The organism is Pseudomonas endophytica, assembly GCF_001411475.1.
Classification (GTDB): Bacteria; Pseudomonadota; Gammaproteobacteria; order Pseudomonadales; family Pseudomonadaceae; genus Aquipseudomonas; species Aquipseudomonas endophytica.
On sequence record NZ_LLWH01000090.1, the window covers coordinates 1 to 52,776 of the forward strand.

Annotated in this window: 49 protein-coding genes, 1 tRNA gene and 6 pseudogenes; 43 read left to right on the plus strand and 13 right to left on the minus strand. The window is 53.7% G+C overall.

Translation table 11 applies throughout. From position 1 onward, the window contains the following. Positions 1-1,250, minus strand: a 1,250-nt coding sequence (locus AQS70_RS07410; protein ID WP_156355059.1) for a methyl-accepting chemotaxis protein, incomplete at its 3' end; no start/stop codon positions are given. 47 nt (positions 1,251-1,297) lie between these two features. Continuing rightward, positions 1,298-2,239: a putative 2-dehydropantoate 2-reductase gene (locus AQS70_RS07415; protein WP_082428056.1), complete on the minus strand. Its 942-nt coding sequence runs from the start codon at positions 2,237-2,239 to the stop codon at positions 1,298-1,300. Between the two features lie 115 nt (positions 2,240-2,354). Between AQS70_RS07415 and AQS70_RS07420 the strand changes: the two genes are divergently transcribed. Continuing rightward, positions 2,355-2,840, plus strand: a complete 486-nt coding sequence (locus AQS70_RS07420) for a YajQ family cyclic di-GMP-binding protein (protein ID WP_055102227.1) — start codon at positions 2,355-2,357, stop codon at positions 2,838-2,840. A gap of 236 nt (positions 2,841-3,076) precedes the next feature. Next, positions 3,077-3,919 carry a mechanosensitive ion channel family protein gene (locus AQS70_RS07425; protein WP_055102228.1) on the plus strand — a complete coding sequence of 281 codons (843 nt, stop codon included), beginning with the start codon at positions 3,077-3,079 and terminating at the stop codon, positions 3,917-3,919. A gap of 265 nt (positions 3,920-4,184) precedes the next feature. Here AQS70_RS07425 and AQS70_RS07430 read toward each other — a convergent pair whose 3' ends face one another. Next, positions 4,185-5,450 (minus strand): OprD family porin, encoded by a 1,266-nt coding sequence (locus AQS70_RS07430; RefSeq protein ID WP_055102229.1) that lies wholly within the window; start codon positions 5,448-5,450, stop codon positions 4,185-4,187. A 786-nt stretch (positions 5,451-6,236) separates the two neighbouring features. Here AQS70_RS07430 and AQS70_RS07435 point away from each other — a divergent pair. After that, on the plus strand, positions 6,237-6,668 hold the full coding sequence (locus AQS70_RS07435; RefSeq protein ID WP_055102230.1) for an HIT domain-containing protein: 432 nt from the start codon (positions 6,237-6,239) through the stop codon (positions 6,666-6,668). Then, positions 6,665-6,871, plus strand: a complete 207-nt coding sequence (locus tag AQS70_RS07440; protein ID WP_055102231.1) for a SlyX family protein — start codon at positions 6,665-6,667, stop codon at positions 6,869-6,871. The genes AQS70_RS07435 and AQS70_RS07440 overlap by 4 nt, the downstream gene beginning before the upstream one ends. Positions 6,872-6,940: 69 nt before the next feature. Here the strand turns inward: AQS70_RS07440 and AQS70_RS24175 are convergent, their stop codons facing one another. Beyond that, positions 6,941-7,543 (minus strand): cold-shock protein, encoded by a 603-nt coding sequence (locus tag AQS70_RS24175; RefSeq protein WP_055102232.1) that lies wholly within the window; start codon positions 7,541-7,543, stop codon positions 6,941-6,943. Between the two features lie 856 nt (positions 7,544-8,399). On the opposite strand from AQS70_RS24175, the gene AQS70_RS07450 reads away from it, so the two are divergent. From AQS70_RS07450 to AQS70_RS07530, 17 genes are all read left to right on the plus strand, one after another. After that, complete coding sequence (locus tag AQS70_RS07450) at positions 8,400-8,762, plus strand: ribbon-helix-helix domain-containing protein (RefSeq protein ID WP_055102233.1); 363 nt, start codon at positions 8,400-8,402, stop codon at positions 8,760-8,762. A 178-nt stretch (positions 8,763-8,940) separates the two neighbouring features. Continuing rightward, a complete protein-coding gene (locus AQS70_RS07455; protein WP_055102234.1) occupies positions 8,941-9,162 on the plus strand; it encodes an FmdB family zinc ribbon protein in 222 nt (73 codons plus the stop codon). Positions 9,163-9,270: 108 nt separating this feature from the next. Then, complete coding sequence (aspS, locus tag AQS70_RS07460; protein ID WP_055102235.1) at positions 9,271-11,046, plus strand: aspartate--tRNA ligase; 1,776 nt, start codon at positions 9,271-9,273, stop codon at positions 11,044-11,046. A 116-nt stretch (positions 11,047-11,162) separates the two neighbouring features. After that, positions 11,163-11,909 carry a YebC/PmpR family DNA-binding transcriptional regulator gene (locus tag AQS70_RS07465; protein ID WP_055102236.1) on the plus strand — a complete coding sequence of 249 codons (747 nt, stop codon included), beginning with the start codon at positions 11,163-11,165 and terminating at the stop codon, positions 11,907-11,909. A gap of 129 nt (positions 11,910-12,038) precedes the next feature. Further along, on the plus strand, positions 12,039-12,563 hold the full coding sequence (gene ruvC / locus AQS70_RS07470; protein ID WP_055102237.1) for a crossover junction endodeoxyribonuclease RuvC: 525 nt from the start codon (positions 12,039-12,041) through the stop codon (positions 12,561-12,563). 112 nt (positions 12,564-12,675) lie between these two features. Next, on the plus strand, positions 12,676-13,284 hold the full coding sequence (ruvA, locus tag AQS70_RS07475) for a Holliday junction branch migration protein RuvA (protein WP_055102238.1): 609 nt from the start codon (positions 12,676-12,678) through the stop codon (positions 13,282-13,284). After that, complete coding sequence (ruvB, locus tag AQS70_RS07480) at positions 13,285-14,343, plus strand: Holliday junction branch migration DNA helicase RuvB (protein ID WP_055102239.1); 1,059 nt, start codon at positions 13,285-13,287, stop codon at positions 14,341-14,343. 139 nt (positions 14,344-14,482) lie between these two features. Further along, on the plus strand, positions 14,483-14,950 hold the full coding sequence (ybgC, locus tag AQS70_RS07485) for a tol-pal system-associated acyl-CoA thioesterase (RefSeq protein WP_019410238.1): 468 nt from the start codon (positions 14,483-14,485) through the stop codon (positions 14,948-14,950). Next, positions 14,940-15,635 (plus strand): protein TolQ, encoded by a 696-nt coding sequence (gene tolQ, locus AQS70_RS07490; RefSeq protein WP_055102240.1) that lies wholly within the window; start codon positions 14,940-14,942, stop codon positions 15,633-15,635. Before ybgC ends, tolQ begins: the two co-directional genes overlap by 11 nt. Positions 15,636-15,658: 23 nt before the next feature. Further along, positions 15,659-16,111, plus strand: coding sequence for a protein TolR (gene tolR, locus AQS70_RS07495; RefSeq protein ID WP_162207691.1), 453 nt, complete (start codon positions 15,659-15,661; stop codon positions 16,109-16,111). Continuing rightward, positions 16,111-17,205: a cell envelope integrity protein TolA gene (gene tolA, locus AQS70_RS07500; RefSeq protein ID WP_055102241.1), complete on the plus strand. Its 1,095-nt coding sequence runs from the start codon at positions 16,111-16,113 to the stop codon at positions 17,203-17,205. Before tolR ends, tolA begins: the two co-directional genes overlap by 1 nt. Before the next feature lie 47 nt (positions 17,206-17,252). Beyond that, complete coding sequence (gene tolB, locus AQS70_RS07505) at positions 17,253-18,503, plus strand: Tol-Pal system beta propeller repeat protein TolB (RefSeq protein WP_241492812.1); 1,251 nt, start codon at positions 17,253-17,255, stop codon at positions 18,501-18,503. Positions 18,504-18,558: 55 nt separating this feature from the next. Beyond that, positions 18,559-19,059, plus strand: coding sequence for a peptidoglycan-associated lipoprotein Pal (gene pal, locus AQS70_RS07510; RefSeq protein WP_055102243.1), 501 nt, complete (start codon positions 18,559-18,561; stop codon positions 19,057-19,059). 6 nt (positions 19,060-19,065) lie between these two features. Beyond that, positions 19,066-19,887 (plus strand): tol-pal system protein YbgF, encoded by an 822-nt coding sequence (ybgF, locus tag AQS70_RS07515; RefSeq protein ID WP_055102244.1) that lies wholly within the window; start codon positions 19,066-19,068, stop codon positions 19,885-19,887. Between the two features lie 162 nt (positions 19,888-20,049). Then, positions 20,050-20,697 (plus strand): 7-carboxy-7-deazaguanine synthase QueE, encoded by a 648-nt coding sequence (gene queE / locus AQS70_RS07520; protein ID WP_055102245.1) that lies wholly within the window; start codon positions 20,050-20,052, stop codon positions 20,695-20,697. A 1-nt stretch (position 20,698) separates the two neighbouring features. Then, positions 20,699-21,391, plus strand: coding sequence for a 7-cyano-7-deazaguanine synthase QueC (gene queC / locus AQS70_RS07525; RefSeq protein WP_055102246.1), 693 nt, complete (start codon positions 20,699-20,701; stop codon positions 21,389-21,391). A 74-nt stretch (positions 21,392-21,465) separates the two neighbouring features. Next, positions 21,466-21,541, plus strand: a tRNA-Lys gene (locus AQS70_RS07530). A gap of 426 nt (positions 21,542-21,967) precedes the next feature. Here the strand turns inward: AQS70_RS07530 and AQS70_RS23195 are convergent. The 5 genes and pseudogenes from AQS70_RS23195 to AQS70_RS07550 form a co-directional block, all read right to left on the minus strand. After that, a pseudogene (locus tag AQS70_RS23195) lies at positions 21,968-22,234 on the minus strand (TraU family protein); the annotation flags it as partial. Beyond that, positions 22,231-22,669: pseudogene (locus AQS70_RS07535) on the minus strand (TIGR03757 family integrating conjugative element protein). The pseudogenes AQS70_RS23195 and AQS70_RS07535, both read right to left, overlap by 4 nt. A 392-nt stretch (positions 22,670-23,061) precedes the next feature. Further along, positions 23,062-24,492, minus strand: a complete 1,431-nt coding sequence (locus AQS70_RS07540) for an IS1182 family transposase (RefSeq protein ID WP_055102247.1) — start codon at positions 24,490-24,492, stop codon at positions 23,062-23,064. A 404-nt stretch (positions 24,493-24,896) separates the two neighbouring features. Continuing rightward, a complete protein-coding gene (locus AQS70_RS07545) occupies positions 24,897-25,559 on the minus strand; it encodes a DUF2931 family protein (RefSeq protein ID WP_055102248.1) in 663 nt (220 codons plus the stop codon). Then, positions 25,556-26,827 (minus strand): phospholipase effector Tle1 domain-containing protein, encoded by a 1,272-nt coding sequence (locus tag AQS70_RS07550; RefSeq protein ID WP_082428058.1) that lies wholly within the window; start codon positions 26,825-26,827, stop codon positions 25,556-25,558. The genes AQS70_RS07545 and AQS70_RS07550 overlap by 4 nt, the downstream gene beginning before the upstream one ends. A gap of 45 nt (positions 26,828-26,872) precedes the next feature. Here AQS70_RS07550 and AQS70_RS07555 point away from each other — a divergent pair, with 45 nt between their 5' ends. Beyond that, complete coding sequence (locus AQS70_RS07555; protein WP_055102250.1) at positions 26,873-27,193, plus strand: hypothetical protein; 321 nt, start codon at positions 26,873-26,875, stop codon at positions 27,191-27,193. 202 nt (positions 27,194-27,395) lie between these two features. On the opposite strand, the pseudogene AQS70_RS07560 reads toward AQS70_RS07555, so the two are convergent. Beyond that, positions 27,396-27,818: pseudogene (locus AQS70_RS07560) on the minus strand (TIGR03747 family integrating conjugative element membrane protein); the annotation flags it as partial. 7 nt (positions 27,819-27,825) lie between these two features. On the opposite strand from AQS70_RS07560, the gene tnpB reads away from it, so the two are divergent. The 3 genes from tnpB (at position 27,826) to AQS70_RS07575 (ending at position 30,019) form a co-directional block, all read left to right on the plus strand. Then, a complete protein-coding gene (gene tnpB / locus AQS70_RS07565) occupies positions 27,826-28,185 on the plus strand; it encodes an IS66 family insertion sequence element accessory protein TnpB (protein ID WP_055102251.1) in 360 nt (119 codons plus the stop codon). A 17-nt stretch (positions 28,186-28,202) separates the two neighbouring features. Continuing rightward, positions 28,203-29,693, plus strand: a complete 1,491-nt coding sequence (tnpC, locus tag AQS70_RS07570; RefSeq protein ID WP_055102252.1) for an IS66 family transposase — start codon at positions 28,203-28,205, stop codon at positions 29,691-29,693. A gap of 65 nt (positions 29,694-29,758) precedes the next feature. Next, positions 29,759-30,019, plus strand: a complete 261-nt coding sequence (locus AQS70_RS07575; RefSeq protein ID WP_055102271.1) for a DUF6429 family protein — start codon at positions 29,759-29,761, stop codon at positions 30,017-30,019. Between the two features lie 46 nt (positions 30,020-30,065). Here AQS70_RS07575 and AQS70_RS07580 read toward each other — a convergent pair. After that, a pseudogene (locus tag AQS70_RS07580) lies at positions 30,066-31,373 on the minus strand (RHS repeat-associated core domain-containing protein); the annotation flags it as partial. A gap of 435 nt (positions 31,374-31,808) precedes the next feature. Here AQS70_RS07580 and AQS70_RS07590 point away from each other — a divergent pair. Further along, a complete protein-coding gene (locus tag AQS70_RS07590) occupies positions 31,809-32,210 on the plus strand; it encodes a MerR family transcriptional regulator (protein ID WP_055102255.1) in 402 nt (133 codons plus the stop codon). Here the strand turns inward: AQS70_RS07590 and AQS70_RS07595 are convergent. Continuing rightward, positions 32,188-33,168 carry an NAD-dependent epimerase/dehydratase family protein gene (locus AQS70_RS07595; protein WP_187331791.1) on the minus strand — a complete coding sequence of 327 codons (981 nt, stop codon included), beginning with the start codon at positions 33,166-33,168 and terminating at the stop codon, positions 32,188-32,190. The genes AQS70_RS07590 and AQS70_RS07595 overlap by 23 nt on opposite strands. Positions 33,169-33,355: 187 nt before the next feature. On the opposite strand from AQS70_RS07595, the gene AQS70_RS23910 reads away from it, so the two are divergent. The 5 genes from AQS70_RS23910 to AQS70_RS07620 all read left to right on the plus strand — a co-directional run bounded on the left by AQS70_RS23910 (position 33,356) and on the right by AQS70_RS07620 (position 37,911). Further along, positions 33,356-33,646 (plus strand): amidohydrolase family protein, encoded by a 291-nt coding sequence (locus AQS70_RS23910; RefSeq protein ID WP_187331792.1) that lies wholly within the window; start codon positions 33,356-33,358, stop codon positions 33,644-33,646. 224 nt (positions 33,647-33,870) lie between these two features. Beyond that, a complete protein-coding gene (locus tag AQS70_RS07605) occupies positions 33,871-34,647 on the plus strand; it encodes a hypothetical protein (RefSeq protein ID WP_055102257.1) in 777 nt (258 codons plus the stop codon). Between the two features lie 238 nt (positions 34,648-34,885). Beyond that, positions 34,886-35,725 (plus strand): amidohydrolase family protein, encoded by an 840-nt coding sequence (locus AQS70_RS07610; protein WP_055102258.1) that lies wholly within the window; start codon positions 34,886-34,888, stop codon positions 35,723-35,725. Between the two features lies 1 nt (position 35,726). Beyond that, a complete protein-coding gene (locus tag AQS70_RS07615) occupies positions 35,727-36,530 on the plus strand; it encodes an enoyl-CoA hydratase-related protein (RefSeq protein ID WP_055102273.1) in 804 nt (267 codons plus the stop codon). Positions 36,531-36,615: 85 nt separating this feature from the next. Then, positions 36,616-37,911, plus strand: a complete 1,296-nt coding sequence (locus tag AQS70_RS07620) for an MFS transporter (RefSeq protein ID WP_055102259.1) — start codon at positions 36,616-36,618, stop codon at positions 37,909-37,911. Here the strand turns inward: AQS70_RS07620 and AQS70_RS07625 are convergent. Continuing rightward, positions 37,865-38,494, minus strand: a complete 630-nt coding sequence (locus AQS70_RS07625; protein WP_055102260.1) for a TetR/AcrR family transcriptional regulator — start codon at positions 38,492-38,494, stop codon at positions 37,865-37,867. The two genes, AQS70_RS07620 and AQS70_RS07625, sit on opposite strands and share 47 nt — an antisense overlap. 133 nt (positions 38,495-38,627) lie before the next feature. On the opposite strand from AQS70_RS07625, the gene AQS70_RS07630 reads away from it, so the two are divergent. The 12 genes and pseudogenes from AQS70_RS07630 to AQS70_RS24275 form a co-directional block, all read left to right on the plus strand. Then, entirely contained in the window at positions 38,628-39,392 is a 765-nt protein-coding gene (locus AQS70_RS07630) for an SDR family NAD(P)-dependent oxidoreductase (protein WP_055102261.1), read from the plus strand. A 77-nt stretch (positions 39,393-39,469) separates the two neighbouring features. After that, entirely contained in the window at positions 39,470-41,119 is a 1,650-nt protein-coding gene (locus AQS70_RS07635; protein ID WP_055102262.1) for a (2,3-dihydroxybenzoyl)adenylate synthase, read from the plus strand. 1 nt (position 41,120) lies between these two features. Further along, complete coding sequence (locus AQS70_RS07640; protein ID WP_055102263.1) at positions 41,121-41,891, plus strand: crotonase/enoyl-CoA hydratase family protein; 771 nt, start codon at positions 41,121-41,123, stop codon at positions 41,889-41,891. 42 nt (positions 41,892-41,933) lie between these two features. Further along, the gene (locus AQS70_RS07645) at positions 41,934-43,127 is read left to right on the plus strand and encodes an acetyl-CoA C-acyltransferase (RefSeq protein WP_055102264.1); all 1,194 of its coding nucleotides are present in this window, start codon (positions 41,934-41,936) and stop codon (positions 43,125-43,127) included. 61 nt (positions 43,128-43,188) lie between these two features. After that, positions 43,189-44,127 (plus strand): SphA family protein, encoded by a 939-nt coding sequence (locus AQS70_RS07650; protein ID WP_055102265.1) that lies wholly within the window; start codon positions 43,189-43,191, stop codon positions 44,125-44,127. A gap of 184 nt (positions 44,128-44,311) precedes the next feature. Further along, entirely contained in the window at positions 44,312-45,340 is a 1,029-nt protein-coding gene (locus AQS70_RS07655) for an AraC family transcriptional regulator (protein WP_055102266.1), read from the plus strand. Positions 45,341-45,648: 308 nt separating this feature from the next. Beyond that, positions 45,649-46,992, plus strand: coding sequence for an MFS transporter (locus AQS70_RS07660; protein ID WP_055102267.1), 1,344 nt, complete (start codon positions 45,649-45,651; stop codon positions 46,990-46,992). A gap of 45 nt (positions 46,993-47,037) precedes the next feature. Then, entirely contained in the window at positions 47,038-47,784 is a 747-nt protein-coding gene (locus AQS70_RS07665; protein WP_156355062.1) for a nitroreductase, read from the plus strand. After that, positions 47,781-49,433, plus strand: a complete 1,653-nt coding sequence (locus tag AQS70_RS07670; RefSeq protein WP_055102268.1) for an AMP-binding protein — start codon at positions 47,781-47,783, stop codon at positions 49,431-49,433. Before AQS70_RS07665 ends, AQS70_RS07670 begins: the two co-directional genes overlap by 4 nt. A 155-nt stretch (positions 49,434-49,588) precedes the next feature. Then, positions 49,589-50,896, plus strand: a complete 1,308-nt coding sequence (locus AQS70_RS07675; protein ID WP_055102269.1) for an OprD family porin — start codon at positions 49,589-49,591, stop codon at positions 50,894-50,896. Between the two features lie 253 nt (positions 50,897-51,149). After that, positions 51,150-51,827: pseudogene (locus AQS70_RS24270) on the plus strand (PAS domain-containing protein); the annotation flags it as partial. Between the two features lie 108 nt (positions 51,828-51,935). Then, positions 51,936-52,367 (plus strand): annotated as a pseudogene (locus tag AQS70_RS24275) (methyl-accepting chemotaxis protein); the annotation flags it as partial. Positions 52,368-52,776: the final 409 nt, after the last annotated feature.

A 52,776-nucleotide genomic window follows, 5' to 3' on the forward strand; every position in this document is an offset into this window, starting at 1 on the left:
GCAAGACCGGCCACCGAAAGCATTTTTTCCGATTGCACCATCATGTCCTCCAGAGAGAGGCGCTGGGTGATGTCATCAATCCGGATCACTACGCCACGCCCGCCGCTGCCCGTTAGCGGGTAGAAGGTCAGGGCGTAATGATGGACTTCGTCGTTCTGCTCCCACGTCACGCGTTCAATCTTGGCCACATGGTGCGTTTCGATGGTGTTTTTAAGTTGGGGTAAAAAGGGTTTGAGCGGTTCAAAAGCGAGGTAGATCGGCTGGTTTAGGGCATCGTCCAGTTTGGTGCCGGACAGGGCGCTGGCTTCTTGATTCCACTGGGTCACGTAAAGTTGATCATCCAGAGCGATCAGAGCAGAGGGCATCGAGTCGATGATGTTGTTCAGATAGTTTTGAAAGCCGGTCAGCTTTTTCTCGATTTTGCTGCGCACTTGTACTTCGCGTTCCAGTTTGCGATTGGTATGGCGCGTCTCTTCGGCAAGTGTCTGGGCTTGATCGTAGGCCGCTCGAGCTTCGTCACGGGCACGTTTGAGCTCTTGTTCGCGCGCTTCAATACGCGACAGCATGGTGTTGAACGCTTCGGCCAAGCTGCCGATCTCATCGTGATTGCCCGGGGCTGCACGTAAGGCATAGTTCTCTTCACGCGTGACTTGGCGCGATAGCTCTTCGAGGCGGTGAATGGGGTGGGTGATCAGTCGCTTGATCTGCCGCGCAATAACCAGCCACAGCAAAATGCTGAACACTAGAATCCCTAGGCTAGCGGTGAAGGTACCGGTGTAAAACGCCATCGGCAGTTCGCTGCTGGCGATCAACAGCAAGTGCCCAGGCGGTTGATCGCCATGGTGTAAGCGCGTGATGGTGTGGCTGCGCAACTCGGTCAGGCTCCAAGCATCAAGCTGGTGATACTGCTCAGGCAGTGGCAGGTGCTCGCCATGTTGCAGTTGAGTCAACAATTGGCCAGCGCTGTCGTAAATCGCCGCAGCGCGCAGAGGGGCGTAACTGCCTATTTCATCAAGCAGGGCTTGAGCCTGTTGCTTGGAGTCCAGCGCTTGAGTAATCAGGTTGGGGTTTGAAGCCAGTCGCCCGAGTGTTTGCAACGCCTGGGGGGCCGTGCTCTCGTGAGAAATCCAGTACGCGGCGCTGATGAACGTTAGGTTGGCCACCAACAATACGGTCGCCAGTAGCACGAGGAGGGCGGCCAGCAGCTTCTGGCCGACTGGAAGATTTTCTAGGCGCTGGCGCAAAAGCATCGCAATGACCATTTCAGAAAGATCGAGGCCGAAGGGTAGCGCGGGCCTCAGTCGTAGGGCAATCCGCGCTGGCTTAGATGGTCGATGAGCCGCTGATGCAGTGCGTGTAAATGCGGAACGTCGAATTGCCGCTGACGCGCTGCTTGGCAAGCATAGCCCAGCAGATAGCTGATTTCGGTGCGTCGACCTTGGGCGACATCCTGATGCATTGACGAGTAGTTGTTGGACGTCGCTTGGATAACCCGGTGCACTTCATCGGCAAGGTTTTCTGCGGCATCAGCCTGATCGCAGCGGACCAGCAAGGCTGCCAGCTCGCTGCACAGCGTGTCGACCTCTGTGCGGTGCGCTTGCAAGCCTCCATTTGTGCAGTCGTAGAGCACGGTCAGCGGGTTAATCGCGCAATTTAGCGCGAGCTTACGCCACAGGCGGCTCAGAATATTTGGGCTCCACTCATGGGCAATATGGCTGAGTTGCAATTCATTTAGCCAGATGGGCGCTTCGTTTAAGCACGTATCGCCCAGCCAGGTGTGACCTTGCCCTGCAAACACGACCCGCCAGTCTCTCTCGCGGTAGGCGCCTTCGGTGCTGGACGCAAAAATGCAATGCGCCTGTGGCACGCGTGCTGCGACAGCTTGCTGGCTGCCCAGTCCGTTCTGCAACAGGATCACCGTAGCGCCTGGGTGCAGTCGATGAGCGATCTGCGCAATAGCCTGTTCGGCGTCATACGCTTTGCAGGTGAGGAGCAAGCGCTCAATCCGCTCGTCCGTTTCAGGCAATTGGGCAGTGATAGTTAGTGGGTCTGTTCGTTCACCTTCGACTAGAGTTAAACCATATGCGTCGTTGAAGTTTTGCAGGCGCGCACGGTTGCGCAGTATCAGCGTAACGGGCAGCCCAGCTCTCGCTAAGCGTGCGGCCCAGAGTGTGCCCATGCTTCCTGCGCCGAGAATGTGCCAGCGTGTAGAGGTTTGCCCGCAGTCGAGGTGTGGCATGTGTACTCACAAGTGAATGACGTGGAAGAACCGCTATAATGCCCGCGCATTTTAACTGTCAGGCTAGGCGTGCTCCATCTGTGCTGAGCGCGCCCTTTAAATAGTGGAGAAATACATGCCGTCGTTCGACGTGGTATCCGAACTGGACAAACACGAAGTCACTAACGCAGTCGAGAACGCCGTTAAGGAGCTGGATCGTCGCTATGACCTCAAAGGCAAAGGCAGTTTTGAGTTCAAAGAGAAAGACCTTGCGGTGAATTTGACCGCAGAAGCGGACTTTCAACTAGAGGCCATGATTGAGATCCTCAAGCTGGCTTTGGTCAAGCGCAAAATTGACGTGCAGTGTCTTGAAGTCAAGGATGCCTACGCTTCTGGCAAGTTGATGAAACAAGAGGCGGTGCTCAAGGAGGGCATTGATAAAGAGCTGGCGAAGAAGATCGTCGCTCATGTCAAAGAGGCCAAGCTCAAGGTTCAAGCCGCCATTCAGGGTGAACAGGTTCGCATCACCGGTAAGAAGCGTGATGATCTGCAAGAAGCGATTGCTGCACTGCGCGCCCATACGTTCGACATGCCGCTGCAGTTCAACAACTTCCGCGATTGATCCCTCGGCCAGGGAACCTGTGGTGATCATCGGCGTCCGATTTTCCTGGGCGCGGCTTAAACGATTGAGCAAGACCGCTCAATCGTTAGGCCTGTACGAAATGTTTCGAGTGAAGCTTAGGCGAGGCGAATGCCTGCCAAGAAGCTGGCTTGCGGACTGTCAATAAGCACGTGAGTTTGCTGTTACGCGGCATCACCCAAACAACGTCGCCCCAAATCGGTATTAGGAGAAGAGACATGGATTTGAACGCTGAACTTGATCATTTGATCCAGACTTCGCAAGCCTGGATTCCAATGATTATGGAATACGGTAGCCGCGTATTGCTGGCGCTGATCACGCTGGCAGTGGGCTGGTGGTTGATTAATCGGCTAACCGTGAAGCTGGCCCAGTTGCTGGCAGTGCGCAAAGCTGATTTGGCGCTGCAAGGTTTTATCAGCACCTTGGTTAACATCATTCTCAAAGTACTGCTGGTTGTCAGCGTCGCCTCAATGATTGGTATCCAGACCACGTCATTTGTGGCCGCTATCGGTGCCGCCGGTTTGGCCATTGGCTTGGCATTGCAAGGCAGTCTTGCCAACTTCGCGGGTGGGGTGCTGATTTTGCTGTTCCGCCCTTTCAAAATCGGTGATTGGATCGAAGCGCAAAGCGTGAGCGGGACCGTCGATAGTATTCAAATCTTCCACACGGTTCTGCGCACCGGTGACAACAAAACGGTCATCGTGCCCAACGGCAACCTGTCCAACGGCATCATCACTAACTACAACCGTCAGCCGACGCGCAAGGTGGTGTTTGATGTGGGCGTTGATTACGAGGCCGATTTGCAGAAGGTGCGTGAGGTCTTGCTGGCGCTGGCGGATGATCCTCGCGTTTTGAAAGATCCTGCTCCTGCCGTGGTAGTAACGTCTTTGGGCGACAATGCGATAACGATGTCGTTGCGTGTATGGGTTGATACACCTAATTATTGGGATATCTTGTTCATGTTTAATGAACACGCCCGCGATCGTTTAAAGGCGCAGGGTGTTGATATTCCGTATCCGCAGCGAGTCATACGTGTGGTGCAGGAAGTGCCTGCGAGTTAATAGTTAAGTAGATAGCTAGCTATTAAATAGGGATGAACAATTGAAGGGGCTTCGGCCTCTTTAATTGTTTTTAGGCCATGCAATAATTATCTGCTGCTCGATCACACCCCCACGCTTTGGTGAGTGTTGATTAGTTTTCCAGCTACTTATTAGCTAGCTATCTATATATGAAGTTGACTAACAGGCGATAAAAAACCACGCACCTGAAACAGGTGCGTGGTTTTAACTAAACAACGCTTTTGTAACGACTGCTCGAAGGCTGTAATTACAAAATGTTGAACGGATATTCAACAATGACACGTACGTCGTTAGTGTCTACGCCGTAGTTGCTGGTGGTACGGTAAATCGCGCTACGCAGGCGGAAGGACAGGTCTTTGGCCGGACCTTCCTGCATGACGTATTTGCTCTCAAAGTCAAACTCATGCTCGCGACCTTCACCTGCGTCGGTGGAGATGTTGTCACCTTTAACATAGCGGGCCATGAAGCTTAAGCCCGGTACGCCATAGGTTGCTAGGTTCAGGTCGTAGCGAGCTTGCCAAGAACGTTCGTCTTTGCCGTTAAAGTCGGAGTATTGCACGGAGTTGGCGAGGAAAATGGTCCCACCGCCGTCTACCCCGTAGTAATAACCGCTGTCACCGCTAGAGCGCTGGTGGGCCAAGGTGAACTTGTGAGCGCCAATGCTATAAGCAGCTGCCAAGCTCCAGATTTTGTTGTCGACGTTGCCTGCCAGTTCCTGGCCTTGGCTCGAGGTTCTGTACCCGTTGAAGTCGAAGTTCAGACCTTGGTTTTCGTCGATCGGCAGGGTGTAGTTCAGGTTGATGTATTGCTTTTTGAAGTAATCATCAACGTCCGACGCTGCCACGCCACCGACAAAATTGTCGGTGAACTGATAGGTTGCGCCCGCGATGTCAGCAGATGGCAGGTGCAGGCTGTCATGGTACATGCCGGTCTGCGAGCTCATAGCTGTGAAGCGACCTGCGCTCAGTTCCAAGCCTTCAATTTCGTGCGAGGTGATCAAGGTGCCGGTAGCGACTTCAGGCAGTAAGCGGCTGTCATCAGTCGAGAAAACCGGGCTGGCAACGAACTGATTACCGTACTTCAAGACGGTGTCAGACAAACGGAACTTAACAGCGCCGCCTGCTTTGGACTGGGTGTCTTCCGGGGAGCCATCGCTCTTAGAGGCGAACAGGCCGTTACCTTGACGACCGGCGCCGCCGTCTAGGCGCAGAGTACCCATGGCGAATGCATCAACGCCGACACCGATAGTGCCTTGAGTGAAGCCGGAAGTGTAGTTAAGCAGTTCGCTTAAACCCCAGTCTTCGCGGTAGCCGCTTTTGAAACCGCCACCAGGTTTAGGGATGTTGCCAGCACCGTTACGGAAGTCGCGGTTCATATACAACATGCGAGTTTTAGAAGTCAGCGTGCTGTCTTCAATAAAACCTTTGGAATCGTCTTGGGACGAAGCCATTGCAAACTGTGTAGTTCCGGCTGAAACAGCCAGGGCGATCATGCTCCACTTCATCACGCGCATCGTGATTTGCTCCTTTGGTTTTAGGAAGAGTACTGCCGTCCCACCTGAATTATTATCTGGGCGGCTCTTTCTTTTTGTGTCGGCGAAAACTTATATCACGCCGATCATGTTGGCGATACTTGCCTTCAAAAGCTTTTAGCTTATTGGCAGCCAAGTCGCGAAATACACTCTACATGTCGCTCTTGGATAGATGTGTGTCGTATTCCACCTATTATTTCTGTAAACGAAACAGCCGGATATCTTGCTCATCCCCTTGCTAGAGCTTTCCAGCCATGACGCTCAATTTTTGTTATTTATCGTCGAGCTGCGTGACCTTTGCTGCATCTCTAACGAATTACTCTGTATCAAAGCAACAAGCATGCCCAAGTTGGTTTTTTAGCCTGGAAAATAATCATTTGTCGTTTTTGAGGTTTATTTACCCGATCTAGCTTGGGGGGAGCGATGACTGTCAGCCCGTGAGGTGTGTATGGCTTGCTGAAATGGGGTGACGTTGCTGGCACAAAAATGGTGCAAAGCGTTACCAGAACACACTGGGTTGGGTAGTCGGTGACGTTTGAGTGCACTAAAACTATTCGGTGAGTGCCATTGTGGTGCGCTGTTACAGCGTTAGCGTCCTCTTTGCTCAACAACGCGTTGTGAGCTTGCCATAGACGAGTATTGAGGCCGAGGAGTGGTGTGATGTGGGCGTCAATCAAGGGTATCCTGCCTCTGCGCTGCTCGCAGATGGGTGAGTCTTGCCTGACCTTGAACTGAGCTGAAATTATTCGTCAAACAGGAGAGCACCCCGTGTTCGTTTTGGATACACGCCTTCAAGAGGATACCTGGCTGATTGGGGATTTCCCTTTGTGCCGCTTGCTGCTTTCCAATGACTCGAATTATCCCTGGTTCATTTTGGTGCCGCGCCGCGAAGGTATCAGTGAGATATTTCAATTGGATGACCACGATCAGCACTTGATGTGGGATGAAACCACGACGCTGGCGCGTGCACTTAAAGCGCCACTGGGTGCGGACAAGATGAACGTTGCCACTTTGGGTAACGTGGTCAGTCAGTTGCACATCCATGTGATTGCGCGTTACACGTCGGATGTTGCGTGGCCGGGCCCTGTTTGGGGCAAGCATCCGGCCAAACCCTACACTCAGGCTGAGGTGGATACGCTTCGGGTCAAGTTAAAAGCAGTTTTGGGCGCAGAGTTCAATTTTACGGAGGATAAGCAGTGACTCTAGAGGCCAGAGTGATGGAGCTGGAGAGTCGTTTGGCTTTTCAGGATGACACCATTCAAGCACTGAATGATGTGCTGGTGTCGCAGCAAAACGCGGTTGACCGTTTGCAATTACAGATGGCCGCTTTGCTCAAGCGTCAGGAAGAGATGGGCGGCCAATTTGAGTCGCTGGAGCAAGAGGCACCGCCGCCGCATTATTGAATCGTGTGGGCCGGCAATAAAAAAAACCGCGAAGCAGTCAGACTGCTCCGCGGTTTTTTTAGGCCGAAATTAGCGGCGCGGTAATGCTGCGATCACATCTTCAGCTTGTAAGCCTTTGTCTCTGTTCATCACTGAAAATTCGACACGTTGCCCTTCTACTAATACACGATGACCCTCGCCACGAATTGCGCGAAAGTGGACAAAAATATCATCACCTGAATCTCGGGAGATGAAACCGAAACCCTTGGAGGTGTTGAACCACTTTACAGTGCCTGTATCGCGGTTGGTCATGTCGTAGGTTTGCGAGGTGGATGAGGGGGATGATTTGTAGAAGCTCACAACAAGGTGTAGCGCTACGGCAATCACAGCGGGTACCAAGCTGATCAATATCGCGGGTTGATCGCCGATCGGCAGCAGTAGACCGAACAAAGTAAGTGTTTGCAAAACGACAGCCAGCACCAGCAAAGCGCTAACCAAGTTTTGCAGCTGATGGCGTGGACCTTTATTCCAGAAGGGAATAACTGGTGCCAGTGCCAAGTTGAGCAGGCCAAAAAAAGCCAAATAAAGAGCATCGGCGTGTTGGAGGTATGGGACAGCATCGGATTGCAGGCTGGGAATAAAAGACAGCAGCAAAGCAGCTGCGCCCGTTAGCAGGTGAACGATTTTCAACATTTTAATTAACTCACGTTAAGACGGATCGCAAGGAAGAGCTGATTGCGCACGGTTCGCTTCTGAAAAAATGGAGGCGCTGGACACGTGCGGGGTATCAGCCTATGCGCCGACGCCAGAGGCTTGGCGAAGGCGACACGCCGCCTATTTAACAGCAAAGCTTGAGCCTTCTCAAATTGTGCGTATTGAAACGTCGAACTCGGTGTGTTTACGAGAAGGTCTAAAAAATGCGTGCTCATACCGGATACGTTGATTTAGAGGGCTTTAGTACGTTTTGGTGTGGCGGGTTGGAGGTTGTAATTTTGAAAGTGCGTGGCGGATACTCATACCCCAATGACCACTGGTCGCTTTTTTTGTTGTCTTTTGAGGTGTCGAATAAAACTTCAAAGAAGTGAGATGTTTGCGTTTTTCGTGTGTGAGGGTAGGCGTTTAGGCGTGCGTTAACTGTTAAAGGTCAGCTGTTAATTTCTTGTGCTTTTTAAATAGGTTTAATTGATTGTGGTATGAATTGATTGCCCTTGTTTTTAACGTGCTTTGTCGCGCGCCTTTAAGTTTGTCTTTAATGAGTTTTTCTATCGCTGAGCTAGATGTCTTTCCACGCATGATTGGGAAGTTTCTTTATGTGTGGGGCGATATTTTAGGCGTCTGGTTTTTTATTTTTGGTCTGTAGGGTTGTGATGCGCGGCAGCTCTGGGGTGCTGACGGAGGTTTGTCCCGTATTCAGGGGGTTTGCGGAGAGCGCTCCTACAGAGTTGCGGGTTAAGTCTGCTGGATAAGAAGTTTTGCATAATGTTTTATGGGGTGTGTTTTTTGATTAGAACTTAATTGTTTTTTTACGTTGTTATAGAGGGTTTTATATATGGGGCGTTTGATTAGGCAGGAAGGTGGTGGGGGGCGCTTATTGCAAAGAGCTAGAATTGACCCGGTTGTTCTTGATTTTGGTATGGGGACAGCGCAGCCATTGTCAAAGTCTGTCAGGCTAAATGGTTTTGCGACGTGCTTGCGGCTTGAAAAAGTATATTGGGATGTGTTGTCGGATATTTCCCAAGGAAACGATTGCTCTATTAATGCTCTATTGTCATATATCGACAGGGAGGTTCATTTGCGCCATGGTGGCGTCAAAAATTTCAGTGGTTTGATCCGGGTTGTCTGCGTGATGCATCTAATGAAGGCAGGCCGGTCCTCTCGCGAGGTGCTAGCTGAGCAGATACTGGTAGGGTAACGCACTGTATCAGGCCGTAGTGGGTTGTTAGGTGGCTTGTAATCTTCTAGTGTTCTGGCTTTCTTTAAGGTGTTAAGGCTGTTCATGCGGCTGCATTGGTTCGATTTACCAGATATAATCTCGCGCTTTGCTGTGTGGCCCTTACGGGTTGCCGCTAACGGATTGTCGAGACGCGCCAATGCCCATGTACGATTACCAATGTGCTTCCTGTGGTCATCAGTTGGAAGCCATCCAAAAGATCAGTGACTCGCCACTGGTCGATTGCCCTGCCTGCCAGGCGCCTGAGCTGAAGAAAATGCTGTCCATGCCTGGCTTTCGTCTAAGCGGTTCAGGCTGGTATGAAACAGACTTCAAGACAGGCGCGAAAAAAAATCTGGCAGGCGGCGACAAGTCCGACTGAGGTTGAACAAAGCCTTCTGAACACAAGCGGGATCTTGCAGTTATATCAGCACCGACGGTGCGCAAGACCTCCACCGAATTTCGAATTACGAGAAGTGAAACCACTACCATGATGCGCAGCCATTATTGCGGCCAACTCAACGAAAGCCTGGAAGGCCAGGAAATTACCCTTTGCGGATGGGTTCATCGTCGCCGTGACCACGGTGGGGTGATTTTTCTCGATATCCGTGATCGCGATGGTCTGGCTCAGGTTGTGTTCGATCCCGATCGTGCTGAAACCTTCGCTGCTGCCGACCGTGTCCGCAGTGAGTATGTTGTCAAGGTGACCGGTAAGGTTCGCCTGCGTCCAGCCGGAGCGGTCAATCTCAATATGGCTTCGGGCATGATCGAAGTCTTGGGTTACGAGCTGGAAGTCTTGAACGAAGCTGAGACTCCACCGTTCCCGCTCAACGAATTCTCTGACGTTGGTGAAGAAACCCGCCTGCGTTATCGGTTTATCGACCTGCGTCGCCCAGAAATGCTTGAGAAGCTACGTCTGCGTTCGCGTATGACGACGAGCATTCGTCGCTTTTTGGACGAAAACGGCTTCCTAGACGTTGAAACACCCATCCTGACTCGCGCCACCCCGGAAGGCGCACGTGATTATTTGGTGCCAAGCCGGACGCACGCGGGCTCTTTCTTCGCCTTGCCGCAATCGCCGCAACTATTTAAGCAACTGCTGATGGTGGCGGGCTTCGACCGTTACTATCAGATCGCCAAGTGCTTTCGTGATGAAGACCTGCGTGCCGATCGTCAGCCTGAGTTCACTCAGATCGACATCGAAACCAGCTTCCTTGACGAAAAAGAGATCATGGGCCTGACCGAAAACATGATCCGCAACCTGTTCAAGGAAGTGCTGGATCTGGAGTTCGGTGATTTCCCGCACATGACCTTCGAAGAGGCCATGCGCCGCTACGGTTCCGACAAGCCTGACCTGCGTAACCCGCTGGAGCTGGTTGACGTCGCTGATCAGTTGAAAGACGTGGAATTCAAGGTGTTCAGCGGCCCTGCCAACGACCCTAAATGCCGCATTGCTGCCCTGCGTGTTCCGGGTGCTGCGAGCATGCCGCGTAAACAGATCGACGATTACACCAAGTTCGTCAGCATCTATGGTGCTAAAGGCTTGGCGTACATCAAGGTTAACGAGCGCGCCAAAGGTGTTGAGGGTCTGCAATCGCCGATCGTTAAAAACATCCCTGAGGCCAACCTCAATGTGATCCTTGATCGCGTGGGCGCCGTTGATGGCGACATCGTGTTCTTCGGTGCAGACAAAGCCAGGATCGTCAGCGAAGCGCTAGGGGCTCTGCGGATCAAAGTCGGTAACGACCTGGATCTGCTGACCTGCGAGTGGGCGCCAATGTGGGTAGTTGACTTCCCGATGTTCGAAGAGAACGACGACGGCAGCTTCAGTGCCTTGCACCACCCGTTCACCGCTCCAAAATGCTCGCCAGAAGAGCTTGAAGCTAATCCAGCCGCTGCCCTGTCCCGGGCATACGACATGGTGTTGAATGGTACCGAGTTGGGTGGCGGTTCGATTCGTATTCATCGCAAAGAAATGCAACAAGCGGTGTTCCGCCTGCTAGGCATCAACGAAGCTGAGCAAGAAGAGAAGTTCGGCTTCCTGCTCGACGCTCTGAAGTACGGCGCACCACCGCACGGTGGCCTGGCCTTCGGTCTTGATCGTCTGGTTATGCTGATGACGGGTGCTCAGTCGATTCGTGAAGTTATCGCTTTCCCGAAAACCCAGAGTGCTGCCTGTGTGATGACCCAGGCTCCAGGCCTAGTCGATAACAAAGCGTTGCGTGAGCTGCATATTCGTTTACGCGAACAGCCTAAGGCAGAGTAAGTCTGACCTTCAAAGGCGCATCCTCGGATGCGCCTTTGTCATTGGGTCAACATTTTTATTGCGGGCCTTGGGTGCATGCCAGGCCGGCAACGTTTCATAAGGATTCGGAGTGGGTTATGGCAGGTCATTCTAAGTGGGCGAACATCAAGCACCGCAAAGAGCGTCAAGATGCCAAAAAAGGCAAAATTTTCACTAAGTGGATTCGTGAGCTGACTGTCGCTGCCCGTCAAGGTGGTGGCGATCCGAGTTCAAATCCACGCCTGCGTCTGGCACTGGACAAGGCGCTGAGTGCGAACATGAGCCGTGACATCATTGATCGTGCGATTGCCCGCGGTGCGGGTGCAGCCGATACCGATGACATGGTTGAGTTGAGCTATGAGGGCTACGGTCCGGGTGGTGTCGCGGTGATGGTTGAGTGCATGACCGATAATCGCAACCGTACGGCGGCTGCGGTGCGTCATGCGTTCAGCAAGTGTGGCGGCAACCTGGGTACTGACGGTTCAGTGGCTTATCTGTTTGAGCGCAAAGGGCATATCTCGTACGCCGCCGGTTTTGATGAAGATGCCCTGTTGGGGGCTGCGATGGAGGCTGATGCCGATGACGTGATCACCAACGAAGACGGTTCTGTTGATGTTTATGCTTCGTTTTCGAGCTTTTACGCCGTTCGTAACGCCTTGGAAGCGGCAGGCTTTGCACCCGCTGACGCTGAAATCGTCATGCTACCCACCACCAGCGCCCAACTGGATCTGGAGGGTGCAGAGAAGGTGCTTAAGCTGATTGACATGCTGGAAGACCTGGATGACGTGCAAAACGTCTACTCCAACGCTGAAATCCCGGATGCGGTGCTGGAACAGCTCGCCTGATCTGAATCCATCAGACATGAGGCCGGAGGTGCAACCTCGCGATGATCGCGGCGCTGTGCACCTCCGGCTTCTGCCTTTAAGCTGTCCGGGTATGTGCCGGTAGGCGTCACTTCATAAGCTGTAGGTCTTATGACTCTTATTCTTGGTATTGATCCGGGTTCGCGAATCACCGGTTATGGCGTGGTGCGAGACACTGGGCGTGGGTGTGTGTATGTGGCTTCTGGATGTATTCGTACAGGAAGCGGCGAGCTGCACGAGCGCCTGCAAATTGTCTATCGAGGCGTGCGTGAGGTGATACAGACCCACGGCCCGATAACGATGGGGATTGAAAAGGTATTCATGGCCCGCAATGCTGACTCGGCACTAAAGCTGGGGCAGGCCAGAGGTGCTGCGATTGTCGCGGGAGCCGAAGAAAACCTTGAGATCGCCGAATATTCGGCAACACAGATCAAGCAGGCTGTGGCGGGGACAGGTGGAGCGAATAAAGAGCAAGTGATGATGATGGTCATGCATTTGCTGAAGCTCACCACCAAACCCCAGGTTGACGCATCTGATGCGTTGGCGATCGCTTTGTGTCATGCGCATACCCGCTCTAGTCTGTTGCCTCACGGTTTGGGTGCGGCGCGTCGTCGTGGTGGGCGTTTGCGACTCTGAAGTGAAGCCTTTTAGGCTGTTTAAACTTGCTAACAGAGTTGCACCTGCAATGATGTGGCTCTGTTGTTCGACTTGTCAGCCATTGATCTGGCCAGTGAAAAGGATCTGAAACGTGATTGGACGCTTGCGTGGCACATTGGCTGAAAAACAGCCGCCGCACCTAATTCTTGATGTAAACGGCTTGGGTTATGAGGTCGAAGTACCGATGACCACGCTTTATCGCTTGCCCTCGATTGGCGAGCCGTTGACCCTGCACACGCACTTGGTGGTTCGCGAAGACGCCCAATTGCTCTATGGTTTTAGTGGTAAGCGTGAACGTGACTTCTTTCGTGAGCTGATTCGGCTTAATGGTGTCGGCCCTAAGCTCGCGCTGGCATTGATGTCCAGTTTGGAGGTTGATGAGTTGGTGCGTTGCGTGCAGGCTCAGGACACTTCGGCTTTGACCAAGGTGCCCGGAGTTGGCAAAAAGACCGCAGAGCGATTGCTGGTCGAACTCAAGGACCGCTTCAAGGCGTGGGAGCAAGTACCCAGTATGTTTGCACTGGTGCCAAACCAACCGGATGCGCCTGTGCAAGTGGCCAGTGCAGAAGCTGATGCGGTCAGTGCTTTAATTTCTCTGGGTTATAAGCCTCAAGAGGCGAGCAAGGCGGTGTCGGCGATCAAAGACAAAACGTTGAGCAGCGAAGACATGATTCGCCGTGCCCTCAAGGGAATGATTTAAGTGATTGAAGCTGATCGTTTGATAACCGCCTCGAGTGGTCGAGACCGGGAAGAAGTGCAGGATCGTGCAATCCGCCCTTTGAGCCTGGCGGACTACATTGGTCAGCCGGCTGTGCGTGAGCAGATGGAGCTATTTATTCAGGCCGCCCGCGGGCGTGCAGAATCGCTGGATCACACGCTGATATTTGGCCCGCCTGGCTTGGGTAAAACTACCTTGGCCAACATTATTGCCCAAGAAATGGGTGTGTCGATCAAAAGCACCTCGGGCCCCGTGCTTGAGCGACCTGGTGATCTGGCTGCGTTGCTGACTAATCTTGAACCTCATGATGTGCTGTTTATAGATGAGATCCATCGACTGTCGCCTATTGTCGAAGAGGTCTTATACCCAGCGATGGAGGACTTTCAGCTCGACATCATGATTGGAGAAGGGCCTGCCGCTCGTTCTATCAAGCTCGACTTGCCACCTTTTACTTTGGTGGGAGCAACGACTCGTGCCGGGATGCTGACCAATCCATTGCGCGATCGTTTTGGGATTGTTCAGCGTCTAGAGTTTTATAGTACTGATGACTTGGCAACAATTGTCAGCCGCTCTGCAGGTATCTTTGGTCTGCCACTTGATCCGGAAGGAGCCTTTGAAATTGCGCGTCGAGCGCGGGGTACGCCACGTATAGCCAACCGGCTGCTACGTCGGGTGCGTGACTTCGCAGAAGTGCGGGCCAAGGGCCATATCACGCGCACAGTTGCGGATCTTGCGTTGAACCTGTTGGACGTGGATGAGCATGGTTTTGATCATCAGGATCGGCGTTTGTTGTTAACGATGATCGAAAAGTTCGATGGTGGGCCGGTGGGTATTGATAGCCTTGCGGCTGCCATCAGTGAAGAGCGCCATACCATTGAGGACGTACTGGAACCGTATTTGATTCAACAAGGCTTCATCATGCGTACGCCCCGTGGTCGAGTCGTGACGCGACATGCCTATTTACACTTTGGCCTGAACATACCATCCCGCTTGGGAGAGGCGCCCGCAGTGGATAGTTTTATGAGCGCTGTGGATGATTAATTAAACGGTCTGTGGCTGATTTTTTTGAGCTTTTTGCTGTCTGAAAGGCTGGCACGACAAATCTTGGATATTAAAGTCTAAGAAGCGTAAAAAAACAGTGGTTTAGCGGATTGGCAACCTGAGGAGTAAGCACTAGAGTATGCGCGCGCAAAACAGGCTTGAGCCGTTCGCACATCGCTGTCGCGTTTATTACGAAGACACCGACGCGGGTGGCGTCGTGTATTACGTAAATTATCTAAAGTTTATGGAGCGGGCTCGAACCGAAAGGCTGCGGGAACTGGGCTTTGCCCAATCCGAGCTGGCAGGTGAGAACCTGTTATTTGTCGTGCATTCCAGCGAGGCGCGTTACCACGCACCGGCGCGACTGGACGACGAACTGTTAATAAGCGCACAAGTAATAGAACTCAACCGTGCCAGCCTGCGTTTCAAACAGCAGGTTTGGCGGGCTGCGGATGCAACACTGCTCTGTGAGGGGCAGTTTTTGGTGGCCTGTGTGCGCGCCGATAGTTTTAAACCCCGGGCCATTCCCGAAGCTCTACGTACGGCCTTTGCCGACGTGAGCGGCGCGGGTAAACATTTAGAGCAGGAGATAAAGCGTGGAAGCTAACGTCGTCGACCATTCCTCCATGTGGAGCTTGGTCAGCAATGCCAGCATTGTTGTGCAGTTGGTAATGTTGACCCTACTGGCTGCATCGGTAACCTCATGGATTTTGATTTTTCAGCGCAGCACCATGCTGCGTGCAGGTCGACGTGCCCTAGATAGCTTTGAGGAGCGTTTCTGGTCGGGTATCGACTTGTCAAAACTCTACCGTCAGGCGGGCAGTAACCCGGATCCTGACTCTGGCGTTGAACAAATCTTCCGTGCAGGTTTCAAAGAGTTCTCTCGTCTGCGTCAACAACAAGGGGTAGACCCCGAAGCGGTCATGGAAGGCGTTGCGCGTGCCATGCGGGTCGCGATTTCGCGTGAAGAAGAAAAGCTTGAGCAAAGCCTGCCATTTCTGGCGACTGTCGGCTCGGTCAGCCCGTATATCGGTTTGTTTGGTACCGTATGGGGCATCATGAATTCTTTCCGTGGTCTGGCAACGGCTCAGCAAGCCACTCTGGCAACTGTTGCCCCAGGTATTGCTGAAGCACTGATTGCGACAGCAATTGGTCTGTTTGCTGCTATTCCAGCGGTTATTGCTTACAACCGTTTTGCTGCGCGTAGCGAGACGCTGATCAGCCGCTACTACACCTTCGCCGATGAATTCCAGGCGATCCTGCACCGTAAAGTGCACACCAGCGAAGACTAATCAGGTAATTTCCAATGGCTTTAATCGCCCGAGCTCGCAAGAAGCGCAAGCCGGTTGCCGAAATGAACGTAGTGCCTTACATCGACGTGATGTTGGTGCTGCTGGTCATTTTTATGGTGACTGCACCGATGCTCAATCAGGGTGTGAAAGTTGATTTGCCTAAAGTCTCCAGCGAGGCTTTACCGCAAGACAACAACACTCAGGTTTTGACAATTTCGATCAAGGCTGACAAGACCTATTACTGGAACCTTGGCAGTGAAGTCGACACCGATAAACAAATGGACAAGGCGATGACCTTGCCTCAGATGACTGATGCCGTGACTAAAATCATTCGCGCGGGCAATGAGGGCGGCAAACAGACTCAAGTGTTCATTCGCGGTGATAAAACTGTGGATTACGGCGCTGTTATGGGTGCTATGGGTGGCCTGCAAAAAGCCGGGGTCGGTAACGTTGGCTTGATTACTGAGGCTCCCTGATGCGCGAACAGCGGGAGCCGTCCGCCTCTGAGAATTATTTTTGGCCTGCCGTTTGGGCGGTAGGGCTGCACGTCCTGATTTTCGCAATGCTATTCGTCAGCTTTGCCATGACGCCCGATCTGCCGCCCGCAAAACCAATTGTCCAAGCTACTTTGTATCAACTGAAGTCAAAAAGTCAGGCAACGACTCAAACCAATCAGAAGATTGCGGGTGAGGCGAAGAAGACGGCTGCACGTCAGACCGAAGTCGAACAAATGGAGCAAAAGAAGGTTGAGCAGGAAGCAGTAAAAGCTGCGGAGCAAAAGAAACAAGAGATTGCCGAAAAGGCCGCTGAAGCTAAGAAGGCTGACGAAGCCAAAGCAAGCGAGGCTAAGAAGGCGGATGAGGCAAAAAAAGCCGATGAAGCCAAGAAAGCGGATGATGCCAAAAAGGCCGCGGATGCTAAAAAGGCCGAAGAGAAAAAGCTGGCTGATATAGCTAAAAAGAAAGCCGAGGACGAGGCCAAGAAAGCCGCTCAGGAAGAGGCGAAGAAGCAAGCCGCCGAAGACGCCAAGAAGAAAGCAGCCGAGGATGCGAAAAAGAAAGCCGCTGAAGATGCCAAGAAGAAAGCTTTAGCAGACGAAGCGAAGAAAAAAGCCGCCGAAGATGCTAAGAAAAAAGCCGCTGCCGATGCTGCCAAGAAAAAGGCAGTAGAAGCTGCGCGTAAATCTGCTGAAGAGAAAAAGGCCCAGGCCTTGGCGGATCTGCTTTCTGATACACCGCAGCGGCAACAAGCATTGGCTGACGAGCAAGGTGATGAGGTCGCTGGTAATTTCGATGACCTGATTCGTTCTCGAGCTGCTGAGGGATGGGCTCGTCCACCTTCAGCTCGAAAAAACATGACGGTAGTACTGCAAATTGGCATGTTGCCAGATGGCACGGTAACGTCAGTGACAGTTGCCAAGTCCAGCGGTGATGGTCCATTCGACAGTTCAGCTGTTGCGGCGGTCAAAAACATTGGCCGTTTAACGGAAATGCAAGGCTTGAAGCCTAGCGATTTTAATCCTTACCGCTCATTCAAGATGACATTCACACCTGAGGATCTAGCCTTGTGATTAAATTTTTTCGAGGACTGCTGGTCATCGTCTGCTGCGTGGCAGGGATGGCGGTAGCAGATGAAAAGAACATCCTGGTCACCAGCGGTAGCGACCGGGCGACGCCTATTGCAGTTGTGCCTTTCGGCTGGCAGGGCGGTAACGTCCTGCCTGACGACATAGCTGAAATCGTTGGTAACGACCTACGTAATTCCGGTTATTACGCGCCTATTCCAAAGCAGAACATGATCAGCCAGCCAACTCAGGCCAGCGAAGTTATTTTCCGTGATTGGAAAGCGCTGGGTGCCCAGTACGTAATGGTGGGTAATATCGTGCCAGCGGGTGGACGCTTGCAGGTGCAATATGCCTTGTTCAACGTGTCTACCGAGCAACCGGTGTTGACCGGTAGCGTCTCGGGCACTACTGAGCAATTACGAGACATGGCGCATTATATTTCTGACCAGTCATTTGAAAAACTGACCGGCATCAGAGGTGCATTTTCAACCCGCCTGCTTTACGTGACGGCTGAACGCGCCAGTGTAAATAACACCCGCTACACCCTGCAGCGCTCCGATTATGACGGTGCGCGTGCGGTGACCTTGTTGCAATCGCGCGAGCCGATCCTGTCGCCGCGCTTCGCGCCGGATGGCAAACGTATCGCTTATGTGTCGTTCGAACAGAAGCGTCCGCGTATCTTTGTTCAGAATATTGATACCGGCCATCGTGAGCAGGTCACTAACTTTGAAGGCCTGAACGGTGCTCCAGCGTGGTCGCCCGATGGTTCCAAGTTGGCGTTTGTACTATCTAAAGATGGCAACCCAGATATCTACGTGATGAATATGGCTTCGCGCCAGCTTACCCGCGTCACTAACGGTCCGGGCATCAACACCGAACCGTTCTGGGGTAAGGATGGTTCGACCATCTACTTCACATCTGATCGTGGCGGTAAACCACAAGTCTACAAAACCAGTCTGGGAGGCGGTTCGGCGCAGCGTGTGACCTTTATTGGTAACTACAACGCCAATCCGAAGCTTTCAGCTGATGAAAAGACGCTGGTAATGATCCACCGCCAAGATGGATTCACTAATTTCCGGGTTGCGGCGCAAGATTTGGAGCGAGGAAGTGTAAAAATCCTCACAGATACTAACCTTGATGAGTCAGCTACTGTTGCACCCAACGGCACCATGGTAATCTACGCCACCCGCCAGCAGGGCCGGGGAGTCTTGATGCTCGTGTCTATTAACGGACGCGTAAGGCTCCCTCTACCTACCGCTCAAGGCGAAGTCAGAGAACCTTCCTGGTCCCCTTACCTGAACTGACGTGGTGATAGATACAAGTTGCACATAACACTTGGGGTTCATTAGGAGTTTTACGATGGAAATGCTGAAGTTTGGTAAATTCGCTGCGCTGGCACTGGCCATGGCTGTAGCTGTAGGTTGCTCGTCCAAAGGCGGCGACAATGCCGGTGAAGGCGCTGCTGTTGATCCAAACGCTGGTTACGGCGCAAACACAGGCGCTGTTGATGGCTCCTTGAGCGAAGAAGCTGCTCTGCGTGCTATCACTGTTTTCTACTTCGAATATGATTCTTCGGATCTGAAACCAGAAGCAATGCGCGCTCTGGACGTTCACGCTAAAGACCTGAAAGCGAACGGCGCTCGCGTTGTTCTGGAAGGTAACACTGACGCCCGTGGTACTCGTGAGTACAACATGGCACTGGGCGAGCGTCGTGCGAAAGCCGTTCAACGCTACCTGGTACTGCAAGGTGTTTCTCCAGCACAACTGGAGCTGGTGTCCTACGGTAAAGAGCGTCCAGTTGCTACTGGCAACGACGAGCAGTCGTGGGCTCAGAACCGTCGCGTCGAACTGCGTAAGTAATTCGTTATGCGAACGTGCCGCCGTGCTGTAACTATTCTGACTCTCAGCCTCATGCCGCTAGCGGTATGGGCTGCGGTTCCTGTGGTCGATGACAACTCTGGCTCTAACAATAGCGGGGGGAGATATCCATCACCGGGTTATGGTGCGAGCGGCGCCTATGCCGGGGGAGGGGTCTCGACCCCTGTCTCGGCACAGGGTGTGCTGTTCAACCAGTTACAACAAATGCAGGACCAGATTTCGCGTCAACAAGGCGTGATCGAAGTTTTGCAAAATGATATTTCGCGCATGAAGCAAGAAAACCTGGAGCGATACCAGGAACTTGATCGGCGTATTGGTACTGGCGCTGCTCCTGCTGCTGCCACGCCTGATAATTCTGCTGCTGGTGGTGCTTCTGCCGCTGGCAATACCGCAGCGCCTGCATCTCAGGCAGCTGCAAGTTCGGAACCTGCTGATCCGGCCAAAGAGAAGCTCTATTACGATGCTGCTTTTGACCTGATCAAGGCAAAGGATTTCGATAAGGCCAGTCAGGCGTTTGCTGCCTTTCTGCGCAAATACCCCAACAGTCAGTATGCTGGGAACGCCCAGTATTGGTTGGGTGAAGTGAGTTTGGCCAAAGGCGATCTTCAAGCTGCTGGCCAAGCGTTCGCCAAAGTGAGTCAGTTATACCCTAAGCACGCTAAAGTGCCCGACTCACTCTACAAATTGGCTGACGTTGAGCGCCGCCTAGGCAATACCGACAAAGTAAAAGGGATCTTGCAGCAAGTTGTTGCGCAGTATCCTGGTACGTCGGCAGCACAGTTGGCTCAGCGCGATTTGCAACGCATGTAAGCCTTTGACGTTTTCATCGAGAAACCCGCGCTTATCGCGGGTTTTTTCGTTAGAATCCACGCCCTTTTATGAAATACGCTCTTCTGAGTCCTGCTTATGCTGATTCTTTAGAGTGCCTGACGGAGGCGGACAGCCTGTTTAGCTGTTACGCCCGTGGCGGATATGCAAGACACATTAAGAATTACCGAAGTTTTTTACTCCTTGCAGGGTGAAACGCGAACGGCTGGCTTGCCCACCGTTTTTGTTCGTCTGACTGGATGCCCTTTACGCTGCCAGTATTGCGACAGCGCCTACGCCTTCAGTGGTGGGGCGGTACGCGCCCTCGACAGCATTCTCCAGGAAGTAGCTGATTTTCGTCCACGTTACGTATGCGTGACTGGCGGCGAACCGCTGGCACAGCCCAATGCTATTCCCTTGCTCAAGCAGCTTTGTGATGCCGGTTATGAAGTGTCGATCGAGACAAGCGGGGCACTGGATATTTCTGCCGTCGATCCACGTGTTAGCCGCGTACTTGATCTTAAGACTCCCGGTTCCAAAGAGTCTCATCGTAACCTCTACGAAAACATTGCATTACTGACCCCCCATGATCAGATAAAATTTGTCATTTGCTCGCGGGAGGACTACGACTGGGCAGTTTCTAAGTTGATTGAATACGGCTTGGAGCGACGCGCGGGTGAGGTGTTGTTTTCGCCAAGCCATCACGACCTTAAGGCCCGTGATTTAGCTGACTGGATTGTCGCGGATAACTTGCCAGTACGTTTGCAAATGCAATTGCACAAATATCTATGGAATGACGAACCGGGGCGTTGAAATGACTGTACAAACGACTGCCGCTGAAAAAAGAGCCGTGATTTTGCTATCTGGTGGACTCGACTCCGCTACGGTTGTGGCCATGGCGCGCGCTGAGGGTTACAGCTGCTACGCAATGAGTTTTGATTATGGTCAGCGCCATCGTGCCGAACTTGACGCCGCAGCGCGAGTAGCGCGTGACTTGGGCGTAATTGAACATAAAGTTATTGGCTTGAATCTAAATGGCATCGGCGGCTCGGCTCTGACCGACATCGCCATTGATGTACCTGAAGCGCCAAGCGAAGGCATTCCAGTGACCTACGTGCCAGCACGTAACACTGTGTTCCTATCCTTGGCATTGGGTTGGGCAGAAGTACTGCAAGCGCGCGACATCTTCATTGGCGTCAATGCCGTGGATTATTCGGGCTACCCGGATTGCCGTCCCGAATTCGTAGAAGCCTTCGAAGTGATGGCAAATCTGGCAACCAAAGCTGGTGTCGAGGGGCAGGGATTGCGTATCAAGGCGCCTTTGCAAAACATGAGCAAGGCACAAATTGTTCAAGCAGGAGCCAAACTCGGTGTGGACTACTCGCTGACCGTATCATGCTACCAAGCTGATGCTCAGGGTTATGCATGTGGCAAATGTGACAGCTGCCGACTACGTGCCGAAGGCTTTAAAGCCGCTGGAGTTGACGACCCTACGCGCTATTTTTAAATTATTTCAGATTTATTTTTAACAAGGTGTTGAATTCTCGTTAAAAATCAGTATTATACGCACCACAACGAAGCGGGTCGTTAGCTCAGTTGGTAGAGCAGTTGGCTTTTAACCAATTGGTCGTAGGTTCGAATCCCACACGACCCACCATATGCAACATCAAAACAGCCGGTCAGTACCTCAGGGTCTACCGGCTTTTTTGTGCCTGCGATTTGGTGAGAGGCGCCCAAACATCAGTAAAACCTAATCCTATCTACGTAGACATGCAGCCGTCTATGGCGAACAGTAGTTTCGCGCCGGGGTGATGTCAATCTGCAGTAGCCCACTGGCGGTACCATTTGATCAAAATACGAAGTGTCTGTCGGAAGACGTTCCTTGCTAAGTAGGAATGTTCGTATATCAATAGCGTTGCTGTCAGTTGAGCGTATCTGAAGCAGGCTCTGCTTCGATCAGCCACTGGCATGAACCCATGAACCCATGAACCCATGAACCTTGTACGCGTTAGCCCCCAATCATAATTTTTTATACAGCCACGCGTGATCATGAGGGTGAAGAGGGTTGAGGGTTCTGAACCATCATCTCAACCCACGGATTAGCCCCGGTATTCGAATACGCCGACACCACCGCATCCGGCACGTAATGCCGCACCTTTGTCGACGTCCTCATCTTGCAGCCCAGCGCCGTGCACAGCAGCCAATAGCAAATACCGACCACCTTGTAATCAAGGCATTGAGGCGATAGAGGTGAGGCAATGATCGTTGCTGAAGTGAACGATGCAGAAGCGCTGAAAGGCAGGCTGCAGATGAGAGCCAACGACAGAGGTCGGAGCAGGCGGCGGTTCATTGCGGTTGGCTCTTGGCGTCGTTGATGAGCACCAAGGCTTTGGCCATGTCTGGCTCACCGTAAACGACGTAGCGGCGATCAACAACGACGGCGGGGATCTTGGTGATACCGAGGCTCCAGGCTCCAGGCATCGGTAAGGTCTTGCTGGGCTTTGGCGAGATCGGTTTGTAAGCGTTTGCCGGAAGGGGTGTTGAGGCGGTTTTGGATGATCGCGGCGGCTTGGTGTGGGTCTGTGGGCAGGGCGCGGGACAGTTCGGCTTCTAGGTGTTGTTGCTGGTCTAAAAGAATGATTCGGGCTGGGCCGGCGGAGGTTATTGGGTGTGATTGATCAGTGATTATCCAGGTTTGGGCTTGGGTAAATGTGGTTATGGATAGAAAGGCGAGCGACAGCACCACATTAAGCGGTATGCGGGTGAGGGCTTGGCGGGTGGGCATGGTGCTGTACCTGAGATGGGCTCAGGTGCATGGGACTAGAAACAGTGAGTGGATGCAGTAGGAAAACAGTTTCTGGCTGAGGCGAGTTTTTTTGTTGTGAAGGGGGGCCTGGTTTTTATGTGAACTGTAGGCAATTTTTGGTTGGGAACAGCTCTTGCGTGTTAAGGGCTCCTTACGATAGCTGAGCAGTGATTCCAATAATAGGTGCAGGTCTAAGCTACAGGCAGAAAACGGTCCAGAGTGTGTAAAAACACTTTCGTAGCCTGGGTTCCTCAGCCCAGTGCTCCTGGGCTAGGCGGTTTCTCGAGCATTTGCCACGATCAGCGTCGGTAACGCGCCAGAGCGTCTATGAAGCGCTTGGGCACCTCTTAGAGCAGCAAAAGCTGGGCTTTTTACGCCGTCATCGCCTTCAACAAACCTTCGGTGCCGATGATTTTCATCACCCGTTTCAAGTTGTAGGCGAGCACATTCAAGCTCATCTCCGCACTCACCCCGTTAAGTTTTCGAGTCAGGAAGTGCGTTGCCCCCATCCATTGCTTGAGCGTCCCGAAGGGATGCTCAACAGTCCTTTTTCGAACCTTCATCATCTCTGGCGCGCAGTTCAACCGGCCCTGCATTTCCTCCAGCACAGCTTCATGTTCCCAGCGCCTTACTCGACGATTTGTGCTTGGAGTGCACTGGGTTTTCAGCGTGCAACTCTGGCATTTTGAACTCCAATAGCAGTGCATATTCATACCTTTCTCAACGCTGGAGAAACGCCAGATCAACGCCTCTCCAGCCGGGCAGGTGTATTCGTTTTTCGTTGCGTCATAAACGAAGGCATCTTTGTTGAATCGACCTTCAGCCTTGGCGCTTGAGGTCATCGGCTTTGGCACGTAGGCGGTGATGTTTGTGTTGTGACAGGCCAGGATTTCTTCACCCTTGAAGTAGCCTCGGTCCGCGACTACCGACAACGTTTCTGCGCCGATGGCTTCACGAGCCTGCTTCGCCATTGAACTGAGTTGGTCACGGTCGGAACCGCTGTTGGTGACCTCGTGGGCAACGATCAAATGGTGCTGCGTATCGACCGCCGTCTGCACGTTGTAGCCGACGATACCGCTGCCGCGCGTCATCATTGAGCGGGCATCCGGGTCGGTCAGTGAAACCTGTTTGTCTAGCGATTCGTTCAGCTGAGATTCAATCCCCTGAAGCTCTTTCATCTGCGCTTTGAGCTTGGCGATTTTATCTTCCAGGCTCGCAGTGTCTGGCGCGGAGGCGCTAGGTATTTGCCGATCAGCCGCATCTAGCGCGGCCAAATAGCGGTTGATGCTCGTCTCAATCTCTTCCATGCGCCGCTTCAGTTTGGCGCTAGTGAAATTGCGGTCGCGGTTATTCACCGCCTTGAATTTGCTGCCGTCGATAGCGACCAAATTTTCGCTAAACAACCCCAACTGCTGGCAGAGCAAAACGAACTGGCGGCAGACGCCGCGAATGGCTTTGCTGTTGTCTTTTCGGAAGTTGGCGATGGTTTTGAAGTCGGGCATTAAGCGCCCTGTTAACCACATGAGTTCGACGTTGCGCTGGGCCTCTCGCTCAAGACGTCGGCTCGACTGGATGCGGTTTAGGTAGCCGTAGATATAGATCTTCAGCAGGATCGCAGGGTGGTAGGCGGGTCTGCCGGTTTCGGCTGGAACGACGCCATCAAAACATAGCGTGGCCAAGTCGAGTTCATCGACGAAGACATCGACCACACGCACCGGATTGGTATCACTAACGTAGTCGTCGAGGCTTTCGGGAAGTAAGGTGCTTTGACCTCGGTGTTCACCCTGGATAAATCGTTTCATGGGTTTCCCTTGCGATGAGATTCTCAGAAATCATAGCAAGGGTTTGTTCGGGCGTTTTTACACACTCTGGGCCCAAAGCGGACGCTCGCCAAGCACTGAGCAGGCCTGGGGACCCGAAGAGATTCAACGTCGATAGCGAAGGTAGATGTTCATCATGCTGGTGCCTACTTCCCCTATTCGAGAGAACGGAATCTCCAGGCCCTCTGAACCAACGACCTTTTATATCCTCGACAGTGATGTGCTCAATCCAGCCAGACATATAAGAAGGGCCAATGTAATCAAGATTCCAAGAATCATCCTTGGGGTCGTTTGCACCAGACAGTGGGTCGTTTTTACAGGCTGTCAGTGCAAATAAAATCAGCAGCCAAGCCATGCATTGAGCGAGTAGTACTCCACGCTGACCGTTACCAACTGCCATAGGGGATGCCCCAGCGTTCGACGTAACGTTTGGAGTTTTTATCGATTTTTTCAGCGTAACGCCCTTGATTGCTCCCTTGATAAGGACCTAGCGGTTCAATTTGGGCTTGGCCGTGGCCCACTAAAACATTGTTCGAGCAGTTGTCCTGTACCCATACCCGAATCACTCCTCCAGGAGCCAAACCTAAAGTGAGTGATTGAGAAAAACTGGCCTGTTGCTCAGGCCAGTCTGGACATCGCCGGGCCGTGGATCCGCGCATGATACTGCGAGCGTCCTCGGAGATATTGACCCAGCCGGTGTAGGTTATTTGTTCAATGATGGACTGCCAACGCACGTAAATACTGTTAGGCAGATCAGCTCCGCTCATAGAGTAGTAGCTGCCTATTCTAGGGCGCCAACCTCTTGCGTATTCCTTATCCAGTTCCAGGTTTTTGGAGCCTAGCCCCCCACCTCTCGGCCCTCCGATTAGTCGTCCTTTTATGTCTTTCACGACAATTTGTTCTATCCAGCCTTGCATGAAAGACGGACTCACGAAATCAATGCTCCAAGTATCGCTTTTGGGGTCGTTTGCACCTGACAGTGGGTCGTTTTTACAGGCTGAGAGCATCAAAATGCTCAGCAGCATAAAAGCTGTTTTGAGCTGTTTCATAACACAGCCTCTGTCCGCACATGGGGGTGGCGCACGCGTATTCCGTCCTTCATGGGGGAATTGATGTAAAGCAAGGTGATGGCCCTGCCTCTTTCTCTAGCCGTGGGGTGGTTCCAATGGGCCGAGGTGTGGATATATCGGTGGCGCAGCAGAGTCTCTTCTGCTGGGGTGAGTGTGTAATCGCCTGCAACCAACCTGTTGCACAGCGCTTCAAGTTCCGCAGGTATCTGAAACTCTGGTTTATCTTCAATGTCTTTAAGGGGCACGTTTTTGGCTTTGGCCAAAGCATGCATTACCCGACAATAAACCCTTGATAATTCACCTCGCACTTCCCTTCTGATTTGCAGGCCTGCAAAGACACGCTTTCTTGCTGGGGCCATACGGTCCTCACTGTCTGGTGGGAGCCGTTCTGCTTCGGGGGTGACAATATGCAGTGTGTCAGCAGGCCAGCCCTCTGCGATCCAGCGTGCTTTGGCTTCAACGGCATCACGATAAATCGATGTTTCAGTGACGTCGTGCTCGAGCGCCACCTCCAGCGACTGCAGCGGCGTCACCATTAGTTCTTCTTGCATCAGTGTTCGATACCCTCCGCCAAGATCCGAGTGTACGCCCGGCAGGGTAATTTCTGGATGATCGGGGCTGATCTGGCTTAAGGCGAAGTTGAAGCGTTTTTCATCACGGGCGACCAATTGCACCACGTTGCCTATTACATTTGGATTTAAGTAAAGCTGCAGGCGGGGGATATGTTTGCTGCTTAAATTACCAAGATTGTTCCAGCCAACGATTGATGCGACGGTATCAAACAGGCCGACAAATCCAAGTTGCACATCCACATAAGGTGCAAAATCAGGCCTGAATTTAAGTGCGGAGCGGTCTATCAGTTCACGCCAGTAACCTCGAGAGCCGCTGCTCACATGATTGGAAAAGTGGCGTGCGGCGGCTGCACCCCGGCTAAAGCCAAACACATCTAATGTTACCGAGCTGATTTCTGCGTCTGAATATAATCGGCTGATACCTTGCATCCATTTGAGGAGTTCTTGAAACATTTTACCTACCCGCTCCTCGACTCCTGTCTCGCCGCGGCCTGTGCCAGAGCCGACCCAGCTGTCTTTCTCGCCGCGTACAGTGCCAATGCCATCCATATAAAATCTGCGCTGAAGGCTTCTTTTCTTACCACTCCCCATTAAGTCAGTATCTGACGTATATAAATCTGCCAACTTGGCCACATTACTTAGATCATTCCCATAACTGCTGTCAGGATCGGCCATGTAGGGCTTACAGCTACCGTCCAGATCTTCAGCCCGAACCGGATGATGGGCGCCGCAGCGTATACCGTCGAAGACGTTGCTGGCGTTGTTGCCGGTGCCGTCGAAGAACACACCGATGCGCAGGCTCAGACCGAATTTTTTGGCGTGCTCTTCCTGTTGTTGCTGCTCTTAGTACTCGAAACCTTTTTGGTAGCGGGCTCCATCGGCTTGCGCAATATGATCGTAGCTGCGGTGTTCAGCCTCTTGATCGGCCAGTTCTTTGGCGGTCATGTCGTCGAGATATTTATGACCTCCCTCACCCCCCCACATGGCGCCAGATTTTATTGGGTACGTCTTCGTTTGCCATGTGAGTACTTTCGCTTTTGAAAAGCGTGAACTTTATGTGGCTGAGGCGAACATGGATGTAGGAGGGGTCAGGTAGATACCGAAAGAAAAAAACGTTATTTGCGTAGGTGCTGAAGGGTGCGGTCTTTTGAGAAACGGGTGTGTCATTGATGCCTGTTTACCGGAGATATCCGCTTGTTCGGTTCGCAGCAGGAGAGGATGGTTAGTGCTGAACTGGATTGAGTTAAAGATACTTCTTAAAACTCGAGACAGTGACATAAACAGCCACCCCCAACATCACCGCACACGGCCCCAAAATCAGCAACGGGCTGACACTTACGGGCAGCGCAAGATAAACCGTCCACGGCACAACTGTCAGCGGAATAATCGTTGCCCGGGCCTTGTGGTACAGGTAACTCGACTCTCGGCCTGAGCCAAATTTGCGCAAATCCCGCCGCACCAACCCGTCAACTAATCCGGTAAACCCCGCCAGTACAAACAACGGAATGGTCAGTGTCAGGATGACTATCCTTACGCAGAAGGTCAGCACGGTGTAGAGCGCGGCTAAGCCGTAGTCTTGCAGTTTGATCGTAAGCGCTCCATGAACCCCACCTTCAAAGCGCTTAGCTGATCTCGGATGCTGTGCTCCCGATTCTCTCAGGAGCCAGCCCGCCATGATGCGACCCGATGCCAAAGTCGAAAAAGTCTATCTCTACCCCAAACCCGTGGACTTTCGAAAATCCATTGATGGCCTTGCTGCGTTGGTCGAGCTGGATATCAAAGTCGCGGTATTCGACCCTGTGCTTTTCGTCTTCCTCAACAAGCCACGCTACCGCGTGAAGACTTTGTATTGGGAACGCAACGGCTTCTGCCTTTGGCTCAAGCGCCTCGAATCCGAGCGATTCAAAACATCGCCCGATGCCACGGACGACGCGATTATCCTGACCGTCCAGGAACTCAACTGGTTACTGGACGGTTTCGACCTCTGGCGCAATCGTCCTCATCAGGTTTTGAGGCCTCGATACGTGGCCTGATTCGGTATAATCCGGGCATGATTTCCGTGCCCGAAAACCTCCCCGACGATCCTGAATTGCTCAAGCAGCTGCTTGCGAAGATGCTGTCCAGAGTCGGTTTCCTCGAAGAAGAAAATGCGCTGTTGCGTCAGCGCCTGTTCGGACGCAAGTCCGAGCAAACGGCTGATCCGGCAACGCCGCAGTTGGCCCTGTTCAATGAGGCGGAAAGCGTCATCGAACCCATTGATGAAGCCGCGGAAGAAGAGGCTGTTGCGCCGACCCAGCGGCGTGGCAAGCGCAAGCCGCTACCGGCCGATCTCCCTCGCATCGAAGTCATCCACGAGCTTTCCGAGCATGAACTGACCTGTGCCTGCGGCTGTCGCAAACACGCCATCGGCGAGGAGGTCAGCGAGCAGCTTGAAATCGTGCCGATGCAAATCCGCGTGATCAAACACGTTCGTAAGGTCTATGGTTGCCGTGCCTGTGAAATAGCACCGGTTACTGCGGACAAGCCCGCTCAGTTGATTGAAAAAAGTATGGCCAGCCCAAGCGTGCTGGCGATGCTGCTGACCACCAAATACGTGGACGGTTTACCGCTTCACCGTTTCGAAAAAGTGCTGGGCCGCCAGGGCATCGATATCCTGCGCCAGACCTTGGCCCGCTGGGTTATCCAGTGCGGCGAACACTTGCAACCACTGTTGAATTTAATGCGCGACCGGTTGCTGGAAAGCCGCATCATCCACTGCGATGAAACTCGGGTACAGGTGTTGAAAGAGCCTGATCGGGAGCCAAGCAGTCAGTCTTGGATGTGGGTGCAAACCGGCGGCCCACCCGACAAACCAGTGATCCTTTTTGACTACTCCACTAGCCGGGCTCAGGAGGTGCCGACGCGTCTGCTTGATGGTTATCGCGGCTACGTGATGACCGATGATTATGCCGGTTACAACGCGCTGGGCGCTCAGGTCGAAGTGGAGCGTTTAGGCTGCTGGGCACATGCGCGGCGCAAATTCATCGGTGCTCAAAATGTACAGCCCAAAGGCAAGACGGGGCGCGCTGATATCGCGCTGAACCTGATCAGCAAGCTTTACGGTATCGAACGCGACTTCAAGACCAGCGGCGATGCGGAACGCAAAGTTGGCCGGCACGAACACAGCCTGCCGGTGCTGGCTCAGTTGAAAATCTGGATCGAAAAGACGCAGCCCCATGTCACCGCTCAGAACGCGCTGGGAAAAGCCATCACCTACCTGGCCAATAACTGGAGCAAACTTGAGCGGTATGTCGAGGAAGGCTACTTGCCGATCGACAACAACTCAGCCGAACGAGCCATCAGGCCCTTCGTGATCGGAAGGAAGAACTGGTTGTTCAGCGACACGCCCAAAGGCGCGACGGCCAGCGCTCAACTTTACAGCTTGGTTGAGACCGCCAAAGCCAACGGCCAAGAGCCCTATGCGTGGCTGCCACTGGCATCTTCGACTGAGGATTACGAAACTTTACTACCCTGGAACTGCTCGCCGGTATCGCATAGCTAAACGCGCTAGCCACCATGGCTGGTGGGGTTTATGGTGAGCTTATAGATACGAGCGGAGCAACGATCATGGAATACGACGATAAATTGATTGAAGAAGCCATACTTGCCCTGCTGGCAACCTTCAGTTTTGATGACGGCAATACTTGGAAAGGGTTCGACTTCGAGACCATGAATCGATTGCATGAACAGGATTTAATCAGTAATCCGGTGAACAAGAGCAAATCGATTTGGTTGACGGCTGAAGGGCTGGAGCGAGGTCGGCAGATAGCCGACCGGTTGTTTGGGGTAAGAACTCAAGCAGAGCATGTATCCGACTCGGATATCTGACTTCATACCCCGGCTATACGGTAGGTGGGGTATATGGATCGCTTACGGTCATTTCTTGTGGGGTGCCGAGGTGGTCGCAGTGGTACCAGCTCAGGACGTCGATTTTCGGGGCGACAGGTTTGTAGGTCCATACAGGGTCGGTCTTGTGGTTGTACTCGCCGCTGTAGTCCGGTTGTTTGAGCAGGCGTATGCCGCCGTGGCGCAGGGCTTGGGCCACGGGTACGAAGGTGCCGGGTTCGTAGAGGTAGTGAACGGTGCGGCCGGTGTCGGTTTCGAGCAGTGGCGGGGAGTTTTCCCATGCCAAGGTGTCACCGTCCCAGCCGTAAAGGGTGTGGTCGCAGCCCAGTTCGCGTTGTTTGCGGGCGTGCTGGTTGATGTTCCAGCCCGATCCGGCCTCGGGTTTTTTTCGGTAGTGCGCTTCTGAGTGCTTTGCGATCCGACGACCCAAGGCGTCGTAGAAGTAGCGCACGCTCAAACGGTCGTCGTTAAAGGCTTCAAGTCTGTCAAACAGGTCCCATTGCAGTTGGCTTAAGCGGCCGTTTTGCAGGCGTTTGGTCTGGTTGCCGCGTTCGTCGTATTCGTAGTGGATGCCCACGTATTCGCGCAGCAGGTTGTCCATCAGTTTGTTGCGTTTGGGGTCTTGCTCCAGCGGTCTTTGTGGCTGTTGCTGTTTTTCGTTGAGTAGGTTGCTGGCCGGGTCGAAGGCGAAGGTTTCTTCGCCTAAGCGGCTGGTCGCGCTGAGCAGTCGGCCGACGGGGTCGTAGCGATAGGCCAGCGGGCCACGGCGGGTGTCGTTGATGCGGGTCAGTTGGCTGGCGTGGTCGTAGGTGTAATCGCGCTTGAGCAGTGTGGATGTGTCGTCGCCGCGGCCCAGTAATTGCTCTTGCAGGCGCCCGACCGGATCCCAGCTTTGACGTTGCAGCAGGTGGTTGCCTTGATGGCGCGCGACTTCGCGGTGCAGGTCATCACGCTCGTAGTTGACCAGTTCGTGTTCGTCGAACTTGAGGCTGAGCACGTGGCCGCTGCCGTAGGTAAGCTAACTGACGCGATGGCCATCCGGGCGGGTGGTGGCGATGCGCTGGTTTAGCGGGTCGTATTCGTGTTGCCACACGCAGACGATGGGAGTTTGTTGATGAAGGTAGTGCTGGTGTTCGCGCAGCAGGTTGCCTGCGGGGTCATGGAACCACTGTAAGCGGCTGTGCAGGTTACTGGCCTGTAGCAGGTTGCCGTTGCCGTCGTAGGCAAAGGTTTCGGTTTGCGTACGCTCACCGAGGATGGCGCAGCGTTCGATGAGCCGGTTCATTGGGTCAAACTGCAGGGCGGTGGTTCTTTGCCCCTCTTGGGTGCTGGCTAGGGGTTGCACCTTCGATCAGTAAGGTGATGTGCGCTGTGTTTGCGTCCAGCATGTGTCCCATTCCATTCGTTACACCGTGAGTGGGCGCATGGTGCGAGTGGGAAATTGGGGTTACAACGGGTTAAGGGAGGGTGGGTATAGATTCAGAAGAAGCTTACGCATGGCGGGAATTTGTGATCATTTTCGCGATACTTGTTCTTACGTGAAATTACCCTTTTATCCATTTCGCTGTCTGTGGAGATGCTCGCTTTCCTTTGGTAGCGTTTGGGTCAGTCATGCAAAAATGCTGAGTGTTTACCCATCACAGAGCCACTACCCGCTGCCAATCGAGTCGCTACCGCTAATGGAATCTGCATGCACACTGGGAGCATCAGAACAGCATCCAGCCACAACCCGTAAACTACGGACCGGAGTTGAATTAGCGAGGAGCGTTACATGTACATAGGTGAACTTGCTAAGTTGTCGGGGTGCACGCCCAAAGCCATTCGTCTGTATGAGCAACTGGGCCTGCTGACCCCGCAGCGTCTTGGCAGTTATCGGTTATACACGGCCCATCACCTAACGCTGGTGCAGATGATCCGCACGGCCCAGGCGGTGGGGTTCAAGCTGCAGGAGATGAGCGAGCTGCTGGCAGCCAAGCAACATCAAGCACCGTTTCCGCTTGCGCTGGCCAATCAGGGCATCGAGGCCAAGCGCCTAGAACTGCAAGCGCAGATCCTTGCTCTGCAGGATCGCGAGCGGCACCTGACGCTGTTGCAACAACAGATCAACCAGCAATTCGCCCCCACGTCAGTGCTTGGCGCCGCGCCCGGTATCAGCGCGCCAACAGATGCGTAAACGCCTGTTTGAGGGCGTTCTGCGGCGAGCGCGGCTGGTAGCCCAGTTCATTGATGGCCTTGTCGATGCAGTAGACCTGGCGCACTCCATAAAACATCTGTACCTGGCTGAGCAGCAATTCGGCCGGCTGACCGGTGTACCGTGCCCGCTGTTCTTGCAGCCAAGCGATCAACAACAGCAAAGCTTTTGGGGCTCGGCGCGGCAAACGATAGCCGGGGCACAGTGTGTTGAGCGCCTCGATCACCTCAGCCAGTGATGAGGCCTGTTGATTGGCCAGTAGGTAACGCTGGCCAGCACGGCCTTTTTCAGCGGCGCGGATCAAGCCATCGGCCACGTCGCGCACATCGACAAAATTGAAATAAAAATTCGGGTCAAGCATCAGTTTGCGCCCCAACACGGCCGCAAGAAATCCCATCGTATCGGTCAGCCGTGTGGTGTGAGGGCCGATGATGGCCGAGGGCAACACCGCGACCATCGGTAGGTTATGGGCTTTAGCGGTCTCCCAGGCAGCGCGTTCAGAAAGGATTTTCGAACGGTAGTACGGGTTGCTCTGGTCAGTATTCCAGCTGCTTTCATCTAGGCGCTGGCCATTGTGCCCCACTGCAGCTACGGAGCTGACATAGACCACGCGCCGAACCCCAGCCTCTGCGGCGGCCCGCAGTACATTACGGGTGCCTTGTACGTTGACGTCGACGATTTCGGCGTGTGGATTCCTCGCCCAGTGCTTGAACACTGCCGCGACTTGGTACAGCACATCCACCCCTTGCAGGGCCTGGCGCAGTGAGTCGGGGTCTTGCAATTCGGCGCATACCACCTGGCAGTCGAGCCCGTTCAGGGCTGCGCCTCGGTCGATGTCACGGACCCCGGCGCGCACGTGTTGCCCCCGGGCGAGTAGTGCTCGCACGAGAGTGTTGCCCAAGTGCCCATTGGCACCGGTGACCAGCGATAGCGTATTCATGGATTGCCTTATCCTCTGACGGCGGAGCCTGAGATGACAAGGCAGGGTAGGGGTTGTCCCAAGGGGCAGAGTCAAGCGCTGGGGTCAGCCAATCGAAAGTGAGAGCACAGTCACGGCACCGGCTTGTTCACCACGATTGCGCGCAACCATCAACACCGTGCCTTGCGACCATGACTGTGTGGCCGGTATGCGTGAACGCCATAACTGCATCATTCAAGCGTGGGGCGCGGTGAAGCCAGCGATGGGGCAGGTGGCGATTGATGAAGCCAAGCACGCCATCCGCGACTTGAAGATACTGGGTTTTCACTTCCACCCGATCATGCAGCACTTCAGCGTGGATGATCAGCGCTATGACCCACTTAGCCTGCCCGAGCGTCGACGTTGGCTGATTGCTACGCCGGGCTGTGTGTGTACACCGTTTGGCGCGCCAGAGAGGGCTCAAGGCCGCGATGGGAAATTGCGCGATTATTATAAATAATCGTGAATTAAGCGCTAAAAAGTCTGATGGCTTGATCGCATTTTATTTTTCGAATCTTAGTCGACGAGGGCATCGAAATTCGATGAGTCATTCAGACCCTCCTTAAGCTCTGCAAAACGATTTGAATGAGTAATATCTTAAGACATTAATTAACGGCATCACCTTGTGTGTCGGCTACTTTTATTTATTAAGACTATAAACATGCCTACGCACAAGGAAGAGCCATGACATTAATAATGACCAACATGACACAAAAGGATGTGCCAGTGGTCGCAAGTGGGGTTAGTAGCGAACTTATTATTAAGTTGGAGACCACGGGCGAAAAAGAACGTTTCGGGGCTAGGGTCGAAGCCGTAATGGGGGTGGACAGTAAAGTCAAATCCATTTTTATGAGCAACGCTCAATACGGCTTCCGACCGCACAGCAATGGTCGCGATGCACACTGGCACTACGCGCCTTCGTTCAACTCAGAGCATTGGAAACCTGAGATTAGCATCGATGTAATATGTCGAAATTTACCCGCCTACAGCAGCGTAATTGAAATCGGTACGTTTACTTACTACAGCGCAGATAATATTAAAGGTGTCACAACACCATTGAAGGTCAGAGCAGCTTATGATCCGAATATCAAGCTGGACTTACAAGAAGAACTGCTGGCTACTTGGGAAGACTACTCAACCAATAGGCGCGTTTACAGCCATAAGATTCGTCTTGATTTGCCTGATGATAATCTCAGTCATTGGAGTGTCTCTTTTAAGGTTTCGCCAGGAACAGTGCTGTTCAAAAAACCGTGGACAGCATACACACACGACCTAGAAACCGGGGTGGTTGAATTCAAGTGGTTTGCGACTAAGTCTAATATTCAAACGGAACTAAGAGAGGTCGATTTTCAGTTGCTGTCCACGTCACTCATCTATAACCCTGCACTTGAAAAACTAGCCAGCCTCACTGGTTATTACGTTATGGCAGAGGATCAACTCGTCAGTGATTTAGAGAGTTAAAACACACTCGCAAGCCTCAACGCCCACACCGGATGCAGCGTTTGACGAAAGCGCTCTTCATCTCGGTGTTGGCCGATTTTTGGCCCAATCCAATCGAACTGGCAACGCCCGGGTGGATGCCCAGATCTGAAAGATGTATTGCTCAAATACTCGCGCATCGGCTGCTTGACATGCACTGAACTCGGCCTTATAAAGAACGTGTTCATAAATGATCAACAACAATAATGGATGCGATCTTATGCGCCGTATCGACTTGCACTGCTACCCCAACACCCAACGCTGGATCGACTGCCAAGGTCCTTACGTCAAGGCGTTAGCGGAGTACTGGCACCGGGACTGGAAAGCCAAAACCGAAGAAGAAGTGGTGCGCGAGTTTCAGAGCGCTGGCATTGAGGCGGTGCTGGTTGCACTGGACTTGCGTGCCACCATCAATACTGTGCCTTGCGACATTGACGATGTAGCCGGCATGCGAGATCGTCATGACTGCATCATTCAAGCGTGGGGCGCGGTGGAGCCAGCGATGGGGCAGGTGGCGATTGATGAAGCCAAGCACGCCATCCGCGACCTGAAGATGCTGGGTTTTCACTTCCACCCGATCATGCAGCACTTCAGCGTGGATGATCAGCGCTATTACCCGCTCTGGGAGGAAATCAACGCCCTTAAAGTACCGGTCATGATTGACGTCGGCATGACCGGCATGGGCGCAGGCTTGCCCGGTGGTTTTGGGGCTAAGACGCGGCATGCTCACCCGTCGTCCATCGACACCCTGGCCGCTGATTTCCCCGACTTAACCATCATCATGGCGCACCCTGGTTATCCTTGGATCGACGAAACCACCGTCTGTGCACTGCACAAGGGTAACGTGTTTTGGGAAATGTCCGGTTGGGCACCAAAGTATCTGCCAGAGGCGCTTAAGCGCGATATTCGAGGGCGGCTCAAGCACAAGGTCATGTTCGGTAGCGATTACCCCAGCATTCCCCACGAGCGGCTGTTCAAAGAGTGGAACGAGCTGGGTTACTCCGATGAAGTATTGGAGCTGTTCTTCCACAAAAATGCCGAACGCGTTTTGGGTCTCTGACATGGGCAGCGAACAGCACAATGTGCAGACCGAGCGGCGCGGGCACGTGCTCTATATCCGCATCAACAGGCCCCACGTTCGTAACGCCCTAGACCCGCTCACCTATTACCAACTGAGCTTGGCGTGCGATCAACTGGAGGCTGACCCCGAGCTTTGGCTCGGGGTACTCACAGGGGAGGGGGATCAAGCCTTCAGTGCCGGTCGCGACCTCAAGCAACTGGCTGAAATGTCAGTGGCCGATGAGGCCAAAAAGCAAGCAGAGGTTGAGTTGTGGCAGCGCACCGTTCGCTTGACCGACCGCTTTAGTTTCGCCAAGCCACTGATCGCCCGGCTCAATGGTTCGGCGCATGGCGGTGGACTCGAACTGGCCTTGGCCTGCGACATCATTGTTGCGGCCGAGCATGCCCAACTCAGCCTGCCCGAGCCTCGGCGTGGGCTGATTGCCACGGCGGGCGGCGTACACCGTCTGCCGCGTCAGATAGGGCTCAAGGCCGCGATGGGGTATTTGCTCTCCGGGCGAGCCATGACCGCGCAACGGGGCTACGAACTGGGCCTGATCAACGAAGTGGTTCCTGGGCATTTGCTCGATGAAGCGGTCGAGCAATGGGTGGCTGACATTCTGGCCTGTGCGCCCTTGGCGGTTCGCGCCACCAAGGCTTGTGCCATGCAGGGCCTTGATCTGCCATTGGCCGATGCTATGGCCCGAAACTACGACGCGGAAGAACACCGCAAGTGCAGTGAAGATAGCCTTGAAGGTCCGCGTGCTTTTAGCGAAAAACGTCGACCGCAATGGCGAGGATGCTGAAGCTCTACGCTCGATTTTCACCCGATACGGTACGCTTAGCAGGCGGCACCGCTACCTGAATAACAATAATCACAGGTGATAGGAAATGAAGACGTCGCGCATGTTTTACGGCTGGTGGGTCGTGATCGCCTCAATCATGGGGATGATCATCAGCCAAGGCCCGGTTCTGGTATTTACCTTCGGTATTTTCATGAAGCCCCTAAGCGCTGAGTTCGGCTGGAGCCGATCTCAGGTATCGCTGGCGCTGACGATCGCAATTCTGACGGCAGCAATCTTTACTCCCTGGATCGGCCGTCTGATTGATCGCAAAGGCGCCCGACAAGTCGCTATCCCGGCCTTACTGTTATTTGGCGTAGGGATCATGTCGCTAGGCCTTTTGCCTGCCAATTTAGTCCTTTTCTATATAGCGTTTGCCGTGATTGGGTTGCTATCCACTGGCGGCACGCCCACGCCTTATGCGATGGCCGTGAATTGCTGGTTCATCCGCCGTCGCGGTCTAGCCCTAGGTTTAAGCATGGCGGGCATCGGCCTCGGTGCGGCATTGCTGCCTATGTTGGCTCAGCATGCCGTGGCCGCCTTGGGCTGGCGTTGGGCCTATGTGGTGATGGGCTTGGTGATTGTTCTCGGCGCCGGAGGTGTTGCTTGGAAGCTTCAAAACAAGCCTGCTGACTTAGGGCTTTTTCCAGACAACCAACCCACTGCGAGTGGTCTGCCTCATTCACCGGACAAGGTGGGCTTGAACGCCGGAAGGGCGCTGCGCAGTCGCACGTTTTGGCTGATCGGTGCTGCGTTTTTCTTGGCGGCGCTGGCGATTAACGGCTGTTCAGTGCATTTCGTGCCCTTACTCACCGACCGCGGTGTCCCCGCTGGCGAAGCCGCACGCATCGCCTCAATTATCGGTATCGCGTTGATCATCGGTCGTGTCGGTGCGGGGTACTTGCTCGATTATCTATTCGCACCCTTTGTTACCGTGTTTTTCTTCATTGGCCCGGTCATTGGCATCCTCTTGCTTTACAGCGGTGCCACCGGCGTAACGGCAATGATCTGCGCGGCTTTGATTGGTTTGGGCGTCGGCGCTGAGGTGGACTTGATTGCGTATCTGATCGCTCGCTATTTCGGTTTACGCGCCTTTGGTGAAATTTACGGCTACCTGTTCGGCCTGTTCTGTTTAGGCACCGCCTTCGGCCCCCTGTTAATGGGCGTTGGCCAGACGTTAACGGGCAGTTACGACGCAGTCTTGCTGCTATTTGCCTGCTGCATGGTGGTGGCCTGTGTACTCATGCTTTTCGTGGGTCGCTACCCGGATCTTCATGCGCTGCAAAAAGGCTCAACGGTCAGCCCGCCTGCAAGCCATGCATTATCAGGCTCAAGCGCTTCATAAGTTCATTGAGGCCGTCTTGCGGGTCTTGTGAGTCGTCCGCCAACCACATGCGAATCTCCGCTGCCAATAGATAGAACATGGTCTTGGCGATCATGTTGTTGTCTTCCTGGCAGCGGACTTCTCCTTGAACTCGCGCCTGTTCAACCAAGGTTGAGAGGGAGTCGATGGTACGCGCTCGGGTGGCCTGGAAGCGTTCGCTCTGCATCCCCGTTGTATAGAAGGTGATCTCTCGGGTCAGGTCCCGTGAGATCACTTTGTCTTGCCCGTAAAACACAAAAAAATGCCGCAGTGCATTGTGCAGATTCTCCAGCAGCGGACGGTCAGCGGCGCAGTCGGCAAAAGCCCGCGTGGTCAGCTCGTCAAGGTCGTCGTTGAACACCAAAAACAGCAGGTCACGCTTGTCGGTCGCGTACAGGAACAGCGTCGACAGACCAACGTCAGCCTCCTGGGCGATTTGTCGGGTTGTGGTCGGTTCAAAGCCGTTTTCGGTGAAGAGTTTTTTCGAAGCAGCACGGATTCGCAGGAATTTGTCGAGCTTGTTGCGTTCGCGCAGACCCAGCGGAGTAGGGGTGTTTTCGCTCATGTCAGACCTTTGTTTTTCTGATTTTGTCGGGGGTTGAAGGGCCTCATCTTAAGGGATGGTCTGGGCCTTGACAAACAATATGATCACGTCTAAAAATGAACATGTTCTTTTAAAAACAATAACGAGGTCGAACATGTCCCACTCCAAAAAAGTCGCTCTAGTTACAGGTTCCGCATCCGGCATTGGCGCCACCGTGGCCGTGGCTCTGGCCACTGCCGGCTACGACGTGATCGTTAACTACAGCCGCAGTGAGGCTTCGGCTAGGGCCACCGTCCAAGCTTGCGAAGCCGTCGGGGCACGGACAATGTTGTTGCAGTGCGACGTGTCGAATGAGGACAGTGTCAAAGCCATGATCGCCGCCATCCGCGAGCAATATAGCCACTTGGACGTGGTGTGCAGCAACGCCGGTGTGTCTATCGACACGCCGCCGAAAAAGTTCGACGAGATCGACGTAGAGGATTGGGACCGGGTGTTTGCGGTGAACGTGCGCGGCTTGTTCTTGATCGCCAAACACACCAAAGCCTTGTTATTCGAGGCACCTCGGCCGTGCATGGTCAACACCGCTTCAATTGTCGGCATGCGACCTGGTGCGCAGCCGCTGCCGTATTCGGCGTCTAAGGCGGCCGTTATCAGCATGACTCAAACCTTAGCCAATGCGTTGGGGCCCAAGGTTCGGGTCAACGCCATCGCTCCCGGCTGGATGGAGGGCGAGTGGATGGAATGGATGTTGGGCGACAACTACGACAAGTTAATGACCCGCCGCGCACGCGCCACACCCCTGCAGCGGTGTGTGACCATGCCGGATGTCGCTGAAGTGGTGCTCACCCTGATCGAGCATATGCATTTCGTGACCGGTGAAACCATCGTCATTGATGGCGGCTTCGCCAAGACCACCTGAGCTGATCCTTTCGGGCCAGAGTAGCGCTGGCCCCGCGTGTTCCTTCCAACAATAACGACAACATCGAGGACATTTCCATGATGGGATTCGTGCCGTTTCCAGAAAAGTTCGTTGAACACTATCGAGCCAAGGGCTACTGGCAGGACCAGACCCTGGCGAACACCTTTCAGGCGGTGTGCCGCCAATACGGCGATCGTATAGCCGTGTGCGACGCTCAACGTGAGGTGAGCTACACCGAGCTTGACCACGTCGCCACGCGCCTAGGCTTGAACCTATTGGACGCAGGTCTGGTGCCTGGGGATATCGTTGTTTTGCAACTGGGCAACGTGCTGGAGTTTGTTTTCGTGTACTTAGCTTTGCAAAAAATTGGCGTGCGGCCGATTCTTGCGCTTCATACCCATCGTTATCGTGAACTGCGCCAGTTCGTCGAGTTGTCTGGCGCCACCGCCACGATCACCGCGGACCGTTCTAAGGACTGCGACTTCATCGACATTGTTAACCGTGTTCAGGCAGATACCACCAGCATCCGCCGCAAGTTTGTGCTCGGTGACGTGGCTGACGGTTTTGTCTCGCTGGGCGACTTGCTGGCGCGTGAACCGAATCGCGATGCCTCTGAAATCGAGGCGATTCAGGCGGCGATTGATCCGTGCAGCCCAGCGCTGTTTTTGTTATCAGGAGGCACGACCGGCATCCCTAAGATGATCCCGCGCTCGCACAACGATTACGTTTGCAACTCACGGCTGGCCTCCAAATATACCGGTATTGATGAGCATTCGGTGTTGCTGGATGTACTGCCTATTGCTCACAACTTGCCGCTGGCGTGCCCAGGCTTACAGGGCTTTATGCTCTGCGGTGCCAAGGTGGTGCTGCACGCCAGCACGCGGGCTGAAGAGGTGTTCAGTCTGATCGAGCGCTTTAAGGTCACGCACATCCATGTCGTTCCGGCGCTGCTGATCATGTGGATGAACGATCCGCGGGTTGAGGCTTTTAATCTGGACAGTGTTCGAGTGATTCAATCCGGCGGCCAACGCTTGCAACCCGAAACGCGGGCCTTGACTGAGCACGTCTTGCGTAACTGCACGGTGCAGGAAAACTTTGGCATGGCCGAAGGTCTCCTGATGTTCGTGCGCTTGGACGACCCGCTGGAGGTGCGTCGTGAATCGGTGGGGCGCCCGGTGTGTGAAGACGATGAGATTCTCTTGCTCGGCGAAGACGATCTACCGGTACCGTTGGGTACGCCGGGTGAGCTGTGCTGCCGAGGGCCTTACACCTTGCGCGGTTATTTCAATGCCGCCGAACACAATGCGCGGGCGTTTACCCCGGACGGTTTTTATCGTTCCGGCGACATGATGCGCGAGCTGCCTTCAGGTAACTATGTGGTGGAGGGGCGCAAGAAGGATTTGATCAACCGCGGCGGTGAAAAAATTTCCGCTGAAGAAATCGAGAATTTGGTGCTGGCTCATCCAGCCGTCACCAACGTGGCGTGCGTGGCCATGCCTGACGCCGTGCTGGGTGAAAAAATGTGCGCCTTCGTGATCCTCAAACCGGCTGCACAGTTGAGCCTAGAAGACCTCGTCAGTTATTTGCAGACCCATGAAATCGCCCGTTTCAAATTGCCAGAGCGGCTGGAGCTAGTAGACAGTTTTCCGCTGTCGACCTTCGGCAAGGTGTCCAAAAAAGACTTGGTAGAACGCGTCAGCGCCAAGCTCAAGATCGAGGCGGCCTGAGATGAGTGACTTTATCGAGTACCGCTTCGAAGACGGCATTGTCACCCTGACGTTGTGTGCCCCCGACCAGCACAACGCATTGACTCATCAGGCTCAGTTCGACGCCTTTACTCAGGTGTGCGCGCGTATCAACCGCGATCCGCAGGTCAAGGTGGTCATCCTCACAGGCGCCGGTAAATCCTTTTGTGCGGGTGGCAATGTCAAAGACATGAAAGCCCGAGCAGGGCTGTTCGCGGGTGATCCGTATCAACTGCGCGACGGTTATCGGCATGGCATCCAGCAGATTCCACTGGCGGTGTATCACCTAGAGGTGCCCACCATTGCCGCCGTTAATGGCGCAGCGATCGGTGCGGGTTGCGACCTTGCCTTGATGTGCGACATCCGCATCGCTTCAGAGCACGCACGCTTCGCTGAAAGCTTCGTGCGCCTAGGCATCGTGCCCGGAGATGGCGGCGCTTGGTTGTTGCCACGCGCGCTCAACAACCTGTCGCGAGCTTACGAACTGTCGTTTACCGGCGAGACGGTTTCGGCGCAGCAAGCGCTTGAGTATGGCTTGGTGTCGCGGGTTGTCGCGGCGGATGACCTGTTGCTGGCCGCTCAAGCGCTGGCCGCACGGATCGCGGCCAACCCCGGGCATGCGCTGAGGCTGACCAAAAAGCTGTTGCGCGAAGGGCAGCACACCCGTCTGGAACCTTTGCTCGAATTGTCGGCTGCCTATCAGGCGCTGGCCCATCACACCGAAGCTCATCAGGCCATCGTGCAGGCACTTTGATCGTAGCCGGACGTTGCACGCAGCGTTCGGCCGGAGGTTCTTATGCAAGACGCAGTGATTGTGGCTTATGCCCGCTCGGCCATTGGCAAAGCGTATCGGGGAGCGTTCAACCACACTCCAATGCCCAGCTTGGCTGCGCCCATCATTCAAGCAGTACTGACGCGGGCCCAGATTCAAGGTGACGACGTGGAAGAGCTGGTCATGGGCTGTGGAAGACCGGAGGGAACGCAAGGCAAGAACATTGCCCGGCTCAGCGCTCTGCGTGCGGGGCTACCGGATTGTGTGGCCGCACAGACCGTCAGTCGCCATTGCGCGTCGGGGTTACAGGCCATAGCCAGCGCCGCGCAACGTATCCAACTGGAGGGCAACGCGATCATGCTCGCCGTGGGGGGCGAGTCCATCAGTCTGGTACAAAACGCTCACACGAACGAGTACTACGGCCAAGACCCGTGGCTGCTTGAGCATCGACCTGATGCCTACATCAGCATGCTCGAAACGGCAGAAAGGGTGGCCAGCCGTTACGGCATCTCGCGTGCCGATCAGGATGACTACGCCTTGCTCAGCCAGCAGCGAGTGGCTCAGGCCCAGCGCGACGGCCTGTTCGATGAAGAAATCATCCCCATGGACGTCATCACCAGAACGGTCGACAAGGCCAGTTACGAGTATTACGACAAGCCTCTGCGTATCGACCGTGATGAGTGCAATCGACCGAGTACTCAGCGCGAGCAACTGGCGGCGCTTGCCCCGGTGCTGGAGGGCGAGGACCGAACGGTGACGGCTGGCAACGCCTCGCAACTCAGCGATGGCGTGGCGGCGTGTTTATTAATGAGCGCTGCCCAGGCCCGAGTTCGGGCGGCAAAGCCGCTGGGTATCTTCAAAGGCTTTGCCAGTGCGGGTTGTGCGCCGGATGAAATGGGCATCGGCCCGGTGCTCGCAGTCCCACGGCTGTTGGCCCGTCACGGGCTCAGCGTGCATGACATTGATCTGTGGGAATTGAACGAAGCCTTCGCCTCTCAGGTGCTGTATTGCCAGCGTCAGTTGGGCATACCCATGCAACGGTTGAACGTCAACGGCGGGGCCATCGCTATGGGGCATCCCTACGGCATGTCGGGTGCGCGCATGGTTGGGCATGCCTTGCTGGAGGGGCGCCGTCGCGGGGCACGTTATGTGGTGGTGACCATGTGTGTGGGCGGTGGTCAGGGCGCGGCTGGCTTGTTCGAGGTGTGCCATGACTGACGGCTAAGACTGGGCATCGCTGTTTTCTGCGTCTCTACAACAACAAAAAGAGGGACTTACTATGAAAAATGTACCTGTGCGCGCCTTACAGGCTGCTGGTTTACTGATGTGCTTTAACGGCGCAGTCAGTGCCACCGAGGGTAATGGCAACTCTTACCCGCTGGGCGTTGAAACCAATATGTCAGGGATGATGATGCCCGAAGGGCTCACGTCGCTGTTGTACTACACCCATTACAACGCCTCCGACGTCAAAGGTAACGACGGCAAAAACAACCCCAATATTGCCCGCTACCACGTTAAATCCGACACCGTTTCTCTGCGCTTAAGTTATGTCTGGCCGGGTGTGAAATGGTTGGGCGCGAATGTTGAAACCCGCGCAGCGCTGGCACTCCCCACCATCGACCTGACCCTTGATGTTGCCCGGCCCGCCCCTTTGGGCCCGCTAGATAAGGGCGGGACTACAACCGATTTGGGTGACCTCAGCTTCGCCCCGGTATTGCTCGGCTGGCACGGCAAAACGCTGCATCAGATTGCGGGGGTAGAAACCTTCTTGCCCACCGGTGCTTATGACAAGAATGAGCCCGTGAATGCCGGCCGCAACTACTACCAGGTCGCTCCCTTCTATGCCGCGACTTGGTTTCCCACGCAAGCGTGGGAAGCGAGCGCGAAATTGCGGTATGGCATCAACTCAAAAAATCAAAAGACTGACTATCGCTCGGGCGATGAGCTGACCCTTGAGTACAGCGCGGGCTACCGATTTACCGAGGCCTTGAGTGCAGGCATCAATGGTTACGTTTACCGACAAACCACTGACGACCGTCTGCAGGGGGCATCGGTCAACGGCAACGGCAACCGAGGTTCGGTTAATGCTGTGGGTCCCTACGCGATGTATCGCTTTAGCAAAGACTTTGCCGTGGTTGCCAAGTTACAGGAGGAGTTTGGGGCGAAGAACAAATCCGAAGGCACGCGGTTATGGTTGCAAGCGCGGTTGCCGTTTTAAAAAACGCTAAGGGGCTGTGCCAAGGCCGATGGCGGATCCCCGCTGAGCTGTCATCGGTAACTTGGACCTTTGAGTACTGGCATTCTTTATTGCCATACCTAGCGTTGGGCGTGTGAGCGTATGATCATTTCCTGGAGACAGATCAATACTCACTTGAATCCTTGCGCTGTGGAGAACGTCAAACATGCACGTCCAAGACAAAGGAACGACCTCAATTGGATTAGTGCATGAAGCTCTGCAAGGCGCATTGCGTCGTCAATTAGACACCTCCACCGTATTGCAACAAGCCCGTATAGATCCGCAACTTCTCACTTCTCCCCAAGCCAGGGTTTCAGCGGCTGCCTTTTCTCGCTTGTGGGTTGCGCTTGCAGATTTGCTCGATGATGAGTTTTTCGCAATTGATAGCCATCCCATGCGGCGAGGCAGCTTCCGGTTGATGTGCCAAGCTTCGATTGACTGTGACTCTTTGGAGCAAGCGTTGCGCAGGATTTTGAAATTTCTACGCCTGCTGTTGGACGATATTCAGGGTGAGTTGATACTCGAAGCCGACTCGGCCGTCATCGTTATCCACGACAACGGTATTGAGCGCCGTCTCTTTTGCTACGGGACATGGCTGATCTTGGTGCACGGATTGCTCTGCTGGTTAGGCAACAGGCGTATTCCGATAAAGGAACTTAGTTTTAGAGCGAGCCGGCCGCTTGACGACAGTGATTATCGGATGCGCTTTTGCGAAGACATTCAATTTGACGCGGCTATCACAATGATTCGCTTTGACCGCACGTTTCTAGACCTGAAGGTGGTGCAAAACAAGGCCAGCCTATCGACATTCTTAAAAGAGTCGCCTGCCAGTCTGCTGGTCAAATACCGTAACGAAGACAGCATCAGCGCGCAGATCCGCATGAGGTTGAAAGACCTCAATCCGGAGCAGTGGCCAGAGCTGGATAAAGTGGCGAAAGTGCTTGGGATGTCCTATTCAACGCTACAGCGAAGACTCCAAGCAGACGGCGTTAGTTATCAGCGCCTCAAAGACAATCTGCGCCGAGACATGGCGATCAACCTGCTGTGTCAGCCCACTATGACCGTCGGCGAAGTGGCTGCTCTAACCGGTTTCCAAGAAAGCAGTGCGTTTCACCGTGCCTTCAAAAAGTGGACGGGAGTGAGCCCTGGCGCTTATCGCCGGTCTGCGGTTGAAGAATCAGGCGAACGCTCTTAAAAGAGACAGTTGTGTCGGCCACCGCTACTGCCTGTAGCGAGCGGTGTTGCATTTACACGTCCACATCGCTCGTCCTGTTCTGGATGAGTGTCCAAATCGGTCAAGCAGAACGATGCCATAGGGCATAGGCCCAAGCACTTTCACCTCCTACGATGCGACGCAGGTAGCCCGAGTGTCGCCTCTCAATACACACGCCCGAGCCTTAAGCCGGTGCGCGCGCCTCGAAGTAACGCCATGACCGGGTGCCTAGCAACGCCGATATAAGTGCACTTCACAAACAACAAAAACAAGATCGAAGGAGACGCGATATGCAGCCGGTAAATGTTTATGCACTCGCCATTGAATCGAAGTTCAATCGCTTCCATGGACTGATTCTATTTTGGTGTGTCCTCATTTTAATCATTGATGGTTATGACCTTGCTGTTGTGGGGGCCGCACTTCCGGCGATCATGAAGGACATGAACATTGATGCCACCAGCGCAGGCGTTATGGCCGGTTCTGCGCTGTTCGGAACAATGCTTGGGGCGATATTTCTCGGGACTCTGGCGGACCGTATCGGACGGCCCAAAATGATCGCCATCTGTGTGGCCTTGTTCAGCCTCTTTACGGCGGCAGCTGGCCTCACCAGTGACCCGATTAGTTTCAGTATTGCTCGTTTTATCGCGGGCCTTGGCATTGGTGGTGTATTGCCCATTTGCACGGCTCAGATGGGCGAGTTCTCGCCATTAAAGCTACGCACCCGGTTAGTGACCTTAGTGTTTGCCGGTTACTCCGTCGGAGGGATTTTAGTTGCCCTCACGGGTAAACAACTGATTGAAAGTCATGGCTGGCAGTGGGTGTTTTATGTCGCGGCGCTGCCAGTGGTGTTGATTCCTTTTATTCTTAGGACCATGCCTGAGTCCATCGGCTACTTACTTAAAACCGGACGCCAGGCTGAATTGCGGGCGATTGCGCGTCAAATAGACCCCACTCTCGTTATCGACGACAACACGCTAATGGTTGGGAACGACGCCGTAGTAGAGAAACAAGAAGCATCTGTTCGTCATTTGTTTAGGGAGGGGCGCGGGTTCAGTACAGTCATGATTTGGGCTGCCTTTATGACCGGTCTTTTCATGGTGTACGCCCTTAACTCGTGGTTGACCAAGCTTATGGCAATGGCGGGGTTCAGCCTTGGTTCGGCACTGAACTTTGTCATTGTTTTCAATGTGGGGGCCATCGTCGGTGCAATTGGCGGAGGCTGGCTGAGCGACAAACTAAATATCAAGCATGTACTGGTCTGCTTTTATATCGTCGGCGCCATTGCGCTAACCCTCTTGGGCTATACGCGCTCACCCACATTGTTATTCCCGGTGGTGTTTATTGTTGGCGCGTCGACCCTCGGTACTCAGCTTTTGGCCTACGCCTACGCAGGGGATTTCTACCCGTCTTCGATACGCTCAACGGGGGTGGGTTTCGCCTCAGGTGTGGGAAGAATTGGCGCTATCGTCGCGCCTGTTCTGATCGGCTGGTTGGTGTCTCTGAATCTTCCACTCGAGAAAAACTTCATGGCTATCAGCCTTGCGGGCCTTATAGGCGCTGCCGCCGTCACGCTGATTAATCAGTCGCGCGCAGACTCCTCTCAAGTCAGAAAGGCCGCACGTCTGAGCAACTAACACCATGTTGCATTCGCTTGTCATTGAATCCGTGGACTCTTACGCATGAACATCAATCGCTTATCCCAACCGCCAGTGACACCTGAGCTCCTTAACCAAACGGTTGATTGGGCAATCGCTTCACGACGCAGTATTCGGGCTTTTTTACCCACGCCTGTGCCCCGTGAAGACATTGAAGCGATTCTAGATATCGCTCGTTTCTGTGCCACGGGAGTGAACATGCAGCCTTGGCGCGTCCATGTTGTAACCGGAGAAGCAAAAGATCGTCTTTCATGCGCCATTGCGAACATTGATAACAATGCATCGCTCAATAACGACCTTGAAGATGCCTACGACTATTACCCGAGTGAGTGGACTTCACCCTACGTCGATCGACGAAGAAAAGTTGGCTGGGAACTCTATGGGCTATTGGGAATAGAGAAGGGCGATAAGCAAAGAATGCATGCCCAGCACGGCCGTAATTATAAGTTCTTTGATGCGCCGGTCGGTTTGATCTTCACGATTGATCGAGTGCTTAAGGAGGGCAGCCTTCTTGATTACGGCATGTTTCTACAGTCTGTGATGGTGGCGGCCAGAGGAAGAAATTTACATACCTGCCCGCAAGCAGCTTTTTTAAAGTATCACCATGTCATTTCGCGCGCCCTTGCAATTCCCGATGAGCAAATGCTGGTGTGTGGAATGAGCCTTGGCTACGCCGACGAAACTCGTATTGAGAACGCCTTAGTGACCGATCGGGAGCCGGTGAGTGCGTTTTCCACTTTTCATCACAATAATAAGGAAGCCACATCATGAAACCGGGAGCTTATGAAACTGGGCTTGATCACTGCAAAGCAAACTATTTGCCGCTGACGCCGCTTGGATTTTTGGATCGAGCAGCTGTAGTGCATCCAGATCGGGTAGCGGTAGTCCACGCAGAGCTTCGCAGAACCTGGAGTGAAACTCGCGAACGCTGCTATCGCCTTGCTTCAGCTCTTCGCGAAAGAGGGATGGGCGCGGGAGACACGGTTTCAATTATGTCTCCCAATACGCCAGCCATGCTCGAGGCGCATTTTGGAGTGCCACTGTGCGGCGCGGTGCTGAATACCGTTAATTACCGTCTGGATGCTGAGGGCGTGGCATTTATTCTTCGCCATGGCGAATGCAAACTTCTTTTAGTGGATCGAGAGTTCGCAGCTTTGGCGGATGCCGCGATCAAACTTCTTGAGAGGCGTCCGTTGGTGATCGACATTAATGATCATCTGGCGCCTCTGTGCCACAGCATTGGAGACACGGATTACGAAACACTTATTAGCAGCGGTGATCCAGATTTCGAAGGGATATGGCCCACGGATGAGTGGCAACCCATAGCGCTTAATTACACATCAGGAACAACCGGTGACCCCAAGGGCGTGGTCGCAAGCCATCGCGGTACTTATTTGATGAGCCTGTTACAGATGACCAACTGGCCGCTCTCTCGGGCGCCTCGTTATCTTTGGACGCTGCCTATGTTCCACGCTAACGGATGGTGTTTTACCTGGGCTATCACTGCGGCAGCAGGGACCCATGTCTGCCTGCGAAAGGTGTCTGCCGAGACTGTATTTGAGGCCATAGATAACCAGGATGTAGACCACTTCTGTGCGGCGCCCGTGGTGATGGCCATGATTGCGAACGCCGCAGATCGCCCCCCGCTTAAAAAACCGGTGCGGGTACTGACCGCGGGCTCTCCACCTCCGGCCACTGTCCTTAACGCCGTCGTTTCAAAAGGCTTCGACGTTGACCATGTCTATGGCATTACGGAAGTCTCTGGCACGCCGATTAGCTGTGTGTGGCAAGACGCTTGGGACGATTTGTCAGCGAGCGAACAAAGTACGCTGCGCGTGCGTCAAGGCACTCGTGCTGCAGGTTTCGAAAACCTAATGGTCGCTGACCCTGAAACACTGCAGCCCGTTCCCAAAGACGGCCAGACGACGGGTGAGTTACTCCTCAAAGGCAACACCGTCATGATGGGCTATCTAAAAAATGAGCGTGCAACCCGTACAGCGTTTGCAGGCGGTTGGTTTCATACGGGTGATGTAGCGGTTGTACATCCTAACGGGTATGTACAAATAACGGATCGTTGCAAGGACGTCATTATTTCCGGGGGAGAGAATATTTCGTCGGTTGAAATCGAAGAAGCGATCCATTGCCATCCCGCTGTTTTACATGTTGCAGTTGTTGCACAGCCAGATGAAAAGTGGGGGGAAGTTCCCTGTGCGTTTATCGAATTAAAAAGTGGCGTTGAAGTTCCCGCAGAGGCCGACATTATCGAGTTCTGCCAAACCCGTCTGGCGCGATTTAAATGCCCACGTCGAGTCATCTTCACTGAGTTGCCTAAAACCGCGACCGGGAAAATTCAGAAGTTTTTACTTCGCGAACAAGCAGGCAGTCGTGATGCAATCGTTCGCTTAGCATCGAATGCGTAAAAGAGATTGAGAGGTGATAGCGCAGGGACGTTGGCTGGATAAATCCTCTCGCTATCAAACCGGCTGACTTCAGCAGTGGCTAAGTGTTGTAGTCGCTTTAAAGATGACCTTGTTGCTTCTGTTACTTACAACTATAAAAATTCGGAGCGTTATAAGTGAATTTTAAAAAAGTCCCTACGGTGTGGGTATTAAGCAGTCTTTGCCTAAGTGGTGAGGCGTTTGCTGATTTCCTCAGTGATAGCCAAGCGACACTGGGCATGAGGAACTTCTATTTCAATAACGATAACCGGGATGGCAGTGCAGCGCCTTCGAAAACCGAAGAGTGGGCGCAGGGTTTTATGTTGGATTTCAAGTCGGGGTATACCGAGGGCACCGTGGGTTTTGGTGTTGATGCTTTGGGGTTGCAGGGCATTACTTTAGACAGTGGCAAGGGAAGACACGCAGGGGGTTCCATGATCCCTTCAGACAGCGACAACCGCGCCGTGGGTGAGTGGAGCCGGTTGGGGCTGACGGGGAAAGTCAAAGTGTCGAACACCGAATTACGCTACGGCACCCTGATTCCCAAGCTGCCGATTTTAGTTGCCAACGATGGCCGGGTGCTTCCACAAACCTTCGAGGGAGGCCAGCTCACGTCTAGCGAGTTCAAGGACCTGACCCTTACCGCTGGGCGGATTGAACATGCAACGGGTCGCGGTTCAACTGATCAGACCGGGTTGGCCGCCATGGGCGGTACGCGGCAAAGCAATCAATTTGACTTCGCAGGCGGCGACTGGAAAGTGACTAAGGATCTGACGGCTCAGTACTACTATGCCCATCTAGAAAACTATTACCGCCAGCAGTTTTTCGGATTGGTTCATACGTTGGTATTCGCAGACAACCAATCACTCAAAACCGACCTGCGTTATTTTAAAACTGACGCTTCAGGTGAAAACAGCTCAGGCACATCGGGTTATAGGATCAGTGGCTATACCAAAAACGATGATGGGGTTATCGACAATCGCACATGGAGTGCGGCGTTAATTTACAGCGTGGGCCCTCACGCGTTCACTGCGGGCTTACAGCGGGTCTCGGACGGGAGCAGTTTCACTCAGCTCAACCAAGGCAGCTTGGTGGATAAAGGCGCCGCAGGCAGTAGCTTGTACCTGTACACAGACCGCCTGATTCAGAGCTTCACCCGTGCAGGTGAGCGTACCTCGTTCGGTCAGTACGCCTATGACTTCGCCGCCTTGGGTATTCCAGGCTTAAAGGCCTCGGTCATATACGTGACTGGGGACAATATTAAAACGAGAACTGGCGACACTCAGAAAGAGTGGGAAAGGGATATTTTTGTGGACTACGTTATTCAGTCGGGTGCGCTCAAAGGGGTTGGTTTGGGCTGGCGCAACGGTAAATCCAATAGCGAAGCCGCTCGTGATCAAGATCAGAACCGGGTGTTTTTAAGCTACAGCGTTGCACTTTTTTAAATCGTCTAACGGCGCGCAATGCTGTCTCGTTGCGCCAATAAATGTAGGCGTGTAGTGGGCGGTAAATATTTTTAACGAACGATCACCTGGAGACTTTAGAAAGCGCATTGCCCGCCGATGGTGTGTCACGCTTTTTAGCTTCTTCAGGTGATCAATGTTTAACAAACGCATTAAACAGGAGCTCTCAGCGCTTCGCGAAGAGTTGTCCTCCGTTCAACAAGTGAAGGACAACCTTGAGAGTGAAATGCTGTGCATGAGTCTGGATCCGAATGGTTTGATCGAGTCGGTCAATGGTAATTTTCTTCAGGAAATGCACTACCAGACTAGCCAGCTATTGGGTCGTCCAGTCGAAGCGCTAATACCGGCTTTTTTAATGTCTGACGAGCATCACCTGCGCTTCATAAATGCCTTGAAGCGCGGTGAGCACTACAGCGGTACGGTGCGTTTGTACCGGGGTGACGGGCGCGAAGCTTGGCTGCGCTCAATCATGCAGCCGGTGCGTAACTCCAACGGACAAATTTTAAATTTTTCGATGTTCTCCAGTGACTTGACTCGCACCATCGAAGCCTCGCGTGACCACGAAAATCTCATGGATGCGTTGATGCGTTCGACGGCCGTGATTGAGTTCAATCTTAAAGGCGAAGTGCTGACCGCCAACGAGCGCTTCCTCAGCGGAATGGGCTACACCCTCGCGCAGATTCAGGGTCGGCACCACCGTATGTTCTGCACCCCGCAAGAGCAGAACAGTAGTGAGTACGAGGCGTTCTGGAAGCGCTTGAACGAGGGAGCGTTTGTTGCTGACCGGTTTAAGCGTATTGACAGCCACGGCCGTGAGGTTTGGCTCGAGGCCTCTTATAACCCGGTGCGCGACGCCAACGACAACCTTTATAAGGTGGTCAAGTTCGCCACGCTGATCACTGAGCAGGTGCAACAAGAGCAGGCCGTAAGCGAAGCGGCCGGGATTGCCTACAGCACGTCTTTGCAAACCGACAGCACCGCCCAGCGTGGCACCATAGTAGTGACCCAAACCGTGGACCTTATGCGCGAGCTGGCTAAACACATGCAGCAAGCGGGCGAAGGCATTGAGGCGCTGAACGAGCAATCTAAAGTGATTGGTAGCATCGTTAAAACGATCAGCGCCATTGCCGAACAGACCAATTTACTGGCCTTGAACGCAGCCATTGAGGCGGCCCGCGCCGGTCAACAAGGTCGTGGTTTTGCCGTGGTCGCCGATGAAGTGCGGCAGTTAGCATCGCGCACCAGTAAGGCGACTGAAGAAATTATTGCCGTGGTGCGTAAAAATCAGGACATGGCCCGGCATGCCGTGAGCTTGATGGCCGACGGCAGAGTTCAAGCCGAGCAGGGGTTGTCTCTGGCGGCGGAAGCGGGGACCGTGATTGTCGAAATTCAGGAGGGGGCGCAAAAAGTAGTGGATGTTGTAGGGCGTTTTGCTAATCAACTGAAAGCCTGATCTGTATTGAGGAGGAGAAAGCCTGGCTTTGATGTGCAGGCTTACATAAATGTCGTCGTTGAAGCAGTCATAATCGACGTTATACCTACCTCATAGGCTTTCATGTTCCTCTTCAAGCACTCAACACGCCCTCGACGTGATGGCAGTCAGAGTCGCTTGAAGGCTATGACGCGGGTTATCGGAGGGGGCTCAGGTGGTAGTTATCTAACGAGTTTCAGCGTAACAACTCGTTAGTCTTTGGATTTATATCCAGAGTAATGCGTCATGAAACCGTCAGACAAAGATCCGCTAAAATCATTTTTTCTATCTGAAGAGCAATGGGCGGAACAAGCTGTTCTTGACCATTTACGTCAAACGATACAAAGCGAGTTCGCGTCACTTACCCACAGAGAGCAGTTTCGTTATCGGC

Excerpts from the sequence above, each read along its gene's own strand:
- AQS70_RS07415 (WP_082428056.1), bottom strand. The coding sequence starts at position 2,239 with ATGCCACACCTCGACTGCGGGCAAACCTCTACACGCTGGCACATTCTC.
- AQS70_RS07420 (WP_055102227.1), top strand. The coding sequence starts at position 2,355 with ATGCCGTCGTTCGACGTGGTATCCGAACTGGACAAACACGAAGTCACT.
- AQS70_RS07425 (WP_055102228.1), top strand. The coding sequence starts at position 3,077 with ATGGATTTGAACGCTGAACTTGATCATTTGATCCAGACTTCGCAAGCC.
- AQS70_RS07430 (WP_055102229.1), bottom strand. The coding sequence starts at position 5,450 with ATGCGCGTGATGAAGTGGAGCATGATCGCCCTGGCTGTTTCAGCCGGA.
- AQS70_RS24175 (WP_055102232.1), bottom strand. The coding sequence starts at position 7,543 with ATGTTGAAAATCGTTCACCTGCTAACGGGCGCAGCTGCTTTGCTGCTG.
- AQS70_RS07450 (WP_055102233.1), top strand. The coding sequence starts at position 8,400 with ATGGGGCGTTTGATTAGGCAGGAAGGTGGTGGGGGGCGCTTATTGCAA.
- AQS70_RS07455 (WP_055102234.1), top strand. The coding sequence starts at position 8,941 with ATGCCCATGTACGATTACCAATGTGCTTCCTGTGGTCATCAGTTGGAA.
- aspS (WP_055102235.1), top strand. The coding sequence starts at position 9,271 with ATGATGCGCAGCCATTATTGCGGCCAACTCAACGAAAGCCTGGAAGGC.
- AQS70_RS07465 (WP_055102236.1), top strand. The coding sequence starts at position 11,163 with ATGGCAGGTCATTCTAAGTGGGCGAACATCAAGCACCGCAAAGAGCGT.
- ruvC (WP_055102237.1), top strand. The coding sequence starts at position 12,039 with ATGACTCTTATTCTTGGTATTGATCCGGGTTCGCGAATCACCGGTTAT.
- ybgC (WP_019410238.1), top strand. The coding sequence starts at position 14,483 with ATGCGCGCGCAAAACAGGCTTGAGCCGTTCGCACATCGCTGTCGCGTT.
- tolA (WP_055102241.1), top strand. The coding sequence starts at position 16,111 with ATGCGCGAACAGCGGGAGCCGTCCGCCTCTGAGAATTATTTTTGGCCT.
- tolB (WP_241492812.1), top strand. The coding sequence starts at position 17,253 with ATGGCGGTAGCAGATGAAAAGAACATCCTGGTCACCAGCGGTAGCGAC.
- pal (WP_055102243.1), top strand. The coding sequence starts at position 18,559 with ATGGAAATGCTGAAGTTTGGTAAATTCGCTGCGCTGGCACTGGCCATG.
- ybgF (WP_055102244.1), top strand. The coding sequence starts at position 19,066 with ATGCGAACGTGCCGCCGTGCTGTAACTATTCTGACTCTCAGCCTCATG.
- queE (WP_055102245.1), top strand. The coding sequence starts at position 20,050 with ATGCAAGACACATTAAGAATTACCGAAGTTTTTTACTCCTTGCAGGGT.
- queC (WP_055102246.1), top strand. The coding sequence starts at position 20,699 with ATGACTGTACAAACGACTGCCGCTGAAAAAAGAGCCGTGATTTTGCTA.
- AQS70_RS07540 (WP_055102247.1), bottom strand. The coding sequence starts at position 24,492 with ATGAAACGATTTATCCAGGGTGAACACCGAGGTCAAAGCACCTTACTT.
- AQS70_RS07545 (WP_055102248.1), bottom strand. The coding sequence starts at position 25,559 with ATGAAACAGCTCAAAACAGCTTTTATGCTGCTGAGCATTTTGATGCTC.
- AQS70_RS07550 (WP_082428058.1), bottom strand. The coding sequence starts at position 26,827 with ATGGCCGATCCTGACAGCAGTTATGGGAATGATCTAAGTAATGTGGCC.
- AQS70_RS07555 (WP_055102250.1), top strand. The coding sequence starts at position 26,873 with ATGGGCGCCGCAGCGTATACCGTCGAAGACGTTGCTGGCGTTGTTGCC.
- tnpB (WP_055102251.1), top strand. The coding sequence starts at position 27,826 with ATGATGCGACCCGATGCCAAAGTCGAAAAAGTCTATCTCTACCCCAAA.
- tnpC (WP_055102252.1), top strand. The coding sequence starts at position 28,203 with ATGATTTCCGTGCCCGAAAACCTCCCCGACGATCCTGAATTGCTCAAG.
- AQS70_RS07575 (WP_055102271.1), top strand. The coding sequence starts at position 29,759 with ATGGAATACGACGATAAATTGATTGAAGAAGCCATACTTGCCCTGCTG.
- AQS70_RS07590 (WP_055102255.1), top strand. The coding sequence starts at position 31,809 with ATGTACATAGGTGAACTTGCTAAGTTGTCGGGGTGCACGCCCAAAGCC.
- AQS70_RS07595 (WP_187331791.1), bottom strand. The coding sequence starts at position 33,168 with ATGAATACGCTATCGCTGGTCACCGGTGCCAATGGGCACTTGGGCAAC.
- AQS70_RS23910 (WP_187331792.1), top strand. The coding sequence starts at position 33,356 with ATGCGTGAACGCCATAACTGCATCATTCAAGCGTGGGGCGCGGTGAAG.
- AQS70_RS07605 (WP_055102257.1), top strand. The coding sequence starts at position 33,871 with ATGACATTAATAATGACCAACATGACACAAAAGGATGTGCCAGTGGTC.
- AQS70_RS07610 (WP_055102258.1), top strand. The coding sequence starts at position 34,886 with ATGCGCCGTATCGACTTGCACTGCTACCCCAACACCCAACGCTGGATC.
- AQS70_RS07615 (WP_055102273.1), top strand. The coding sequence starts at position 35,727 with ATGGGCAGCGAACAGCACAATGTGCAGACCGAGCGGCGCGGGCACGTG.
- AQS70_RS07620 (WP_055102259.1), top strand. The coding sequence starts at position 36,616 with ATGAAGACGTCGCGCATGTTTTACGGCTGGTGGGTCGTGATCGCCTCA.
- AQS70_RS07625 (WP_055102260.1), bottom strand. The coding sequence starts at position 38,494 with ATGAGCGAAAACACCCCTACTCCGCTGGGTCTGCGCGAACGCAACAAG.
- AQS70_RS07630 (WP_055102261.1), top strand. The coding sequence starts at position 38,628 with ATGTCCCACTCCAAAAAAGTCGCTCTAGTTACAGGTTCCGCATCCGGC.
- AQS70_RS07635 (WP_055102262.1), top strand. The coding sequence starts at position 39,470 with ATGATGGGATTCGTGCCGTTTCCAGAAAAGTTCGTTGAACACTATCGA.
- AQS70_RS07640 (WP_055102263.1), top strand. The coding sequence starts at position 41,121 with ATGAGTGACTTTATCGAGTACCGCTTCGAAGACGGCATTGTCACCCTG.
- AQS70_RS07645 (WP_055102264.1), top strand. The coding sequence starts at position 41,934 with ATGCAAGACGCAGTGATTGTGGCTTATGCCCGCTCGGCCATTGGCAAA.
- AQS70_RS07650 (WP_055102265.1), top strand. The coding sequence starts at position 43,189 with ATGAAAAATGTACCTGTGCGCGCCTTACAGGCTGCTGGTTTACTGATG.
- AQS70_RS07655 (WP_055102266.1), top strand. The coding sequence starts at position 44,312 with ATGCACGTCCAAGACAAAGGAACGACCTCAATTGGATTAGTGCATGAA.
- AQS70_RS07660 (WP_055102267.1), top strand. The coding sequence starts at position 45,649 with ATGCAGCCGGTAAATGTTTATGCACTCGCCATTGAATCGAAGTTCAAT.
- AQS70_RS07665 (WP_156355062.1), top strand. The coding sequence starts at position 47,038 with ATGAACATCAATCGCTTATCCCAACCGCCAGTGACACCTGAGCTCCTT.
- AQS70_RS07670 (WP_055102268.1), top strand. The coding sequence starts at position 47,781 with ATGAAACCGGGAGCTTATGAAACTGGGCTTGATCACTGCAAAGCAAAC.